Below are 57,207 nucleotides of genomic sequence, written 5' to 3' on the forward strand. Positions count from 1 at the left end.
CCCGAAGACCCAGCCCGCCCCAGAGTGATCACCGCAGTCCCGGACGCACCGCGGGGGTGAACACATGGTGACCGTCCTGAGCATCGGCTTCGGCGTCGTCGTCGTATTACTGATCACCGCCCTGACCGGCTACTTCGTCGCCCAGGAATTCGCGTACATGTCGGTCGACCGCTCGCGGCTCAAAGCCCGGGCCGAGGCGGGAGACGCGGGCGCCGCCCGCGCCCTCGGCGTCACTCGCCGCACCTCGTTCATGCTCTCCGGCGCCCAGCTGGGCATCACCGTCACCGGCCTGCTCGTCGGTTATGTCGCCGAACCCCTGATCGGACGCGGCCTCGGTGAGCTCCTCGGCGGTGTCGGCATCCCCACCGCGGTCGGGATCGGCGTCGGCGCCGTCCTCGCCGTCCTGTTCTCCACCTTCGTCCAGATGCTCTTCGGTGAGCTCTTCCCGAAGAACCTGGCGATCGCCCGGCCCGAACCGGTGGCGCGTTGGCTCGCGCTGTCGACCACGATCTACCTGAAACTCTTCGGCTGGTTGATCTGGCTGTTCGACCAGTCGTCGAACCTGCTGCTGCGCGCGCTGCGGATCGAGCCGGTCCACGACGTCGAACACTCGGCCACCGTGCGGGACCTCGAACACATCGTCGCCGAATCCCGCGACGCCGGTGAGCTGCCGCGGGAACTGTCGACCCTGCTCGACCGGATCCTCGACTTTCCCACCCGCACCGCCGGGCACGCGATGATTCCCCGCGCCCACGTCGATACCGTCCGGGCCCACGATTCCCTGAGCAGTGTTCTCGAGAAGATGGGCGCGGGCCACACCCGCTACCCCGTGGTCGGGAGTTCCTCCGACGATCTGCGCGGCGTCATCCACCTCCACGACCTGCTCGGCGAGCAGGCCGACGGTCCGGCCGCGTCCCGGGCCCGTTCGGCCGTCGTCGTGCCGACGTCGCTGCCGCTGCCCGACGTGCTGGAACAGCTGACGGCCGCCCGGGACGAAATGGCGCTCGTCGTCGACGAGTACGGCGGGTTCGCCGGCGTCATCACGATCGAGGACCTCGCGGAGGAACTCGTCGGTGAGATCGCCGACGAACACGATCCCGACGGCGACGCGTCGGTGACGGGGTCAGAATCCGAAGGCTGGACGATGCCCGGCGATCTGCACATCGACGAGGTGGAGCGCATCCTCGGACACGACCTGCCGCCCGGCGACTTCGAGACGCTCGCGGGTGCCGTCATCGCCGAGTTCGGCGGGCTCCCCGTCGTCGGTGACGCCGTCGCGATCCGATTGAACCCGGATCCGGCCGACCTGATCAACGACGCCGACCCACCCGTTCGCACCCTCGATGCCGAGGTGCGGGCAGTCGACAAGCACGTCCCGTCCTCGCTGTTCGTGAGGCTCCGCATCCTGGAGAGTGACGCGACCGATGAATAATCCGTGGGTCATCGTGCTCGTCACCGTCGGGTTGATCGCGGCCAGCGCGTTCTTCGTGGCGATCGAATTCGCTTTGATCGCTGCCCGCCGCCACCGGCTCGAGGACGCCGCCCCCACCAGCAGGGCTGCCCGCGCGGCTCTGCGCAGCGCATCCGAGCTGTCCGTGCTGCTGGCCGGATCCCAGCTGGGCATCACCGTCTGCACCCTCGCGCTCGGCGCCGTCACGAAGCCGGCCGTGCATCACTGGCTCACCCCGACCTTCGCAGGTTGGGGCGCTCCGCTGTGGCTGGCGGACGTGCTCGGATTCATCCTCGCCCTCATCGTCGTCACGTTCCTGCATCTCGTCGTCGGTGAGATGGCACCCAAGTCGTGGGCGATCGCGCACCCGGAGAAATCGGCGACACTGCTGGCGATCCCGATGCGCGGATTCATGTGGGCCACCCGCCCGCTGCTGCTGGTGCTGAACCGGATGGCGAACCGGTGTCTGCGAAGGTTCGGCGTGGAACCGGTCGACCAGGTGGGTGCCGGCCAGGATCCCGACGCGCTGCGTCACCTCGTCGAGCACTCGGCGACCGTCGGCACGCTCGACGAGCGATACCACGGCCAATTGACCAGCGCCCTGGAACTCCAATCGCTCGCCGTGCGAGACATGGTGCGGCCGAACACCGCCCCGAGCAGTGTCGCCCCGGACGCCACCGCGGCGGCGATCAGGGCGGCCGCGGATCGGAGCGGCCACCTCCGACTGCTCGTACGCGACGAGGACGGGATCAAGGGGGTGGTGCACGCCCGGGACAGCCTGCAGGCCGGCGCCACAGTCACGGCCGCCGACCTCATGCGCCCGGTGCTGGCCCTCGACGCGGACGCTGCCGTGTACGAGGCACTGCGCACCATGCGCGAGACCCGCAGCCACCTTGCGATCGTCACCGACAACGGCGAGCTGACCGGTGTCGTCACCTTGACGGACGTCCTCGGGCGACTGCGCCCGGCGGCCGGGGCTTCCGCCTGACCCGTTTCGCACACCGCGGCCGGGGTGGGCATCGCGGAAGCGGTACCCTCGCGGGGTGAATTCACGGTTGGATGTGGTCGCGCGGGTGCGCGGCTCCGTCGTGGGTTCACTGTCCGGCGCGGTCAGCATCGCCGCGCACGGCATCGCCGGAGGCGGAATGCCCCCGAGCGATGGTTCGGTAGTGCTGCTTCTCGCGGCGTGCGCCGCAGTCGGGGCGTCGGTCGCCGCCGTCCGGGTGCCCCGCCGTGAATGGTTGTTCGTGCTGTCGGTGCTCGCTGCGGGCCAGTTGATCGGCCACACCACACTGGCCTTGGCCGCCGATCATGCCCATGGTCTGGGGCTTTCCACCCCGATGATCGCCGCGCACCTCGCCGCGATCGCAGTGGCCGCGGTGCTGGTCCGGTCGGCCGAACGCGCCTGCCTGCGGGCATTGGCGGCGTTGTCGCGGATCGTTCTCGCAGTCCTGGCCCCGCTGCAGGTCGATACCGGCACCTGGACGGCGACCCCGGTCTACCGCGCGAAGCTGTCGTTGTGGCTGCTGGTCGCCGCGGGCGCCGGCACCCGCGGACCACCCGCTCTCGTCTAGTCGAATCCTTTCTCACCGCCTTCCCGGCACACGCACGACGTGTGGTCGTCGGTCCGGCGTGTCCTCACACGGCACCAGCAGACTCCCACGCGAGTCCCGGTGCCGATTCCTTCCTGAGTCGGCGCATCCCTGACGTGTCACCTCGAGTTGCCCAGCGCACCCTGTTGTGCGCGACCTCGACGGCGCCGGGTGCCCGTCTCACCCGATTCGAAGCGAGATCGTCATGTCCATCCCCGAACTCGAACGCGACACACCGGTCGCGTCCTCCCCGGCGTCGAAGGTCTCCTCGCCGCCGCGCAGTTTCCGGCCACTGATCCTGCGCCTGCACTTCTATGCGGGGATCCTGGTGGCCCCGTTCCTGGTGATCGCCGCGGTCAGCGGTGGCCTCTACGCTCTCGCGCCGTCGGTCGAGCAGCTGGTCTACCGCGACTACCTGCACGTCGACTCGACCGGCCCGGACCTGCCGATGTCCGAACAGGTGCGGGCCGCGCAGCAGGTTCGCCCGGACCTCACCGTCGCCGCCGTGCGCCCGGCGACCGAACCGGGTGACACGACGCAGGTGATGTTCACCGATCCCGGGCTCGGAGAGTCCGAGCGCCGCGCGGTCTTCGTCGATCCCGTCACCGCGGAGTCGGTGGGTGAGCTCGTCGTCTACGGCAGTAGTGGGGCGTTGCCGATGCGGACCTGGATTTCGCAGTTGCACCGGCACCTGCACCTCGGCGAGCCCGGCCGCATCTACAGCGAGCTCGCCGCGTCGTGGCTGTGGGTCATCGCGCTCGGTGGCGTGTACCTGTGGGTGCAGCGCTACCGCACCACCCGCGCCCGCAACGCGGACGCCGCCAGGCTGTGGACGCTCGACCGGTCGAGCCGCGGACGCAACCGCACCCTCAGCTGGCACGGGGTGGTCGGCATCTGGATCGCGGTCGGTCTGGTGTTCCTCTCGGTCACGGGTCTGACGTGGTCGCGGTACGCGGGCGAGAACGTCGGCGAACTCCGTACCGCCCTGAGCTGGACCACTCCCGAGATCGACAAGAAACTGGACTCGGCGCCCGCCGCCGGCGCCGCCGCATCGGGCGGTCACGACGGGCACGGCGCCGGGCACACCCCCGCGTCGGATACGGGAATCCTCGACCGCAACGTGGGCGCACTCGACACCGTCCTCGACGTGGCCCGGCGGGGCGGTGTCACCGGCGCTGTCGAGGCGACCGTTCCCGCCGACGCGGGCACCGCGTTCACCGTCACGCAGACCCGCGGACCGTGGCAGTTCTCGACCGATTCGATCGCGGTCGACGGGGCCACGGGCGCGGTGACGGACGTGTCGCGATTCGGTGACTGGCCGCTCGCCGCGAAGCTGACGTCCTGGGGCATCGCCCTGCACATGGGGTTGCTGTTCGGCCTGCTCAACCAGCTGGTCCTGGCCGCCCTCGCGGTGGCCTTGCTGGCCGTGATCGTCCGCGGCTACCTCCTGTGGTGGCGGCGCCGGCCCACCCGCGGCACCACCCGGGCGGTCGGCAGGCCGCCGCTGCTCGGCGTCAGCCTCCTCGCGTTCCTGCTCGTCGACGTCGCGGTCGGCGCCCTCGCCCGCACCCGGGCAGGGTGATCGACCGGGGCACCCGTGCGGCCGCGGTGGTTACGGCTTGGGAACCGGGTGCCCCTCCGAGGCCTGGACGACGACGATGCCGTTTCCGGTGAGGCACAGCTGATATGCCTCACCGGAACCGCGGCCGATCGCGGCGCCCATCTTCGCGGTCTTGCGGATCGTCGAGTGCAGGCCTGTCGACCACAGCACCGCGCTCTGCATGTCGACGTAGGTGGGGGTGTCCACGTTCAGGACGACGGGAGTGCCGTAGATGGTGACGGCGAGGACACCGCGGCCGGTGAACGTGGTGTTGAACAGTCCGCCGCTGAGCATCGACGCCCCCTCGACGCGGTTGATGTCCCAGTTCAGGGAGCTGTCGAACGCGAGGACGTTGGAACCGCTGACGGTCACCGACTCGTCCTCGAGTTCGAGCAGGAAGATTTCGTCGGCGTCGCGGGCGAGGAACACGTCGCCGCTGCCGGACACCTTCATCAGCGACATGCCCTCGCCGGTGAATGCCTTCTTGAAGAACTTCCCGACACCTCCGCTGCCCTGGTAGGCGAAGTCGACGTCCCCCTGGTAGGCGACCATCGATCCCTGCCGGGCAAAGAAGTGACCGCTGGTTCCGGCCAAGTCCACCTTGAGCATTCGGGGATTCTGTAGCACGAAGGTGCCCGGGTCACCACTGCGTTCCGCGTTTTTCATCAGGTCGCTGCGCATGACGGAATCCTATCCGTCCCGTCAACGAACCCATTCTGGTCCGGGCCCGTTGGCTTCCTCGAAGATCAGCCACGTCTTGGTCGACTGCACCCCCTCGAGGCTCTGCAACCGTTCGAGGACGACATGACGCAGTGCGCTGTTGTCCGGTGCGCGCACCAGGACGAGAACGTCGAAATCGCCGCCCAGCAGCGAGAAGTGCTCGACGAAGGGCAGTGTTCGGAGCTGGGTGGAGATCCCCCGCCACGAATCCTGCCGAATCGAGAGGGCGATGAACGCAGACGAGCCGAGTCCCGCCTTGGAGTGCGAAATCCGGGTGGTGAAGCCTTCGATGATCCCCGCCTCCTGCAACCGCTCGATGCGGACGTAGGCGTGCGCGCGGGAGATGTGCGCCTTCTCCGCCAGCGCCCGCATCGAGATGCGGCTGTCGGCGACGAGTTCCTTGATGATGCGCCGGTCGATGGCGTCGAGGTCGTACGTGTCCGCTGTGCCGCCGGCCATCTGTCCATCCCTGCTGTGGTCGCTCACACTCCGGTGAGACATTCTGCTCCCGATGAGCCGATTCTAGACCGTTTGTCTCTGATTCCGCCTTGTCGTTGTCGATAGGTCGTTCAGTTGCGAGCATTGACGAACACAATGCATCTGGAGGTAGACGTGACGCTCGTAGAGCCGCCCCTGGCGACGCCGTATCGGAAGTTCCTTCCCGCCGAGTGCGCGGTGCAGTATCTGGACGCGGCCGGCGAGCTGACCGAGAGCGAGGCCCGGTATCCGAGACCGAGCGACGACCGTCTGGTCGAGATGTACCGGAACATGGTGCTGGGCAGGCGTTTCGATCAGCAGGCGACGGCGCTGACCAAGCAGGGCCGGCTGGCTGTGTACCCGTCGTCGCGTGGTCAGGAGGCCTGCCAGATCGCGGCGGCGATGAGCTTGCAACCCGGCGACTGGATGTTCCCCACCTACCGCGACTCGGTGGCGCTCGCCGCCCGCGGCATCGATCCGGTCGAGATCCTCAGCATGCTCGCCGGCGACTGGCACTGCGGCTACGACCCCGCCGCCCACCGCAGCGCCCCGCAGTGCACCCCGCTGGCCACCCAGTTGTTGCACGCGACCGGTGTGGCCTACGGCGAACACCGCAAGGGAAACGACACGATCGCCCTGGCGTTCTGCGGTGACGGCGCGACCAGTGAGGGCGACTTCCACGAGGCCCTCAACTTCGCCGCCGTGTTCAAGGCCCCGGTGGTGTTTCTGGTACAGAACAATGGATTCGCGATCAGCGTGCCGCTCGCCCGGCAGAGCGCGGCGCCCACATTGGCGCACAAGGGAGTCGGCTACGGAATCGGCTCCGAGCAGGTGGACGGCAACGACCCGGTCGCCACGCTCGCCGTGATGGACGAGGCCGCGAACTTCGTCCGGGCCGGCAACGGTCCGGTCATCGTCGAAGCTCACACCTACCGGATCGACGCGCACACCAACGCCGACGACGCCACCCGCTACCGCGACTCGTCCGAGGTGGAACAGTGGCTCGGCCGCGACCCGCTGGCCCGGCTGGAGAAGTACCTGCGCGGGAAGGGACTGCTCGACGACGCATCGTCGGAGGCCCTCACCGCGGACGCCGAGGCCGCCGCATCCGCGCTGCGTGCCGGCATGAACGTCGACCGGCCCACCGACCCGATGGACCTGTTCCGGTACGTCTTCGCCGAGCAGACCCCGCAACTTCGAGAGCAGCAAGCGCAGGCGGAAGCCGAACTGGCCGCCGAATCCGAGGAGAACTGACACCATGCCCGTGCTCACCATGGCCCAGGCCCTGAACACCGCACTGCGCGACGCCCTCACCGCCGACGAGAACGTCGTCGTCTTCGGCGAGGACGTCGGCGCCCTCGGCGGCGTCTTCCGCGTCACCGACGGCCTGACCCGCGACTTCGGCGACGACCGGTGCTTCGACACTCCGCTCGCCGAATCCGGCATCATCGGCTTCGCGATCGGCATGGCGATGTCCGGGTTCAAACCGGTCGTCGAAATGCAGTTCGACGCGTTCGCCTACCCGGCGTTCGAGCAGATCGTCTCCCACGTCGCGAAGATCCGGAACCGCACCAAGGGCGCGCTGTCCGTGCCGATCGTCATCCGAATCCCGTTCGCCGGCGGCATCGGCGGGGTCGAGCACCACTGCGATTCCAGCGAGGGCTACTACGCCCACACCCCCGGACTGAAGGTCGTGGCCCCGTCCACCGTCGAGGACGCCTACACCCTGCTGCGCGAGGCGATCGACGACCCCGACCCGGTGATCTTCCTCGAACCGAAACGCCTGTACTTCTCCCGCGCCGACGTCGACCTCGCGGTCGGCGCGCCGATCGGGCAGGCCGCCGTCCGGCGTCCCGGCCGGGACGCGACCATCGTCGCGTACGGACCGTCGGTGACCGTCGCGCTCGAATCCGCCGAGGCAGCCGCAGCGGAGGGTCACGACATCGAGGTGATCGACCTGCGGTCGATCGTGCCGTTCGACGACGAGACCGTCATGGCATCGGTTCGGAAGACCGGTCGCTGCATCATCATTCAGGAGGCGCAGGGATTCGCCGGCGTCGGCGCCGAGATCGCCGCCCGCGTCCAGGAACGCTGCTTCCATCACCTGCACGCGCCGGTGCTGCGGGTTAGCGGATTCGACATCCCCTACCCGGCACCGAAACTCGAACGCCTCCACCTGCCGAGCGTCGACCGCGTCCTCGACAGCGTCGACCGGCTGCAGTGGAACGGCTCCGCCGACACCCGCTGGGCGGTGACCGCATGAGCAACCAGGTCTTCCTACTTCCCGACCTCGGCGAAGGACTCACCGAGGCCGACATCGCCGAATGGAAAGTCCGGGTCGGCGACACCGTCACCGTCGACCAGGTGGTCGTCGAGGTCGAAACCGCGAAAGCCGCGGTCGAGGTGCCGATTCCCTTCGAGGGCACGGTAATCTCCCTGCACGGCGACGAAGGCTCGACGCTGCAGGTGGGCACCCCGCTGATCACCGTCAGTGGAACACCCGCCGCACACGAGCAGCATCGCGAAGAAGAACGAGCCGGCTCGGGCAACGTCCTGATCGGGTATGGCACCAGCGAGGACACGCGCCGGCGACGCCGGCGCGTCGGCGTGACACGCGAGCTCACACGGCCGGAACCGAACCGCGCCGGTGTTGCGCCACGGGTCATCTCGCCGGTCGTTCGCAACCTCGCCCGGAAGAACGGCCTCGACCTGTCGCGGCTGCCCGGGAGCGGTCCCGGCGGTGTGATCAACCGCGCCGACGTCGAGAAGGCACTCGCCGCGCCACCCGAGACGGCCGACGAACAGCGGATTCCGATCAAGGGCCTGCGGAAAGCAGTCGCCGACAAGCTCTCGACGAGCCGCCGTGAAATTCCGGACGCGACAACCTGGGTGGATGTGGACGCCACCGATCTCCTCGCCGCCCGCCGGGCAATCAATGCCGCCCTCGACGCCGACGCCGGCGTGAGCCTGATGGCCCTGCTCGCGCGTCTGGCCCTCGCGGCGCTGACGCAGTACCCGGAACTGAACTCGACCGTCGACACCGAACGCAACGAGATCGTCCGATACGGTCACGTCCACCTCGGCATCGCGGCGCAAACACCGCGAGGCCTGGTCGTCCCCGTGATCGAGAAGGCCGACTCGCTCACCACCGTCGAACTCGCCCGGCAGCTGCGGGACACGACGGAGCTGGCCCGTGAGGGGACGCTCCCGCCTGCGCGGCTGACGGGTGGCACGTTCACCCTCAACAACTACGGCGTCTTCGGTGTGGACGGTTCGACCCCGATCATCAACCATCCCGAGGCCGCGATCCTCGGTGTCGGCCGCATCGTCGACAAACCGTGGGTCGTGTACGGGCAGTTGGCCGTTCGGAAGGTCACGCAGGTGTCGTTGAGCTTCGATCACCGCGTGTGCGACGGCGGTGTCGCGGGCGGGTTCCTCAGATTGTTCGCCGACTACCTCGAGAACCCGATCACCGTGCTGGGGAGGCTCTGATGGCCGACACACACAGTGACGTCCTGATCCTCGGTGGCGGTTCCGGCGGCTACGCCTGCGCCTTCCGGGCCGCGCAGCTCGGCCTGTCGGTCACGCTGATCGAGGCGGACAAGATCGGCGGAACCTGCCTGCACCGGGGCTGTATCCCGACCAAGGCGCTGCTTCATTCCGCCGAGGTCGCCGACACCGCGCGGACCGGTGCCGCGTTCGGCGTGCGAACGACGTTCGACGGCATCGACATCGAGGCGGTGCACCAGTACAAGAACGGCACGATCGACCGGTTGCACAGGGGACTGCAGGGCCTGGTCGCCCAGCACAAGATCAGCGTCGTGAACGGGCACGGAAAGTACGTCGGAGACAGGACAATCGAGGTGGACGGTTCCCGCTACACCGGGACGTCCGTGGTGCTCGCGACCGGCTCCTATGCCCGGGCGGTGCCGTCCATCGAGCTCGGCGAGCGCATCGTCACCAGTGACGACGCATTGAATCTCGGGTTCGTCCCGAAGAGGGCCATCGTTCTCGGCGGTGGCGTGATCGGCGTCGAATTCGCCAGCGTCTGGGCATTGTTCGGCGCGGAGGTGACTGTCGTCGAAGCGCTCCCCCGCCTGGTCGCGGCGGAGGATCCGTGGTGCTCGAAGCAACTCGAACGCGCGTTCCGCAAGCGCGGTATCGCCGCCCTCACGGGCGTGACGGTCGCCGCGGCAAAGGAAACCGCGGACGGCGTTCTCGTGGAACTCGACGGCGGCGAGACCCTCGAGGCGGAGATCCTGCTGGTGGCGGTAGGACGCGGACCGCGCACCGGCGACAGTGGATTCGCGGAACACGGAATCACACTGGACCGCGGGTTCGTCGTCACCGACGAGCGGCTGCGCACCCACGTCGACGGTGTGTACGCCGTCGGCGACATCGTGGCGGGACTTCAACTGGCGCACCGCGGATTCCAACACGGGGTATTCGTGGCGGAGGAGATCGCCGGCCTCGATCCCGTTCCCGTGGCCGAGCATCTCGTTCCGCGGGTGACGTACTCGCACCCCGAGGTCGCGTCCGTCGGCCTCACCGAGGACGCCGCCCGCGAACGGTACGGCGACGTCACGTCCGTCGTATACGACCTCGCGGGCAACGGCAAGAGCCAGATTCTGAAGACGTCGGGTGGGATCAAGGTCGTCCGAGCCGGCGACACCGGACCGGTGGTCGGTGTGCACATGGTCGGCGACCGCGTCGGCGAGCTGATCGGTGAGGCCCAACTGACGGTCGCCTGGGAAGCCCTGCCCACCGACGTCGCGCCGTTCGTCCACGCGCACCCCACCCAGAACGAAGCGCTGGGCGAAGCGATGCTGGCGTTGTCGGGGAAGCCGCTGCACGCGCACGGCTGAACGCATTCGATCCGCGTCGGGGAAGATCGCGCACCGGTCCGCGGTTGATACCGGTTGATCCGTGAGTCTTTCGGCGCAAATCCGGTCCTTCAGGTCCGGGTGAGCCGATCTGGTTTTGTCGGACTGTGTGGCTAGTGTCTGGGTTATGGCGGGGAGGGTGGTGAGGCGGGCGTTCAAGTACCGTTTCTATCCGACTGCGGTGCAGGCGGAACAGCTTGCTCGGACGTTCGGGTGCACCCGGTATGTCTACAACCGGGCGTTGGCGGAGCGGACGCGTGCCTGGTCGCAGGAGCGGCGTCGGGTGACCTATGCGGATACCTCGAAGATGCTCACCGGATGGAAGCGGGATGCCGAGACGGAGTGGTTGTCGGAGCCGTCGAAGGGGCCGTTGCAGGAGGCGCTGCGGCCGTTGCAGGGTGCGTTCGACAGGTTCTGGCGCAAGCAGGCCGGCTACCCGAAGTTCAAGAGGAAGGGCCAGTCGAAGGATTCGGCGACCTACTATTCGAACTGCTTCACCTACCGCGGCCGGCAGATCCGGTTGGCCAAGCAGTCCGAACCCCTGGATATCCGGTGGTCGAGGCCGCTACCGGAGGGGGCCACGCCGTCGCAGGTGACGGTGTCGCGTAATACACGAGGTCAATACCACATCTCGATCCTCGTCGAGGACACGATCACCGAGCCCCCGTCGACCGGTCGGGTGGTCGGGCTCGACGCCGGGATCACCAGCCTCTACACGCTCTCGACGGGGGAGAAGATCACCAACCCGCGACACGAGCGCACGGACCGTGAGCGGCTGGCGAAGGCGCAGCGGGTGCTGGCCAAGAAGCAGAAGGGATCCCGGAACCGGGCCAAGGCCCGACTGAAGGTCGCGAAGATTCATGGTCGGATCGCCGATCGGCGCCGCGACTATTTGCACAAACTCTCCACTCGGCTGGTGCGCGAAAATCAAGTGATCGCCATCGAGGATCTGAGTGTGCGGAACATGGTGAAGAATCGGTCGTTGTCTCGGGCGATCTCGGATGCGGGTTGGTCCGAGTTCCGGTCGATGCTCGAGTACAAGGCCGACTGGTGCGGGCGGCGGGTGGTGGTGATCGACCGGTTCTATCCGTCGTCGAAGACCTGCTCGGTGTGCGGGGCAATCGCCTCGACGATGCCGCTGACCGTGCGGGAGTGGACGTGCCGATGCGGCGCCGTTCACGATCGGGATGTGAACGCGGCAAGGAACATTTTGGCCGTCGGACTGACGGTGGCAGCCTGCGGAGACGGTGTGAGACCGCCCCGCACATAACGTGCGGGGAGGCGACTGTCGGTGAAACAGGAACCTCGAGACGCGAGTCCCGAGGGGATTCTCGGTCGTTCACGGCCGAGAGGAAGTCAACATCGGAAACGACACAGCAGAACGCAATGACTCTTTCAGCGTCCGCGATCACCGAATCCGTTGCCGACCGGCTGGGCCACGAAGCCATCGTGTGGCTGACGACCATCGGTCGCAAGGACACGCCGGTTCCGACCCCGGTGTGGTTCAGCTGGTCGGGCACCGAGTTCCTGATTTTCAGTCGACCGGCTGCCGCCAAGCTGGCGAACATCGGCAGGAATCCGCAGGTCGCGCTGAATTTCAACAGCAGCCCCACGGGTGGTGACGTGTCGGTGTTCACCGGGAAGGCCCACGTCGACGCGGACGGTCCGTCGCCGGAGGAGTGGGAGACCTACGGCGAGAAGTACCGCGAGCACATGGCCGGTCTGGACTACACGCCCGAGAAGTTCCGACAGGACTACTCGACGCTCGTCCGCGTCACCCCGGACCGGTTGCGCGGCTGGTAACCCCGAGTTCTGGGCAGAACGACGGCAACGACGTCCCCGATGCGCCACCATCTGATGCGGAGCAATTCGCTCCCCACCGATACGGAGGAACTCGCATCATGGACTGGACACTCGAAGTGGTCGTGCTGCCCGTCAGCGACATCGATCGTTCCGTCGCGTTCTACCGCGACAAGCTCGGCTTCCATCTCGACCACGACACCGCCAACGAGCACATGCACGTCGTTCAGCTGACCCCCACCGGTTCGGGCTGCTCGATCGTGATCGGCGATCTCCCGTCTCAGTCGGAGATGGCACCGGGATCGATGAGGGGACTGCAGTTGGTGGTCGCGGACGCCGCCGCGGCCCGCCAGGAGTTGCTCGATCGAGGTGTCGAGGTCAGCGAGATCACCGTGTTCGACGAGCGTGACGGGGGAACTTTCTTCGGATTCGCCGATCCCGACGGCAATACGTGGGCGGTCCAGCAGATCAAGGCGCGGGCGGAGAAGCCGCTGATTCCGGTCGAGGCCCGCGGGCGGTTCGGGGAGAACGGTTGAGGGTTCGCACGCTCACGTCAGGGGACAGGCGTTCCGGGTGTCGTCGACGAGTTGTTCGGCCAGGGTGAGGGCGGCGGTCAGTTCGTCGGGCGTCGTTCCGAGCCGGCCGAGGACGGCGTGAGCGCGAGCGGTGAAGTCGGTGGGTGCGTTCGGCAGGGCACCGGCGGCGGCCACAGCCCCCTTCTCGTTGATCACCCAGCGCCGGGCATGCGCGTGGAGGGCGTGCGCGCACAGGCACACCGTGCGAAACAGGCAACCCGCCACATACGTCGCATCGGCACGCGGGATCGCCTTGCGGGCCAGCATGGTGACGAAGTCCGCCTCCCACAGTCGCCGCACCAGGGCTTCACGCAGGGGGTCCGGGTAGTGCTGCATGTCGGCGTGGAGCGCAGCGATGCGTCCGGACGGATCGGCGAGGATCACCGCCGACGCGAGTTCGCCCGCGTAGGCGAAGTCAGCAAACCCGTACGGGTGACCGGTCTGTGCGTGAAACCCGTACACACCCTGCTGGGTGTCCTGCCACACAGCGGTCACCCGGTCGAGGTCGCGGTACAGCCAGTCGACCGCCCGGCCGTCGATCGACAGCCACGCACCACCGTCGACCCACGGTCCCCACTCACCCGTCCGGGTCGCCGATGCCCCGGCACCCGCCCACTCCCGCGCGAGGTCGTTCAGCCCGTCGGTGTCGAGGGCCCCGCGGTAGTAGACGCCCAGGTCGTAGTCGGATTCCGCCGTGTGTGTCCCTCGGGCGCGGCTGCCGCCGAGGGTGACGCCGACGACGCCGTCGACGCGGCACAAGCGTTCGGCAAGGGGTCGCAATGCCAGGTCCTCGAAATCCACACCCCACATCGTCCACCCCCGGCCCGGCACAGCGGATAAATTCGGTTCATGCTCATCTTGGGAACGACCGTGATCGGGGCACGCGACGTTCGGCGTGCAACCAGGTTCTGGACCGAGGCACTCGGATTGACTGCGCTCCCGCCCGTCGGCGACAACGGCTTCACCAACCTGACGCAGCCCGACGGCCGGTCACTGCTGGCGATCCAGCAGAGCGAACACGACGCGGAACCCGAACCGCGACTGCACCTCGACCTGCACGCCCGCGACAGCACGGATCAGGCCGCGGAAATCGAACGGCTCGTCGGTCTCGGCGCGCAGCGGGTGCCGTGGGACCGGTACCCCGAGGAATCGGACTTCGTCGTGCTGGAGGACACCGAGGGCAACCGGTTCTGCGTCATCGACAACTCTCGCGCGCCGGAACAGTGCCGGCTCGAGATGTCCTGAGTCTTGCTCTACGCGGCGCCCGCGTAGTGGGCGGGGCGGGGCAGCATCGGCCGGCAGACGGCGCGGGGGATGCCGCACACTTCGAAGAAGTCGATGACGATGGACCGGACCTGCGCGGAGACGACCGCTGCGGAGAACCCTGCCGAGATCTCCTGCTGCGGCAGTGAGCGCGCGAATCGCTCGAGTTCGTCGCTGATCTGGATTTCGTTGGGCTTCTTCGCGGGAGTCGCGAGAATCATCAGCCGCATCCGGTCGGCGAGGTGCGCCAGCTCGGAGATGGCGTCCGCCAACTGCGGGTCGACTCGTTCGCCGTCGTAGGTGGCGATCAGGGCGCGCCGCACCAGGACCCGGGTGTTGCGTGCGGCGTTGTCGATCGGGTCGGCAATCGATGCCAGCCGGCCGATGCGGCGTCGCCCCCGCCAGTGAATCGGTGAGATCCGGGCCACCTCGGATCCGGAGCGGAGTTCGACGCGCATGCTGTCGATGGTCGACTGCGTCGAACGGGCAAGTGCGAGAGCATCCTCCAGCGCGGAGATGTCGCCGGCGGCGAGTCCCTTCGACGTCTGCCGGAGGGCTGCGGCCACGCTGTCCAGCACAGCGGCGGCGCACCGGCGCGTCCGCCGCACAGGGTCGGTGGGCAACACAGACAGCGCCACCAGGCTGAGCGCACCCCCGATCAGTGCGTCCACGACACGGTCGAACGGGTGCGCGGCGGTCGCGGATGCCATGGCCGCGACCAACGCCGCCGACGAACCTGCCTGCAGGACGATCACCGAACCATCGTCGAGGAGCACCGCAAAAGACATCGCCACAGCCACCACGAGGCAGATCTGCCACGGCCCGTTGCCGATGTACCGCACGACGACGTCCGAGACGATCGTTCCGATGGTGACACCCGCGATCAACTCGCCGGCCCGACGACTGCGGGCACCCCGCGCGACGCTCAGGCACACTACCGCCGCCAAGGGAGCCAGCAGCGGCTGCTCGTGTCCGGCCACCTCGACCGACACCCACCACGCCGCCCCCGCGGTGACCGCCGTCTGCGCGATCGGCACCAGGTACCCCGCGAAGCGAAGCAACGCGGCGTGCACTGACGGCAGAGCGGTGGAGCCGACCCTTCGGAGAAAGGCGAGTATCGAGATGAGCTGGAGCACAGTGGTACAGCTTTCTGGACGGTCACACGTGGGCAGGAGCACATTCTGTAGAGCCTGCCGACACCGACGACCGCCGGTGGACAAGCCTTCGCAAAGCTTGTCCTGGATTTCTTACGCCGGTGTAAAAGTCGCCGCTTTCATAGCGCAGATCACGTTTTCCATCTCGTTTCGGGCGATTCAGGTCACAGCCGACTGCTGAACGTGGCTTGAAATCTTCGTGATTCAAACCACTCACCGCCATCACGAGCGACCGTACGATTTCCCCACATATGTGGGGAATCTGTCTCCGTGAGTGAAGGGGTTGCACGCGTGCCCGAAGTGGAAAGTGACCGAATCCGTGGTGTTGCAGGTCAGCAGCAGCTCCCTCCGGGTGCGCGAGGGTACGACGGATTCGGCGGGTATGTCGGGCGGACGAGTGCGGAGTCGACGCCGTGGTGGGCGCCGGAGACGAAAGCCCCGGCCGGTGCACCGAACATCGTGGTCATCCTCATCGACGACATGGGCTACTCGGACATCGGACCGTTCGGCTCCGAGATCGACACCCCCAACCTGAACCGGCTCGCCGACAGCGGCTACCGGCTGTCGAACTATCACACCACCTCGGTCTGCTCACCCGCTCGCGCGGCGCTGCTCACCGGCCTGAACCCGCACCGCGCCGGCTACGGCAGCGTCGCCAACTTCGATCCCGGCTTCCCCGGACTGCGAATGGAACTTGCCGACGACGCGCTCAGCCTCGCCGAGATTCTGCGCGCGAACGGGTATGCCACGCACGCGGTCGGCAAGTGGCATCTCGCGCGTGACACCAACCTCGCGCCGGGCCGCACCCGCGACTCCTGGCCCCTGCAGCGTGGATTCGACAGCTACTACGGTTCGCTCGAAGGGTTGAATTCGTTCTACTACCCGAACGAGCTGATCTCGGACAACTCCGTGGTCGACGTCGAGGAGTATCCGTCGGACTACTACGTCACCGACGACATCACGGACAAGGCCATTTCGCGCATCAACAGCCTGCGCGCCCACGACGCCGACAAGCCGTTCTTCCTGTACTTCTCGCACATCGCGATGCACGGACCCCACCAGGCCAAGCCCGAAGACCTCGCCAAGTACCGCGGCCGCTACACCGAGGGCTGGGACACAGTGCGACGCAACCGCTTCGACGCACAGCTCGAGGCAGGGTTCTTCCCGCCCGGCACCCAGATGACCGAACGCAACACCGAACCCGGCTACGACGCGCCGCCGTGGGACGAGCTCACCGAAGAGGAGCAGCTGCGGTTCGCCCGGTACCAGGAGGTCTACGCCGCGATGGTCGACAGCATCGACCAGAGCGTGGGCCGGGTACTCGACACCCTCGACGAACTCGGCGAGACCGACAACACCATCATCGTGTTCACGTCCGACAACGGGGGCACCGCCGAGGGTGGCGCAGCGGGAACACGGTCGTACTTCAGTCAATTCGTGCACGGGCCGGTCCCGTCGGACTGGGTGCGCGACGTTCCGCACGACGAGGAACTGATCGGCTCGGAGAAGATCGGCGTCCACTACCCGCGCGGCTGGGGACAGGCGTCGAATACCCCGTTCCGATTCTACAAGGGTCAGACGTTCGCCGGTGGTGTCCGGGTGCCGTTCCTGCTGTCCTGGCCTACCGGTCTCGGGCGCGCCGACGGTGACACCGGATTGCGCAAGCACTACTCGTACGTCACCGACATCACCCCGACCCTCCTGGATCTCGCCGGACTCGAGACTCCGAGCCACCGGAACGGGCTTCCCGCCCAGGAGCGTGACGGTGTCAGCATCGCCGACATCCTGCGGGACGCTGCGCAGCCCACACCCCACACGGAGCAGTACGCCGAGTTCGGCGGTCACCGCGGGTTCTACCGAGACGGTTGGAAACTGCTGTCGCTGCACACGGATCCGACCCGGGTCGACGATCCACAATGGCAACTGTTCGACGTGGAATCCGATCCGGCCGAGACCGCGGACGTCGCGCATCTCTTCCCCGAGAAGGTGCGCGAACTCGCCGAGGCGTGGGATCGGGCGGCGTGGCACAACACCGTGTTCCCGATCCTCAACGACCGCAAGGCCGTGCAGCGGCGACCGGACGAGCGTCGCCTCGCGGAGCCGGTGAAGATCCTCGCAGGCACGCCGACACTGGAACGCTATCGGTCCAGTGTGCTGATTCAGTACCGCGACTTCACCATCGACGTCGCCACTCACCCGATCGCCGCAGGCGACGAAGGAGTCCTCGTCGCCCACGGTGACCCGCACGGCGGATACGTCCTCTACGTCGAGGACGGCCGGATCGTATTCGCGGTCAACAGCTACGGCCGCGTCGCACACACCTCCGCGCCCCTCGGCGCGGAACTGGTGGGCGTGCAGGTGCGGGCGGACGCCACCGAATCCGTCCGGTGGAACTTCACCGTCGCCCTCACCGACTCGGCCGGGGTCACGACCGACGTGGCCACCCTCGACGACCAGTTCCAGCTGGTCGGCATGGCGCCGTGGACCGGGATCTCGGTGGGCGTCGACGCCCGCGGACCCGTCGTGTGGGATCTGCGCGAACGCCGCGGAACGTTCCGATACACCGGCAGACTGCGGTCGGTGACCTACACGCCCGGCCCCGTGCGGGTGCCCGAACCGGTCATCCAGGAGGTCGAGGAGCTGGCCGAGGCCATGGCCGACTGACCGAAGAGGTCGGGCGCGCGAGAACGCGCCCGACCTCCGCTGGTTAGCGGTCAGCTGTCGCCGTCGGAATCCTTCTTGCCGTCGGAATTTCTGCGCCAGTGCGTGAACCGCTCCTTGATGTCCGCCGCGACGTCGCCGACGCCGTTGCCGACGGCGTCCATGGTGGTGCCCAGTCCGCTGCCGATCTCACGGAGCATGCGGATCAGCGGGTCGTTCGAGGTGTCGAAATTCTGTTTGTACGATTTCGCGGCCTTACGGAATTCTTCGGTGATCTTGGCGTCGTCGTCCTCGCCGCGGCGCGGGTACTCCCCGCAGAGGATTGCTGCGTAGGCGCCGCTGTCCACCCACTTCTTCAACTCGGCGGCACGCAGCACCGAGAACGGATGGGTGAGCAATTCGATGTTGAGGAGCTTGAGGACACCGTCGCGCAGGTCGCCGCTGGCGTCGTACTCCGCGGCCTGGGCCAGGAAGGCGTCGGTGTCGATCTCGCTCACCCGAGAGCCGCCTGCCAGTTTCAGCTGCACGCGGAGGGCTGTGTGGACGTCCTGCCCGCACAGCAATCCGGCACGGTCGCCGGACAGTTCCGATTTGCGTTGCCATTCCATGAGCGCGGCGATAATCGCGCGCAGCGCCCACCCGCCGATCGGAATCCAGCCGATGGTCCCGGCCAAGCGCATCAGATGCATGAGGATCGTGCGATACACCGCGTGCCCGGACAGCGCGTGCCCGAGTTCGTGGCCGATGATGAACCGCTGCTCCTCGTAATTCATGACGTCCAGCAGTCCGGTGGTGACCACGATGAACGGACGGTCCATGCCGATGGTGAAAGCGTTCACGACCGGGGTCTGCAGCACGAACAGCTCAGGCGTTTCGTCGGCGCCGAGAATGCGCACGCAGTCGCTGCGGAGGTCGTGGAGATCGCTGAACTGCCGTTCGTCGACGCGCACGGACGTGGCCAGGTACATCAGCCGGTGCTGGCGCTCCTGCAACAGACCCGAGATGGTCCGGAAGACCGTGTCGAACCCCTTCAAGGTGCGCAGGGTGACGAGCGCCGCCCGATCCGCCGGGTGCTCCCACGCACGCGAGCTGATCTCCGGGAACGCCGTGCGAACGCGGTCTGGTGTGGTGGTCAAGCTTTCCCCCTGGGTCGGTGTGCGCGGTGCGGTGCCCTCCCGGTCAGGGTAGCGCCGGAGGCAGCGGCGGCGGTCGTGCTGGGCATTTTGCCAACCGCCGACCACGGCGGCTGCTCCAAACATGCGCAGGATGCTCAAACGTGACGCTCGGTATTGCTCAAAGTGCGTTCCGGTGGTCGACTGTTGTGCGAGATCTGCACACGAGACCTCGAAGATGCGGTGAGGTCGGTTCCCACAGGTCCGCCTGCCCGTCACCGCCGGTCCGCCTCGCTCACGAACTGGGCCGAGGAGGATCGGATTCGGTGCCAGGAACTCACAGGCAAGGACGAAACGATGAACGACGCCCGCACGATCGGCGACCACCCGGCGCAGCTCACCCCGCGCGCGACCACTCCGGAAGCGCTCGTGGAGATCGAGAAGCGCGTGCTCTGGTTGGCGACGTCGATGATTCACCACGCCAACCGGGTTCGCCCGAATCCGACGGGGTTGAAGGTCGGTGGCCATCAGGCGTCGTGTGCGTCGATGGTGTCGATCATGACGTCGTTGTGGTTCGAGCAGCTCCGGCCCGGTGACCGGGTGTCGGTCAAACCCCATGCCTCGCCGGTGCTGCACGGCATCAACTACCTGCTCGGTGAGCTGGACGAGAAGTATCTGACGACGCTGCGGGAATTCGGTGGCCTGCAGTCCTACCCGAGCAGGTCGAAAGATCCTGATCCGGTGGACTACTCGACCGGATCGGTCGGCATCGGTGCGACCGCCCCGATCTGGGGTGCCATCGCCCGCCGCTACGTCGACACCACCATCGGCGGCGCCGGAACGGGCCGCCAGTACTCCCTCGTCGGTGACGCCGAACTGGACGAGGGCGCGGTGTGGGAGGCGATCCTCGACACCTCCGTCGCCGAACTCGGTGAGATCGTGTGGATCGTCGACCTGAACCGGCAGTCCCTGGACCGGGTGGTGCCGAACATCGCCGCGGGCCGGCTCGAGGCCATGTTTGCTGCCGCCGGGTGGCAGGTGATCACCGTGAAGTTCGGGACCCTGCTCGAGTCGCTGTTCACCCGGACCGGCGGGCCGGCACTGCGGACCCGGATCCTGGACATGCCCAACCCCGAATACCAGCGGCTGCTGCGGTGCAGTGCCGAGCAGGTGCGGGTGCGGCTGCCCGGGGACGGCCCCGATGCGGCCGCGATCGCGTCGCTGATCGCCGACCTCGACGACGACACCCTGCTGCGGGCGATCCGCAACCTCGGCGGCCACGACCTCGACGCCCTGCGCGCCGCGTACGCGCAGATCGACGACACCCGCCCCACGGTGATCATCGCCTACACGATCAAGGGCCGCGGCCTGCCGACGCAGGGGCATCCGCAGAACCATTCGTCGCTGCTGACGGTGGAGCAGTACGAACAGCTCGCCGCGGAGCTGGGCATGGACCCCGCGCACCCGTGGGCCCGGTTCGAGCCCGGCAGTGCGGCGGGCCGGGTGTGCGCCGCGACCGCAGACAGATTGAGGCGGGAGAAGGTCGAATTCGGCACACCGCCCGCGGTCCCGGCGGACATCGGCCGCACCCCGTCGGGGACGTCCACCACCCAGGCCGCGCTGGGCCGGGCGTTGCTGGACCTGTCCCGGGAGGCCCCCGACGCTGCGAAACGGGTGGTCACGGTCAGCCCCGACGTGTCCTCGACCACGAACCTTGCCGGGTGGCTGAATAAGGTCGGGGTGTGGTCGCCGCACGAGCGCCGCAACTGGTTCGACGACGACGCCGAGACGATCATGCACTGGCGGGAAAAGCCCACCGGACAGCACATGGAACTGGGCATCGCCGAGACGAATCTGGTCGGGCTGATGGGTGAGCTCGGCGCGACGTGGAGTCGGTGGGGGCAGCCGCTGTTCCCGATCGGGGTGATGTACGACCCGTTCGTCGAACGCGCCCTCGAACCCTGGTCGTACGGCATCTACGCGGGTGGGCAGTCGATCCTGGTCGGCACCCCGTCCGGGGTGACCCTGGCCGCGGAGGGTGGGGCGCATCAGTCGATCAAGACCCCGTCGATCGGCCTCGAACAGCCCGGCTGCGTCAGCTACGAGCCGGCGTTCGCGATCGACGTCGAATGGACCCTCCTCGACAGCATCTCCCGGTTGGGACGGCCGGACGGCACCTCGTCGTACCTGCGGCTCTCGACCCGCCCGGTCGACCAGACCCTCGCCGCCGTCCCCACCGATCCCGCCGCGCGGGAACGTCGCCGCCGTCAGGTAGTCGCCGGCGCCTACACCCTCCGGCACACCGACAATCCGGCGGTCACCCTGGTCGGCATGGGCGCGGTGATCACCGAAACCCTCACCGCCGCCCACCGGTTGGCCGAACAGGGCATTACCGCGGACGTCGTGTGCGTGACCAGTCCCGGGTTGTTGTTCGAGGCGGTCCAGGCGCGCCGCGGACTCGCCGACGGCCCGTCCTGGATCCTCGACCAGGTGTTCCCCGCCGGCCGGGCGGCGCCGATGGTGACCGTCCTCGACGGGCACCCGCACACCCTGGCGTTCCTGACCGGGATCAACCACGTTCCCGGTGCCGCGCTCGGTGTCAGCAAGTTCGGGCAGGTCGGTTCCCTAGACGACGTCTACCGCTACCACGGCATCGACACCGACAGCATCGTCCGCGCCGCACTCGACCTCTCCTGAACCGACCGACGATACCTTTTGGGTATCAAAAGATCCAGAACTAGTGTTGGACTTGAATGGTTGACGCTCCTAGCCTTGGGGACACAGCGCGCACCGACGGTGACGCGATTGCGAACGAGGAGAACGAAACCCATGACCACCGCGTCCCCCCACGAGATCGCCCACAAGCTCGGCTCCGGTCTGTTGTCGTTCCCGGTCACCCACTTCAAGAATGACCACTCGTTCGACGAGGCCGCGTACCGCGAGAACATCGGCTGGCTCGGGCAGTTCGACGCCTCCGGGTTGTTCGCCGCGGGCGGCACGGGCGAATTCTTCTCGCTCACCCCGCCCGAGGTGGAGCAGGTGGTCCGCGCAGCGGTGCAGGAGGCGCCCGACGGTCTTCCGGTGATCGCGCCCGCCGGCTACGGCACCGCCACCGCCGTGCAGATGGCCCGGTCGGCCGAGAGTGTCGGCGCGCACGGCATCCTGCTGCTGCCCCCATACCTCACCGAGGCGAGCCAGGACGGTCTCGTCGCCCACGTCAAAGAGGTTTGTGCCGCAACCACTCTCGGTGTGACGATCTACAGTCGCGCCAACGCCGTCTACACCGAGGCCGCCGTCGCGGAACTCGCGGACAGCTGCCCGAACCTGGTCGGGTTCAAGGACGGGGTCGGCAACATCGAGCAGATGACCCGCATCTACGCGAGTCTCGGCGACCGGCTCACCTACATCGGCGGACTGCCCACCGCCGAGATGTTCGCACTGCCCTATCTCGCACTCGGCGTCACCACGTACTCCTCTGCCATCTACAACTTCGTGCCCAAGTTCGCGCTCGACTTCTACAACGCACTCCGCAGCGGAGACAACGCGTTCGTCATCAACGCGCTCAACGAGTTCGTGATCCCGTACTGCAACCTGCGCAACAAGAAGCAGGGTTACGCGGTCAGCATCATCAAGGCAGGCATGACGGTGATCGACCGACCCGCAGGCCCCGTCCGCGCGCCGTTGACCGACCTCGACGCCGTCGAACTGGCCGAGCTCGCCGACCTGATCAAGAAGGTGAGCTGAGCCGCACCGTCCGCGGATTCATCCTCGGAGAACGCCATGACACTCACCGCAGCACGTGCACAACTCGCCCTCGACCTCGCGCGGCGCCATGCCGCGACACTCGACACGGCCGTCGCCGTCAGCGTCGTCGACGACGCCGGAAATCTGATGTGCTGCTCCCGGACCGACGGAGCCGCCGCGGGATGGTCCCCGCGTGGACACTCCACCCGGCCGACAAGCCCAGTGCGGTCGGCATACTCGCGGTCGCGACCTCCGTCAGTGGTGCCGGGTCACGCATCGTCGAGACCGTCATCGACGAGATCCACCGGTTCGACGAGCGACACCGCCGCAACATTTCGTGACACCGGTCCCGGCTGCGACCGTTGCCCCGCTGGAAAAGTCGTCTGTGACTATCTCGTCGCCCGCAGTGCCACATAGACTTGCCCGGTCGTGGCTTCGCGCAAGGCGTCAACTTCCTCGGACATCGGAACGTCGCGAGATGAAGGATAGGGAATGCGATGATGAATTTTCGACCCGTCACCCAGTGGGACTCGGTGAGCGCCTGGGACGACGACCCGGTGGTCGCGTCGTGGAACGGTCTTCCGGTGTTGGAACAGAACGTCACGGCCGACGTGTGTGTCGTCGGCCTCGGCGGGTCGGGTCTCGCGGCGATCGGCGCCCTGGTCGAACGGGGGCTGCAGGTTGTCGGCGTCGACGCCGGGCGGGTCGCGGCAGGCGCGGCGGGGCGCAACGGCGGCTTCCTCCTGGGCGGCCCGGCGACGTTCCTCCACTCGTCCCTCACGACCTGGGGGACGTCGTCGGTCGATCTCTATCGCGCAACTCTTCTCGAGTTGGACCGGCTTGCCGAGTTGCTGGGTCCGGAGGTCATCGCACGGACGGGTTCCATTCGCCTCGCCGGATTGCCCGGCGAACCTGTCGACGACGCCGAGGCCGCCGACCGTGTGGCGGAACTCGCGGATTGCGCAGCACTGGAAACGGTGCTGCGTGACAACGACATCGCTGTCGAAGAATACGACGGCGAGCTCGGGCGCGGCCTGTTTCTGCCCGACGACGCGGCAATGAACCCCTCCCGTCGAGCTCTGGGGTTGGCGTCACTCCTTCGGGGGCGGGCCGACCTGTACGAGCATTCGGCTGTCACCGCCGTGGAAAGTGGAAGGGTGACAACAGAACTCGGTTCGGTCATTGCGCCTGTCGTCATTGTCGCGGTGGACGGCAAACTCGAACAGGTCCTCCCGGTCTTGCAGGGGCGCGTCCGGACGGCACGCCTGCAAATGCTCGGGACGGCGCCGGGGCTGCCCGAACGCCTGCCGTGTCCTGTGTACGGACGCTGGGGATACGACTACGCGCAGCAAGCGAAGGATGGGCGCCTGTTCGTCGGGGGCGGGCGAGACCGTTTCGTCGACACCGAGTGGACATTCGACACTTCACCCACTCCGGATGTCCAGGGCTACATCGAACGAGTAGCGGAACGTATGGCGGGCAAGCCCGTCGACGTCGTTCGGAGATGGGGTGCGTCCGTGAGTTACACCACCGACGGTCGACCCCTCTGCTCCGAGGTTCTTCCCGGTGTCATCGCCATCGGTGGGTACAACGGGACGGGAAACCTGGTCGGTCCCGTCGCTGCCCGCGCGGCTGTGGCACTGGCACTCGACTCGACGACACCCCCGGTGTACTTCTCCGCCTAGCCGGCGAGGGGGGGAGGGCCGACGGCCCTCCCCCCCTCGATCGCAACCGCGCGAACGCCTGATTCCGGTGCGTCAATCCGCGAATCGGTTGACGTCGAACAGCTCCAAGGGGAATTCGGGGGTCGAGCCACAACTGAGATCGGCGGCGATCTCCCCGATCACCGGTGCAAATTTGAAACCGTGACCAGAGCACGCGGAAACGACTGTCACGTTCCTGTAGGCGGGTGGATTTCCTATGATGAAGTGCCCGTCGGGTGTGTTCGTGTACATACACACCGCGGCCCGAACGGGGCGTGAACTCAATCCCGGCAGGTAATGACGAACGAGGTCCCGCAACGGAGCGGTGTCCTCGTCATGGACCACCCGATCCAGCTCGTCAGGGTCGGTCTCGCGCCCGCCGAGATGGAGCGCGATCTTGACCGTCTTGCCGTCCATGGTGGGGAAGCCGTACCACGTACCCTCCGGGCTGTCCCTCAGGAATATCGGGAACCGGTCCGGCCCGAACTGCGTCGGATCTTCGGCTGGGAACCATGCGAGGATCTTGCGCTCCACAGTCAAGGGGAGCTGGGCTTCTGGGAGAAGGCCGGGAATCCAGGCGCCGGCCGCGACCACGACGCGGTCGGCTCGAATGACTTCTTCGTCGAGCCGCACGAGCACCGTGTCACCGGGACCGTCCTCGATACCCAGGACGCGGCTCTCGGGACGCACGGAGGCACCCAGTTCGCACGCACGGCGCACGGCACCGGTGATTGCCAACTCCGGCCTTATCACGCCGGCGTCCTTCTCCCAGATGGCCGTATCTCCCTCACGCAATCGCTGAGTGGGAAACCGGGCACTGAACTCGGCCGGGTCGAGAATCTCCTGTGTGAGGGCATGCACCTTGGCCGCTTCGAGGGAGCCACCCACAATCACGCCGGTCGACGGGCCGATACTGAGGCCCCCGGTCATCGTCAGGACGGGTTCGCCGGTTTGCTCACCGAGTTCCCGCCAACCTCGGAGTGCGGCTCGGAGCATCGGGACATACGCGGGATCCTCATGATATGCGGTTCTGAAGATGCGCGACTCGCCGTGTCCGGAGCCACGATCGTGCCCGGGAGTGAACTGCTCGAGACCGACGGCAGGAATACCGCGCTCCGACAGTCGCCACATGATTGCGGAGCCCATGGTGCCGGTACCGATCACGGCGACATTGGTTCTCGTCGTGGTCATCGACTGCGCACCAGCGTGTATTCACCAGCGGGGGAATTAGTCATGATCACAGTGGCCTCTCGAATGTGCAGTCGGTCTGCGGAGTCGGACCCAGACATGTTGCCATCCCGCGACTCCACTCCAGTGTCGCCGAACGTCATGTGCTCGAACATCGGAGCCGGAGGCGGAGCGCCCGCAGAGACACCGCGACCCCAGTATTCGTCATGGTGACGGTCGCGGCCCGGCGCGAGGACCAGTCGACCTGTCGGTGAGGCATCGAGACTCTGATTCTGCGACTCTTGCCCGCTGATCGGCGCCACAGGATGATCTAGGGATGGCCGAACAGATCGACGACTACTTCACCTCTGTCGTGTCGGGGCTGACCCCCGGGGAGAGCCGCCCCGGCGTCGGTCCGGAGGATCCGATTCAGCCGCTGTTCCCGTTGTCGGTGCGGGGCGCGCTGAACCTCTTCGACGCCCAGCTCGGCAGCAGGCATCTCGATCTGGCGGCCCGCTGGCTGCGGTCGCGGGGCAAGGGTTTCTACACGATCGGCTCGTCCGGGCACGAGAGCAACGCCGCCGTCGCGGCCGCGCTGCGACCCACCGATCCCGCTCTGCTGCACTACCGTTCCGGTGGTTTCTTCCTGGCGCGGGCGCAGCAGATGGATGGCAGCGATCCGCTGCGCGACGTCCTCCTCGGTCTCGTGGCAGCAACGGAGGAACCGATATCGGGTGGTAGGCACAAGGTGTTCGGCCGCCGCGACCTCAACATCATTCCCCAAACCTCGACCATCGCTTCGCATCTCCCGCGCGCTGTCGGTGTCGCCTTCTCCATCGCCCGCTCGGAGAAGTTGCACGTGCCCTCGCCGTGGTCGGCCGACGCGGTTGCCGTCTGTAGCTTCGGGGACGCGTCCGCGAACCACTCCACCGCCGTCGGTGCCATCAATACCGCAGTGCACGCCGCCTACCAGGGGTTGCCGTTGCCGCTGCTGCTGGTGTGCGAGGACAACGGAATCGGGATCAGCACCAGGACTCCGCAGGGCTGGATCGCCGCGAACTTCGGTGACCGGGCGGGGCTCGAGTACTTCGAGGCGGATGGCTCCGACCTGCCGGCGGCGTACGCGACGGCGAGAGATGCCGCCGACTGGGTCCGCAGGCACCGGAAGCCCGCGTTCCTGCACCTGCGCACCGTCCGGTTGATGGGGCATGCCGGCTCCGATGTCGAGACCGCGTACCGGACATCAGCGGAGATCGCCGCCGACTTCGACCGCGACCCAGTGCTGTGCACGGCGAAACTGCTGGTCGAGCGAGGACACCTGAGCCCCACTGATGCCCTCGACCTCTACGAGCAGAAGCGTGCCGAGGTCCTCGAACTGGCCGAGCAGGTCGGTGAGCTACCTCAACTGGACAGTCCCGCGGCGGTGATGAAACCGCTCACCGACAGTGCCGTCGAGGCGGCCGCGGCCGTGCCGGAGCGCGTCGACTCGGACCGTCGCGCGCAATTCATCGGATCCCCGCTTCCCGAGGATGAAGGTCGGCTCACCACCGGTCTCGCGATCAACCGCGCACTGCTCGACGTGCTGGCCCGCTACCCCGAGGCGCTGGTGTTCGGTGAGGACGTGGCCCGCAAGGGCGGGGTCTACGGGGTGACCCGGGGTTTGATGAAGAGGGCCGGGTCGGCGCGCGTGTTCGACACGCTCCTCGACGAGCAGGCGATCCTGGGACTCGCGCTGGGCGCGGGGGTGTCCGGGTTGTTGCCGATCCCGGAGATCCAGTACCTGGCGTATCTGCACAATGCCGCCGATCAGATCCGCGGGGAGGGTGCGACGTTGCAGTTCTTCTCCGACCGTCAGTACCGCAATCCGATGGTGGTGCGGGTCGCGGGATACGGGTATCAGAAGGGGTTCGGTGGGCATTTCCACAACGACAACGGCGTCGCCGCCCTGCGCGACATCCCCGGCATAGTCGTGGCCTCCCCGGCTCGCCCCGACGACGCCGCGGCCATGATGCACACGTGCGCGGCGGCCGCGCGCACCGCGGGGGCGGTGTGTGTGTATCTGGAACCCATTGCGCTGTATCACACCCGGGATCTGTACGAGGACGGTGACGAGCAGTGGCTGGCCGCGTATCCGGATCCGGTGGAGCGGGCCGAGAACCATGTGCCGATCGGCTCCGCCCGCACGTACGGTGACGGTACCGACCTGACGATCGTCACGTTCGGCAACGGGGTCCGGATGAGTCTGCGGGTCGCGCGCCGGCTCGAGACGGCGCACATCGCTGCGCGTGTGGTGGATATGCGGTGGCTCGCACCGCTACCCGTGCACGACATCCTCCGGGAGGCGAACGCCACCGGACGGGTGCTCGTCGTCGACGAGACCCGCACATCGGGGGGAGTGTCCGAAGGTGTGGTCGCGGCACTGGTCGACGACGGCTTCACCGGGCCGCTCGCACGCGTCACGAGCGACGACAGCTTCATCCCGCTCGGCGACGCCGCCCTCGAGGTCCTGCTCTCGGAGGACACCATCGAGGCCGCGGCGGTCAAACTCGTGAGCCGGTAGCATCCGTATCCCTCGCGCTTCGCTATGACGGCAACGTCAACCGGTATCCCCTCCGCCATTGCCAAGCTGTTGTCCGGTCGGGCATGTTCGAACTGCATCTCTCCATATCGGCGGACAGGAACATTTCATGAGTGGCGATCAGCGACCCCACATCGTGGTGATGGGGGTGACCGGCTGCGGGAAGACGACAGTCGCGCAGCAACTTTCCAAACTGACCGGCCACCGGTTCCTCGACGCCGACGATCTGCATCCACCGTCGAACGTCGAGAAGATGGCCGCCGGTATCCCGCTGACCGACGACGACCGGGCGCCGTGGCTCGCAGTCGTCCGTGACCGACTGCGGGAACTGTCCGATCAGGGACGCCGTGGTGTGGTGGCGTGCTCGGCGCTACGGCGGAGCTACCGGGACATCCTCCGCGACGTCTCCGACCCGGTACTGTTCGTCCACCTCACGGGAGAGCGGGAGGTCATCCACGGCCGGATGCAGGCGCGGAACGGGCACTTCATGCCACCTGCCCTGCTCGATTCCCAGTTCGCGCTCCTCGAGCCGCTCGACGCCGACGAGTTCGGAGTGGTCCTGGACGTCGCTCCGGCGCCGGACGCGATCGCACGGGCCGCCGTCGAATACCTGCACGAAGAACGAAAGGTCGTCACACAGTGAGTTCGCACGGGAGTTTCGATGTCGAGGGCAAGATCGCGCTCGTCACGGGGTCGAGTCGAGGAATCGGCTTCGCACTCGCCAACGGACTCGCCGAGGCCGGTGCGGAGGTCGTGCTCAACGGGCGGGACGCCGACGCCCTCGCACGCAGCCGCGACGAGATCGTCCGCGCCACCGGTGCGACAGTCCACACCTGCGCCTTCGACGTCACCGCTCCCGAGGAGGTCGCCGCCGCCGCGCAGCGGGTCGAGAACGAGATCGGTCCCGTCGAGATCGTCGTGAACAACACCGGCGTCCAGCACCGCAGCCCACTGCTCGAGTTCGGCGACGACGACTTCCGTCGCGTGCTCGACACCAACCTGAGCAGCGCCTTCTTCGTCGGCCGCGAGTTCGCGCGGGCGATGGTCGGGCGCGGGCACGGGAAGATCGTCAACATCTGTTCCGTCCAGAGTGAACTCGGCCGGGCGGGCATCGCCCCGTACGCCGCGAGCAAGGGCGGGCTGAAGATGCTCACACGCGGAATGTGTGCGGACTGGGCACCATTGGGGCTGCAGACCAACGCCATCGCGCCCGGATACTTCGATACCCAGCTCACCGAGGCGCTCGTGAACGATGCCGAGTTCAGTGCATGGCTGACCAAACGCACGCCCGCCGGGCGGTGGGGGCGCACCGAGGAACTCGTGGGCGCACTGCTCTTTCTCTCGTCGCCGGCGTCGGACTTCGTCAACGGCCAGATCCTGTACGTCGACGGCGGCCTGACCGCCGTCGTGTGATCCCCACCCGACCGACTCGAAAGACCATGATGCAGAACACCGCAACGCCCCGAATTCACCTCGGACCGAACCCTGACACCGCCCTGATGCGCGGGATCGAGCGGGGCGGAGGAATACTCGCCCCGCTCGACGACGCCGAAGCCGTGGTGTGGGCGCAGGGCCCCGACACGTTCCCGGCGCAGTTGCCGGATTCGGTGCGCTGGGTGCAACTCCCCTCGGCGGGTGTGGAGCCGTGGATCTCCGCGGGGATCTTCGACACCGAGCGGACGTGGACGTCCGCGGCCGGCGCCTACGCCGGTAACGTCGCGGAACACGGAGTCCTGCTGCTCCTGGCCGGGGTCCGTGCCCTCCCCGAGCAGGTGCGCGCGACCTCCTGGCGCAAGGCCGAATTCGACCCGCAGGTGGGCACGCTGCGCGGGGCGACGGTCGCCATCGTCGGGTGCGGGGGCATCGGTCGCGCGATGATCCCGCTGCTCGACGCGTTCGGGGCGCAGGTGCTCGCCGTGACCCGTTCGGGAACCCCGGTCCCGGGTGCAGTCGAGACGCTGCCGTCCGATCGGACGTCGGAAATCTGGTCCAGAGCCGATCATTTCGTCATCGCCGCACCGGCGACGGCGGCGACCGCGCAGATCGTCGACAAGGACGCGCTCGTGCAGATGAAATCGACGGCGTGGATCGTCAACGTGGCGCGCGGCTCCCTCATCGACACCGCGGGGCTCGTCGACGCACTGCGGGCCGGGTCGATCGGCGGGGCCGCACTCGACGTCACCGACCCCGAACCCCTTCCCGACGGACACCCGCTCTGGACCCTGCCGAACGCCATCATCACCCCGCACGTCGCGAATCCGGCGACGGGGCTGACGCGGCTGCTTGCCGATCACGTCGCGACCAACGTCGAACGCTTCGCTGCCGGAGCGCCTTTGATGGCGCCGATCGACCCGAGCCGAGGTTACTGAATGCCTCGGTCGGCTTCCGAGCTGGTCCGGATGTAGTTGGCGACGACACTGCGTAACACCTCGCGTACCGCCTCGGCAGGTCCCGAGAGCGGCTGATTGGCGGGTGTTCCGAGGGAGACCTGGACTTCGATGGTCGGTTCGATGCGGCGGAGTTCCAGGTTCTCCACATTCATGATGCGGCGTGCCACTGAGAACGGTAATACCGTCGCGCCCAGACCGTTTCGTACCGCCTGCGCCATGAGGGTCACCGATTCCACTTCGCCGACCACCCGCGCGTGCTCGAAGGCGTGTTCGTAGGCCTGCTCCACCACTTTGCGGATGGTGTGCATCGGGCCCGGCAGCAGCAGCGGCAGGTCGACGAGGTCCTTGATGGCCACGGCGGTCCCGGTGTCACCGGGCAGACCGGTGCCGGCCGGGGCGACGACCATCAGCTCCTCGGTGAGAAGGCGCTCGAAGTTGACGCCCTTGATCGGCCCGGCGTCGTAGAGCAGTGCCATGTCCATGCGGCCGGTCATCATGGCCTCGCTCAGCACGCCCCCGAAGTTCTCGTTGATGTGCAGAAGGATGCTGGGGTACCGCGACCGCACCGCCGTGAGCAGCGGTAACGCGATGGAACTCACCGTACTGTAGGGCGCGAGCCCGACGGAGACACCGCCCGCCAGTTCTCGACCGACGACGCTCACCTCGGCTTGCGCGCTCTCCACCTGCCGCAGGATCACCTGTGCGTGCCGGTACAGCGCGCGCCCCGCATCGGTGGGTTCCACGCCCTGCTTGCTGCGGATCAGCAGCTGCTGACCGAAGTGCGTCTCCAGTGCCGTCATCTGCTGGCTCAGTGCCGGCTGGGCGATGTGCAGAATGTCGGCCGCCCGCGTGATGCTTCCGGCGTCGACGATGCGGACGAATGAGAACAAGCGTCGGGTATCCACGAGCGATCTGCCTTTCTGACGATGCGGCGACGCAAGCACGCCGCGGTTTCGACAAGGTTGCCGGGCGGAAACACCGCCGTAGCCAAATGCGAGGCGCTGTTCTTCCCTTTTGCATCGCCGCTGTTCAAACACCATAGACGTTCGTTATCGCCTCACGTAAAACAGGTATTAACCGCCCGAACCGGATCCTGCGTAGCGTCCGTTTACATCGAAAGTTCACAGGAACTGCACCAGCGGTTCCACTGCAGGTCCCCATGGGAGGCACCGTGACTGTCAAGATCGATCTCGTCGCCGACCTCGGCGAGAGCTTCGGCGCATGGACGATGGGCGACGACGACGCTCTGCTCGACGTGCTGACGTCCGCCAACGTCGCGTGCGGATTCCATGCCGGTGACCCCAGGACCATGGACGCGACGGTCCGAGGATGCGTCGCCCGCGGAATCGGCATCGGCGCGCACCCCAGCTTTCCCGACCTGGCAGGCTTCGGCCGGCGCGCGATGGACCTCACCGCAGACGAGGTACGCACGGACGTTCTGTACCAACTCGGCGCGCTGCATGCCTTCGCGACATCACACGGCACGACGCTCTCGCACATCGCACCGCACGGTCGGTTGGGAAACCTCGTCGCGACGCGCGCGGACTACGCACGTGCCGTCGTCGACGCGGTGGAAGCGTTCGACCCGAGGCTGATCGTGCTCGCCCAGGACGGTGAACTCGCCGACCACGCCCGTGAGCGGGGGGTTCGCGTCGCGATCGTCGCCATCGTCGACCGCGCGTACCGCTCGGACGGCACCCTGGTGCCGCGATCCGAACCCGGTTCCGTGATTCACGACCAGGACACTCTGGTGGCGCGCACCGTGCAGATGGTGACGGAGGGTGTCGTCGAGGCCGTCGACGGCACCCGCATCCCGATCGAGGCCGACACGGTGCTGCTGCACGGTGACGGCGCCGACGCCGTACGCAACGCGCGAGCGATCCGGGAGGCGCTCCTGCGTGCGGGCGTTGTCATCGCCCCGGTGACCGAGGTCCTCGCAGGCAAGGAAGAGAAGGAGTCCGCGTCGTGTCCGGCGTGACGTGCATCCGGCCGCACCGGGAGTTCGTCCTCTCGGATTGTGGAGACTCCGCGGTACGTCTGACGTCGCTGTCCGCGGATGCCGAGGAGCGCTGGCATGTGGTCCACACGGTTGCCGCCGCGCTCGACGCACGCGGCGACGAGGTCGCGGTCACCGGCATCATCCCCACGTACGACGCATTGTTGGTCGAATTCGATTGTGGTGCAACCACCCACGACGCCATCCGTGCACACGTCGAACGGCTGATCGAGCTCCCCGCGGATGCCGCGGCGCGCGGCCCGCGGCAGTTCGAGATCCCCGTCGTCTACGGGGGAGAATTCGGCCCCGACCTCGACGAGGTTGCAGCACACCTCGAACTCTCACCCGCCGAGGTGATCCGACTGCACGGCGCAGGCCCACTGACCATGCGCTGCTTCGGTTCCCCGGGCGGCGCCCCGATGCTGGACGGTCCCGCCTTCCCGAGACCCGTCCCACGCCGCACGATTCCGCGGCCGCATGTGCCGGCCGGCGCGGTCGCAGTCGCGGGCAGGCAGGCCGTCGTCTCCGCGCGTCCCGCGCCGGGAGGCTGGCCGGTGATCGGTCGAACACCGCTGACCATCGTCGATCCGGCGACGGACCCCCTGTCCGATTTCCGGCCCGGCGACACGTTCCTCTTCGTTTCGATCACCGCGGCCGAGTGGTCGACGTACGAGGGGGTCCGTCATGGCTGAATCCATCACCGTCACGACACCCGGCCTGACCTCGATCCAGGACCTCGGCCGGCTCCGAGCATCCCGGTTCGGCCAGATGACCGGCGGAGCCTCGGACCAATACAGCGCCGACGTAGCGAACGCACTGGTCGGGAGCCCGCGTACGGCACCCCTGCTCGAGGTGGTCGCCATGGACTTCGGCGCCGTCGCGAGCATCGACCTGCTGGTCGCCGTGACCGGAGCGCCGGCGGAGGTGCAGGTCGGGGGTGTCACCCGCCCACAGTGGGAGCCGTTCGTGTGGACCGCAGGCGAAGAACTCACCGTCCGCGGAATCCGCGACGGTCTCAGGGTCTACCTCGCCGTGCACGGAACGATCGACGCGCCATACCTGCTCGGTAGTTGCGCCCCCGATTCGGTTCTCGGTTTCGGCCGGCAACTGACGGTCGGCGAGTCCGTCGCCATCGACGTCGACGGACCGCCGATCGACCACCCGCACTTCCGGATGCCGCTGTTCCGGCTCGGCGCCCGGCCCGCGGCCTTCACCGGATGCTGGACCATCGACGTGACGGATGGTCCCGACGTCCACGAATTCGGCTCGACCTCCGCCCGATTGTTCGACACTCCCTTCGTCATCGGCGACAACTCGAACCACATCGGTCTCCGCCTCACGCCGACCGATCCGGGCAGCCCCGTTCCCCGGCGGGATCGATCGACGGAGGTGCTCTCCCGCGGCGTGCCGATCGGCGCGGTCGAGGTTCCCGCCGGCGACGAGATCCTCGTTCTGCATCGCGGACGAGGGGTGACCGCCGGATACCCGGTGCTCGCGGTCGTGACCGCCACGGCTCTGTCCCAGCTCGGCCAGGCACGCCCCGGCCAGGAGGTCCGGTTCAGGAAGGTGACCGTCCCCGACGCCGTGGACGCGTACCGGTCACAAAGACGCTCGATCGATCTCCTCCGCTCACGTGTGGCGAACGCGTTCGCCAGTCTTCGGATCCCCCTTCACACAGAAACGACATCCGCCCAGCACAGCTCGGTACCCCAGATGGAGTCAGCATGACCAACGCGATCTCACCCGACACGGCCGGGCACACGTCCGAACACGAGGTGCAACCCCGCCAGCTACGCAAAGTCGTTCTCGCAGGCTGCGTGGGCATCTTCGTCGAGCTCTACGACAACGGCATCTTCGCCTTCATGGCGACCGCCCTGGCCATCGTCTTCTTCGACGTCTCCAAGTCGAGTGACGCGCTGATGCTCGTCTTCGCCGGTTACGCGATCTCGTTCTTCGTGCGACCTCTCGGTGCAGTCGTCTGCGGCATCCTGGGCGACCGGATCGGCAGGCAGAAGATGCTCGTCTTCGTCATCATGCTGATCAGCGTCGCCACCGCGGGAATCGGCATTCTCCCGACCTACGCCGCGATCGGCGTCGCCGCACCCGCGTTGTTGATCCTCCTGCGCATCCTGCAGGGATTCTCCGTGGGCGGTGAGGCGGCGGGCGCCATGACCTTCCTCGCCGAGCACTCGCCGGAGGGCAAGCGCGGACTCATCACCAGCTACGCACAGATCGCGTCCTTCCTGGCCCTGCTCACCGGCACGCTCGTGGCGTTCGCGATGTCACCGTGGCTCAACGAGGCCGCGATCAACGGCGGCGGACCGGCCAGCTGGGCCTGGCGTGTGCCGTTCCTCGTCGCGATCCCGATGGGCATCATCGGCTGGTACATCCGCCGGGCCATCAGCGACACCCCGAACTTCGAGAAGCTCAAGGCCGAAGGCGGACTGTCCCGCAACCCGCTGAAGGAAGCGTTCGCGACCCCCGAGCACCGCAAGGCGATGCTGCTCGCGCTGTTCATCCCGCTGATGAACGGCTCCGGCTACTACGTGCTGTTCTCTTACATGCCGACGTTCCTCAAGGGCGACAACATCGGTTTCTCGACCGGCACCGCCCTGCTCGTGACCGCGGCGAGCCTCGTGGCGATCTGCATCGCCATTCCGTTCATGGGTGCTCTCTCCGACCGCGTCGGTCGCAAGAAGGTCATCGCCGGCGCGGCGATCGCGATGGCCATCGGCGCCATCCCCTGTTACGCCCTGATCGCGACCGGCAACTTCGTGCTCGCCGTGGTCGGCGCATGCATCATGGCGGTGATCTTCGCCGGTCACACCGCCGTCATCCACATCCTCATCGTGGAGCTCTTCCCCACCCGGGTGCGGTACTCGGCATACGGGCTGGGCTACAACATCTCCTCGGCGGTCTTCGGCGGCACGGCGCCCCTGCTCATGACGTGGCTGATCCCCCAGTTCGGAATCTACGTTCCCGCTGTCTATGCCGTCGTCACCGCGGTGGGCACCCTCATCGCCGTCAGCACCATCACCGACCGGGCGCACGTGCCTCTCCGCGACACGCTCTGACGGATCCAGACTCGGCCCGGTGGTCTCCTGACCACTCGAATACCACCGGGCTGTACCAACTTTCACCACCAGCAAGACAAGGGAGCGTTATGCCATTCAACGACTACCGGACGGCACTCGTCACCGGTGCCAACACCGGAATGGGCGCCGCGGTCACCGAGATCCTGACCAAGCGCGGACTGACCGTCTACGGTGTGGCCCGCAACAAGGAACGGCTCGACGAGGTCGCGGACAAGACGGGAATGATCCCGCTCGCCGTCGACATCACGGACATCGACGCACTGAGCGCCGCCGTCGCCGGGCTCGAGATCGACGTGCTGATCAACAACGCGGGAGTGTCGGCCACCGGCAACATCCTGGATGCCTCGGCCGACTCGGTCGACGCCATGGTGGATGTCAATCTCCGCGCGGTGCTGCACCTGTGCCGGCTGCTGATGCCGGGAATGGTCGAGCGGGACCTCGGCCACATCGTCAACATCAGCTCCATCGCCGGCCTGTACAACTTCTACGGCCACACCGCCTACCACGCCACGAAGGCCGCGGTGCACCAGATCTCGCGACAGCTGCGCAACGACACCATCGGCAAGCGCATCCGTGTCACCGAGATCTGCCCGGGCAGAGTCGAAACCGAGATCTTCGGGCGCAACCTCGGCGGGTCGCCGGAGGCGATGAAGGAAGCCTGGGAGACGTACTACGAAGGCTTCGAATCCATCACGACCAAGGACATCGCCGACACGATCGAGTTCGCGATCGACGCCCCGGGCCACGTCAATCTCGGCCTGATCGAAATCATGCCCACATTCCAGGTACCGGGTGGACTCGACTTCGTCCGGCGCAACGATCGAGACCCGCGGTGAACACTGCACAGCGCGAGTCCGGCGCCCCGCTCCCGGCCGAGACCCTCGGGGTGGTGGCGCACGCCGCGGGAGACCTGCGCATCGAATCGGTGCCGCTGCGCCGGCCCGAATCGTCCGAGACGGTCGTCGAGATCGCCTACGGCGGGATATGCGGATCCGACCTGCACTACTGGACGCACGGGGCGGCGGGTGAGTCGATTCTGAAGGCACCCATGCTGCTGGGCCACGAAGTGGTGGGAACGGTGGTGCAGGCCGCGGCGGACGGCAGTGGCCCCGCAGCGGGTGAACGTGTCGCAGTGCATCCCGCCACCCCCGGCGGTCGCGGCGCCAGGTTCCCCGCCGATCGCCCGAACCTCTCGCCGGGATGCACGTACCTCGGCAGTGCAGCGCAATTCCCCCACACCGAAGGGGCATTCGCGAAGCACGCAGTTCTGCCCTCCCGCATGCTGCGGTCGCTGCCAACGGACCTTCCACTGCGCACCGCTGCCGTCGCGGAACCGGCCGCCGTCGCGTGGCATGCCGCGGCCCGCGCCGGCAACGTGTCGGGGAAGAGCGCTCTCGTCGTGGGGTGCGGTCCTATAGGCGCCCTCGTGGTGGCAGTCCTGCGCCGGGCAGGGGCGCGCGAGATCACCGCAGTCGACGTGCACGAGTATCCCCTCACCGTCGCACGGGTGCTCGGCGCCGACCGGACCCTCGACGCCACCGACTCCGAGAGCATCGCGGCCGTCGACGCCGATATCGTCGTCGAGTGCTCCGGTAACCGTTTCGGGCTCGAATCGGCGATTCGGGGTGCGACGCGCGGCGGCCGAGTCGTCATGCTCGGACTGCTCCCCACGGGCCTTCAGCCCGCACCGCTCTCGCTCGTCATCACGCGGGAACTCGAACTCGTCGGATCCTTCCGATTCAACGACGAGATCGATTCGGTACTCGCCGCTCTGGCGGACGGCAGCCTGAACGTCGAACCGGTGATCAGCCACGAGTTCGGCATAGAGGACGGACTCGAGGCGTTCGCCGTCGCGAAGGACGCATCCACGTCCGCGAAGGTGTTGCTGGCGTTCTGATTCCAGCCATGCCGAACGGCTATCACCCGACAAGTAATCGGTCTTGTACAGGCGTGATGTGCCCCGATAGCCTGGGTGTGAATGTACCGCCCGACTTCCCGGCTTCTTTCGTTCCCACGCCCTCTACCAGGAGGAACAATGTCCACCTTCGTCCCTGCAGCACGAGTCGACCAGATGCGTGAGTCGCCGAGTGTGGCAGCTGCGCAACGGGTTCGCGAGCTTCGGGCGTCGGGGCGGGAGATCCTCGACCTGACGGTCGGAGAGCCCGATTTCGACACGCCGGACCACATCAAGGCGGCAGCCGTCGCAGCGATGGAATCCGGTCTCACCAAGTACACCCCCGTCAACGGTATTCCCGCACTGCGGGAAGCGATCTCGAAGCGGATGCTCGACCGGACCGGGGTCGAGTTCGCGGACAACGAGATCACCGTCGGCGGTGGTGCCAAGCAGGTCATCTTCCTGGCGCTGATGGCGACGGTGGAGGAGGGCACCGAGGTGATCGTGCCCGCGCCCTACTGGGTGTCGTACCCCGACATGGTGACCGTCCACGGCGGAACACCCGTCGTCGTCGACTGCCCGGAATCCGACCGGTTCCTGCTCACCGCGGAGAAGCTCGCCGCCGCCATCACTCCCGCGACGACATGGGTGATCCTCAACGCGCCGTCGAATCCGACGGGTGCGGTGTACAGCGAACCCGAACTGGCCGAGGTGGCAGCGGTACTCGACCGGAACCCCCACGTGAACGTCCTCTGCGACGAAATCTACGACGAGATCGTCTTCACCGACTCACCTGTTCCGAACCTGTTGTCGGCCGCGCCGCACCTCCGCGATCGGATCCTGGTGACCAACGGTGTGTCGAAGGCCTACGCGATGACCGGCTGGCGTCTGGGGTACGGCGTCGGGAACAAGGGCCTGATCGCAGCGATCAACAAGCTGCAGTCGCAGAGTTCCTCCTGCCCGTCGTCGATCAGTCAGGCCGCCGCTGCCGAGGCGCTCACCGGCGATCAGAGTTTCGTCACCACGTCCGTCGCGAGCTACCGCGCACGGCGGGATGTCGTCTTCGAATTGTTCTCCCGCATCGAGGGTCTGGAACCCATACTGCCGCAGGGCGCGTTCTACCTGTTCGTCGGATGCTCCGGCCTCGTGGGCAAGCGGACTCCCGACGGCGCACTGCTCGAGAACGACCAGGACGTGGTGCTCTTCCTCCTCGACCACGCGTCGGTGGCCACCATCCAGGGCTCCGCGTACGGCGCCCAGTCGTATTTCCGCGTCTCGTTCGCCACGTCCGAGGACGTTCTGCGGAACGCGGCCGCCGCGGTCGAGAAGGCCGTCGCGTCACTCAGCTGACCCCACCCGCCACTACACGACCAACGGAGACACCATGGTTCACGTCACTACCAAGATCGACCGTGCCGACAAGGCCGCGATCGATCGACTGGGCGCCTACTCGGCCGCCACCATCCACGAAGCCCAGGGCCGCAAGGGCGCACTGGATTCGGGGATCAAGCCCATCGACCGCGACATGTCGTTCTGCGGAACGGCGTTCACGGTCGTCTGCCATCCGCGCGACAACATCATGCTCCAGGTCGCCATCAGCTACGCGCAACCCGGCGACGTGCTCATCGTGTCCTCCGGCGACCAGCCGGCAGGCCAGTTCGGCGACGTGCTGGCCAACGCGTGCGTGGCCCGAGGCATCAGCGCACTGGTCACGGACGGCGGAGTGCGGGACAGCCGGGAGATCCGCGAACTGGGGTTCCCCGTCTTCTCCAAGCACGTGTGCATCGAGGGAACGGTGAAGGAATCCCTCGGTCCCGTCAACCAGCCGTTGGTGTTCGGCGGCCATATCATCTATCCCGGCGACGTGATCAAGGGTGACTGCGACGGAGTGGTGGTGGTCCGCCGCGACGAGGTTCAGTTCGCCATCGACGCCTCCCGTGAGCGCGACGCGGCCGAAGCCGCCTACATCGAGCGGTACAAGAAGGGCGAAACCCCGATCCAGGTCAGCAATCTCGCCCAGGTGCTCGAGGCGAAGGGCCTCACCGTCGACCAGTGAGCCTGCCGCTCCGTGCCGCAGCGGTCCAGCGGAGTTCCATGACGAAGGTGCGGTTATGCCGTGGACACCTGCTCGGAGGATTCTCGGCGGAGGTGCTGGTCTTCCTCTCCGGGCGTGTCCGAGCCTCCGGTCAGTTCGTCGAGGAGGATGTATCCCCCGTAGCCGAGGCCGGCAACGGCGAGGACAGCGGCGTACAGCCGGTCGAGCATCAGTTTCTCCGTATCGTCTGCGGACACCCCCGAGTCGGCCAAGTATGCCCCCGGACGCGCCGGTCCGGGTACTACCCGACCGGACGGTTCGAAGACTCTCCTTGACACCTCACTGGGGCTGGGTCGTACGCAAGACCTGCGACAGCTGGTCGCTGAATATCAGGTTTCCTCGCTTATGAGTGTGAGGGGCATCGCTAAAAGGAGCAATCCGCTCTGCGCCGGCGTGATGCGGATTTCTCCGGCATCCGTGCTGGTCAGCGGGATTATCACGGAGAGGTCTATCCGGTTTGCGCAAAACGGCGGCGGTGGCCGGGCCACCCGTCACGGGATCCCGGCCATCGCCGCCTGCGTCTTCGTCGTTCAGGGTTTGAGCTGGATCTTCACCGCCCCGTCCTGCTTCTTCTGGAAGATCTCGTAGGCGTGGGGTGCCTGTTCGAGGGGGAGTTCGTGAGTGGCGAAGGTGTCGACGCCGAGCGGGTCGTCGTCGCCGAGGAGCGGCATGATGTCGTCGACCCACTTCTTGATGTTGGCCTGGCCCATGCGCACCTGAATCTGCTTGTCGAACAAGGTGAGCATGGGAATCGGGTCGGCCATGCCGCCGTAGACGCCGATGATGGAGAGGGTGCCTCCGCGGCGGACGATGTCGATCGCCGAGTACAGCGCACCGAGACGGTCGACACCGGCCTTCTGCATGAGCGGCGCCGCGACCGCATCGGGCAGGTACCCGACGATCTGCTGGGCGAGTTTGCCGATCGGTGAACCGTGCGCCTCCATGCCGACCGCGTCGATCACCGAGTCGGTGCCGCGACCGTCGGTCGCGTCGCGGATGACGTCGGCGAGATCGCCGCCGTGCTCGTCCAGGTCCAGGGTTTCGATGCCCCGGGCCTTGGCGCGAGCCAGGCGTTCGGGGACGTTGTCGACCGCGATGACCCGGGCGCCCTTGTGGTGGGCGATGCGCGCCGCCATGTCTCCGATCGGTCCGAGGCCGAGCACCGTGACCGACCCGCCCTCGGGGATCGCGGCGTATTCGACCGACTGCCACGCCGTCGGCAGCACATCGGACAGGTAGACGAAACGGGAATCCGGCGGGCCCTCGGGGACTTTGATGTGGGTGAACTGGGCTTGAGGGACACGCAGGTACTCGGCTTGTCCTCCCGGCACCTCGCCGTAGAGCTTGGAGAAGCCGAACAGTGCCGCTCCCATGCCCTGCTCGCGAACCTGCGTCGTTTCACACTGCGTGTACAGCTGCAAGTTGCACATGAAGCAGTCGCCGCACGAGATCTGGAACGGGATCACCACTCGGTCGCCGACCTTCAGGTCGCCCGCCTCCGTCCCGACCTCTTCGACGATCCCCATCGGTTCGTGGCCGAGAATGTCACCTTCTCCCATGAACGGGCCGAGAGTTTCGTACAGGTGCAGATCGGAGCCGCAGATGTTCGTTGTCGTGACCTTGATGATGGCGTCGGTCGGGTGTTCGATCTTCGGGTCGGCGACGGTGTCGACGCTGACCTTTCGTTTGCCTTGCCACGTGACTGCTCGCACTGGGAACCACACCTCTCGTCGGTCGATGTCCGTGTTCGGGTGCCCGACGGGGGATGGAGGTAAACCGTGCGACGGGGGCGTCCCTACTTGACGGCGATGACGTCGACGGGACGAATGTCGGGATCCGTGGCGAGCAGTTCGGGCCCGACCTTGCCGAGTGCCTGGGGGATGGCTCCGGTCAGGTGCGCCTGCCGGCCTTCCTCGTTCTCGAATGTGTCGAAGATGCCGTACGTCGTGTCGCTGACCTTGAACGCGTACCAGGTGACGGTGCCCTGTTCTTCCGCCGCCAGGGCGCGCCCCTGCTCGAGGAACGCGGCCAGTTCTTCGCCCTTGCCCGGCTTGGCCTCGAGCAGTGCCAGTATTCCTCTGTCGATCGTCATGATGTCTCCTGCTCGGTCGATGTACGACTTCGTTCAACTCCGACGCTATGGGCGTCGAGCGGCACGCGGGGCGGCGGAAGCGCCACCTTTGTTACCGTTTCCGTCATGAGTGTCGCGGTGCTCGCCGTGGACGGCATGTTCGATTCGGGTCTGAGCGTCATGCTCGACGTCCTGGCGACGGCCGATGCCCTGCGTGACGACGCGGAGGCGGGCGACCAGGCATTCACCGTCATCCCCGTCGCGGTCGGACCGACGGTCCGCACCGGTCACGGACTCGTGCTGGCCACCACCCCGCTGACGGAGATCACCGTGCCGCCCGATGTCCTCGTCATGCCCGCCGTGGGGGTGAAGACGCCGGATCGGATCGTCGACGTGGTGCGTGGGCATCCCGCCCTCGACTGGGTCGCGGCGGGTCGCGGTTCCGGCGCCGCCCTCGCCGCGGCGTGCAGTGGCACGTTCTTCCTCGCCGAGGCAGGGGTGCTCGACGGATTGACCGCGACGACGAGTTGGTGGCTCGGGCCGGCGTTCCGAGCCCGCTATGCCCGCGTCGACCTCGACGAGCGGCGCACCCTCATCCACGACGACCGGGTGACGACGGCCGGGGCGGCGTTCGCGCACATCGATCTCGCGCTGGCGATCGTCCAGCAGCACAGCCCGGCGCTGGCAGATCTCGTCGCGCGGTACCTTCTGATCGGCGACCGGCCCTCGCAGGCGATCTTCGCGGTGCCGTCCCTGCTCGCCACCGCCGATCCGACGATGACCGCCTTCGAACGGTGGATTCGCGATCACCTCGCGGAACCGTTGCCGATCAACTCGGTCGCGCACGCGATCGGGGTGAGTGAACGAACGCTGCAACGCACCACCGCCTCAGTGCTGGGCATGTCGCCGGTGGAGTTCGTTCAGGAGATCCGACTCGACCAGGCGATATTCCTCCTACGCACGACGCAGCAGAGCGTCGACACGATCGCGTCCGCTGTGGGCTACCAGAACTCGGCCACACTGCGCGCGTTGATTCGCCGTCGGCGTCACACGAGCACAACCGAGATCCGCCGTGGAAACGCGTTATTCGGCCCCGGACACCGGCGGGGCGGACGGGGAGCGCGGACCGGCCGATAGTTCGCACTGGCGCCGGACGGACTCGGGCGGGACGATCGAGGGTGACGAACGGAGAGGAGCATCGTGAACCGAAACCAGCCTTTCGTGTGCGAGATGGCCTTCCACATCGTCCACCTGCACCGAGCGGGGGAGACGGACAAGGCGCTGAACCTGCGAAAGCAGCCGCAGGGCATGACCGTCGACGATGAACAACTTCACCGCGCCGTCGCGCAGATCTACGGTCTGCCCGACCAGTCGAACGAGGCGATGGAGGAATGGGTGCGCTCCCAGTACCTGGCCGACGGTCGCGACAAGGGTTACCTGACCGACGACGACGCGTCGGCGCCTCTGTGGCTTCTCGCCGGCAAGGCGCACACCCACTACGGCGACCTGAAACCGCAGGCGAGCTGAGGGCCCCGCGCGCTGCTATTCGGCACGGGCCGCGACGAGGGCGGCGAGACCGTCGAAGATCCGGGCCAGGCCGAACTCGAGCGCGTCGTCGTGCCCGGAGGTGGATCCGGCCGACGCGAACGCGGCTGTCACCTCGGGGTAGCGGTCGGCGTGGTCGGCGAGGATTTCCGTCATGATCGCGTTCAGGGACTTCTCGGGTGTGTCGGTTTCTGCGCCGGGTGCCGTTGCCTGCTGAACGAGGCTGCGCACGTGTCCGGTGATCAGGACCACCGCGTCCAGCCGTTCCGCGCCGGTGAGTCCCGTGTCGCGCAGCGCTGCGAGGCCGGTTTCGAGCCAGTCCAGTTCGTTCGGGCCCAGCACGCGCGGACCGACGGCGACGTCCACCACCCACGGATGCCGCCGGAGGCCCGCCCACATCCGGAGTGCCCACTCGTGGAGCGCACCGCGCCAGCCGCCGTCGATCCCGGACGGGTCGGGCGCGGGTCCGAGAGCGGCATCGAGCATGAGGGCGGTCAACTCGGCCTTGCCGGGGGTGTAGCGGTAGAGGGACATCTTGGTGAACCCGAGGTCTTCGGCGAGGCGCTGCATCGACAGCGTGGCGAGGCCCTCGGCGTCCGCCATCGAGATCGCGGTGGCGACGATCTGTTCGAGGCTCAGCGCGGGTTTCGGACCCCGCTTCGGTCTCTCCGACGATCCCCACAGCAGCTCGGCGGTACGGGGCTGGGTGACCATCTGCGCTCCTCCGGCCGACTCTTGATCCGGAATAGTGTCTACCATACACTGAATTGTGTCCGTCAGACACAATTAATCCGTTGGAGCCTCCCATGCCGAACAGAACCGTCCTGATCTCTGGTGCGAGCATCGCCGGGCCCGCCCTGGCGTTCTGGCTCAGTCGGTGCGGATACGCCGTCACCGTCGTCGAGCGGGCACCGGACCTCCAGCTCGGCGGCCAGGCCGTCGACTTCAAGGGGGAGGTTCACCGAAAAGTGTTGGAGAGGATGGGAATTCTCGACGACGTGCTCCGCAGTCAGACCGGAAAGACCGACCTCCTGATCGTCGACGAACGCGACAAGCACCTGGCGACCATCCCGGGCGAATTCGTCGGCGGCGACATCGAGATCCTGCGGGGCGACCTCACCGAGATCCTCTACCGGTACACCGCGGATTCGTGCGAGTACCTCTTCGGCGATTCCGTCACCGCACTGGTCGACACGGAGTCAGGTGTCGAGGTCACGTTCGAGAAGTCGGACGCACGCCGGTTCGACCTGGTGTTCGGCGCCGACGGCATCCACTCGGCCGTCCGACGTCACCGGTTCGGGCCGGAGGACGAATTCGTCCGATTCCTCGGGTACTACTACGCCGTCGTCGGGACCACCGGCTCGGCGAGCGACACCTCGCCGGACCGGGAACGCGGGACGGGGCTGATGTACAACGAGCCGGGACGGATGGCCGTCGTCGGCGGACCGAAGGCTCCGGAATTGTTCGTCTTCGCCTCCGGCCGGATCGAGTACGACCGCGGCGACCTCACCCAGCAGAAACGAATGCTGGCCACCGCGTATGCCGATTCGGGGTGGCGCGTGCCCCGGCTGCTCGCGCACCTGGACGACGCGCCCGACTTCTACCTCGACTCGATCGCGAGGGTCGAGACCGATACGTACACCGCCGGCCGGGTGGCCCTGGTCGGCGACGCCGCGTACGGAAACACGCTGGGCGGCTTCGGGACCGGACTCGCCCTCGTCGGTGCCTACGTCCTGGCGGGTGAGCTTGCCGCCGCCGACGGCGACCACCGCGTGGCGTTCGGACGCTACAACGAGCAGATGCACGGGTACGCGAAGATCGCCCGCAAGGGCAGCGCCGGACCGTTTCTCGCGCCGAAGTCGGCTACTCGAATCAGGCTGCGCAACTGGACATTCAAGTCCAAGACCCTGTTCGGCCTGATGATGAAGCTGACCGACTCCTTCGCTACCGACATCGATCTGCAGGACTACCCGGCGCTGCGATCAGCCGGGTGTGCCGGCGATGTTGACCATCCATGAAATGCCGAACTTGTCTGTACAGGCACCGAATTCGTCTCCCCACATCTGCTTCTCCAGGGGCACGGACACGGATCCGCCGTCGGCGAGCTTGGCCCAGTAGCCGCGGAGTTCGTCGCCGTCGTCTCCGCTCAGACTCACCGCGATGTTGGTTCCCGGGTTGTGTTCCATTCCGGGCGGGGTGTCTGCACCCATGATCGTGTAGCCGCTGTCCGACTCGAGCATGGCGTGCATGATCTTGTCGGCGCCCTCGCCCTCCGGCGCACCGTATTCACCGAACGTGTTCAATGCAAGGGTGCCTCCGAAGACGTCCTTGTAGAACTCCATTGCCTGCCGCGCGTTGCCGTCGAAGCTGATGTAGGGGTTGAGCCGAGAGGTCATGGGACATGCTCCTTCTTCGTGCCGGAACCGACAGCAACGACGGTACAACGACTGGCCGACACGTTGTGGGGAACGGACGGCCGAGGCGGATCAGTGCGTCGAGACCGTCGCGAACGCCGCCCACAGCACCGGCGAGTGCTCGATCGTCCGCTCGTCCTGCCAGGCGGCCACCCGGTCGCGTTGCCAGTCGCAGAGCGCGCCGACCGCGTCGGGCAGTTCGTGCGCCGCGTCGATCGAGCAGATTGCGTCCTGCAGAGGACACGAGTGTGATGTGGCGCCGGCGATGCGCTGGAACGCGAGGTCGGTGGGCAGGGCCCAGCGGCTGGCCGTGACGAGTTCGGCCCCGCCGGCGATCATCGCGGAGACCAATCCGAGTGCCTCGCTGAACCGCAGGTCGCCACCGCTCTCGCAGGCGATGAGTGCAACCCTGCTCGGGATCGGCCACAGGTCCGTGCCGCGGATCGGCTCGGCCGTGAGCGTGTGCGTTCCCAGCAGCAGGTCCTTCGCGGACAACGGCCGGTGGGCACGGGTCGGCTCCGCGAACCCGACGGAGTCCGCGGCGCAGGCGAGGTGTAGTTCGGCGTGCTCGCTCTGACCGGATCCGGGTGCCGCCGCGGTGACATGTCCGACGTACACCAGGCGGCCCGCACCGTCACGCAACGCTGCGCCGAGCCACTCCCGGTCCACGTCTTCGCGGCGGAAACACTCCGTCGGTCCGTCGACGGCGGGGAGCAGCCGGCCCTCCCCGGCGTAGGTCGCGACCCGCTGCGACAGCGGACTGTCCGCGGCCATCCGTCCCAGGACCGAGCCGAGCGCCGAATCCGCGCGGAAGCCCGGAACCCTGGGGTCGAGCACCGCGACGACGGGGAGTTGTCGGGTGTGCGTCCAGGCTCGGACCGGTCGGCCGGGCGAGTGGACGATGCTGAGCGGAGCCAGCAGGCTGACGTCTGCGATGTCCACGAGACGCAGCCCGGCGTCGGGTGCGATCAGTTCCCACGGCACCTGCGCGACGCGGGGCGACGGCTGGATCCGGAGGTGGGGGCGCACACCGCGGGTGAACAGCTCGTGCAATTGCTGCGCCAGGCCGAACGGAAGGAATGTGCGTGAAAGGAGCTGAGCCAGATCGTGCTCCGGCTCGTAAGCGGAGAAACCGCCCGCCGTCAGCGCGTGGTGCAGCCCCTGCGGATCCGTGAGGTCGGGCAGGGCCCGGGCCAGTGCGGCGAGGGCTTCGTCCACCTGCACGGCGGGTGCGACGCCGACACCGCCGGGGTGAGAATCGTGGGTCCACCGCCACGACGTGTACAGATCGCCGGCGTCGGCCATCCGGACGATCGCGGTCGGCGGGTGAGACAGGTGAGTCGGCACTGTCACAGCATCCCTTACCACCCGGGCGCTGGTGTGCGTACCGGGCACCCGGGTCGAGCCGAAAGCCGAAAGCCGTGCCTGACATGCAGGCACGGCTCGTCGACCTCGGCCGAGCTATCCGACCGTTGCGGCGGTGGAATCCTCGGCGGGTACGCCCGTTCGGATGAGCCGATCGAACGCGCTCAGCGCTGCCGTTGCTCCGGCACCGGCGGCGATCACGATCTGCTTGTACGGCACGGTCGTGCAGTCGCCGGCAGCGAACACGCCGGGCACCGACGTCTGGCCGCGGTCGTCGATCGCGATCTCGCCGCGGTCGGACAACTCGACCGACCCGGCCAGCCACTCGGTGTTGGGCAGGAGGCCGATCTGGACGAAGACACCCTCGATGTCGAGCGTGTGCGAGGCGTCGGTCGTGCGGTCCTGGTAGGTCAGACCGGTGACCTTGTTACCGTCCCCGAGGACCTCCGTCGTGAGCGTGCTCAGGAGGATGTCGGCGTTGGGGAGGCTGCGCAGTTTGCGCTGCAGCACGTCGTCGGCGCGGAGCACCGAGTCGAACTCGACGAGTGTGACGTGCTCGACGATGCCCGCGAGGTCGATGGCGGCCTCGACGCCGGAGTTACCGCCACCGATCACGGCGACGCGCTTGCCCTTGAACAGCGGTCCGTCGCAGTGCGGGCAGTAGGTCACACCCTTGTTCCGGTACGTGTCCTCGCCGGGCACGTTCATCGAACGCCACCGCGCACCCGTCGACAGGATCACGGTGCGAGCGAGAAGAGAAGCGCCGCTTTCCAGTTCGATCTCGACGAGACCGTTCTCGGTGGCGGCCGGCACGAGCTTCGCGGCACGCTGCGTGTTCATGATGTCGACGCCGTACTGACGGACGTGATTCTCGAGCGCCGACCCGAACTGGGGCCCCTCGGTGTAGGGGACGGAGATGAAGTTCTCGATCGCCATGGTGTCGAGCACCTGACCGCCGAAGCGCTCAGCGGCGATGCCGGTGCGAATTCCCTTGCGCGCGGCGTATACCGCGGCCGCGGCACCGGACGGTCCGCCTCCGACGACGAGCACGTCGAACGGATCCTTCTGCGCGATCGCCGCGGCGGCGCGGTCGGCGGCACCGACGTCGAGCTTGCCGGCGATTTCCTCCAGGCTCATCCGGCCGGAGCCGAAGAGTTCGCCGTTGAGGAAGACCGTCGGGACAGCCATGATCTGGCGGCCGTCGACCTCGTCCTGGAACAGGGCGCCGTCGATCGCGACGTGGCTGATGCGCGGATTGAGCACGCACATCAGATTCAGGGCCTGCACCACGTCGGGGCAGTTCTGGCAGGACAGCGAGAAGTAGGTCTCGAAGTGGAAGTCGCCGTCGAGGTCACGGACCTGCTCGAGCAGTTCGGGAGCCTCCTTCGACGGGTGGCCGCCGACCTGGAGCAAAGCGAGTGCGAGCGAGGTGAACTCGTGACCGAGGGGGATGCCGGCGAAGCGGACCTCGATGTCGGTGCCGCTGCGGCGGACCGCGAACGACGGACGTCTCGTGTCGTCGTCGCGGCGTTCGTAGGTGATCTTTTCCGACATCGCCGCGATCTGGGTGAGCAGTTCGGCGAGTTCGACAGACTTGGGTCCGTCGTCGAGTGAGGACACGAGCTCGATCGGCAGGGTCAGCTTTTCGAGCAGGGACTTCAGTTGGCCGGCAAGCGAGGCTTCGAGCATGAGGATCTACTCCATCGATCGGGAGGACAAGGGATCGGAAACCGGAAATTCTGGTTCAGGTGGTCCGGAAGGTGTTGGTGCGACACCGATTGCCCCCACGGGAGCTGAGCACCGGGAACCGCCCGCACGGGCTCAGGAAACCTGAGCCCGTGCCTGCGGTACGACTGGGCTGCGTCAGATCTTGCCGACGAGATCGAGCGACGGGGCGAGGGTCTCTTCGCCCTCTTCCCACTTGGCCGGGCAGACCTCGCCCGGGTGCGACCGGACGTACTGAGCTGCCTTGACCTTGCGAACCAGCTCGGCGGCATTGCGCCCGATGCCTTCTGCGGTGACCTCGGTGAACTGGATGACACCGTCGGGGTCGACGAGGAAGGTGCCGCGGTCGGCCAATCCTTCGTTCTCGCGGAGGACCTCGAAGTTCTTGCTGATCTCCTGGGTCGGGTCACCGATCATGGCGTACTTGATCTTGCCGATGGTGTCGGACGATCCGTGCCATGCCTTGTGCGTGAAGTGCGTGTCGGTGGACACCGAGAAGACCTCGACGCCGAGGCGCTGCAGTTCCTCGTGGTGGTCGGCGAGGTCGCCGAGTTCCGTCGGGCAGACGAAGGTGAAGTCGGCCGGGTAGAAGTAGAAGACCGCCCACTTGTCCTTGATGTCGTCCGCGGACACGGTGATGAACGCGCCGTCCTTGAAAGCGTTGGCGGCGAAGGGCTTGATCTGCGTGTTGATCAGGGCCATTGAAACCTCTATTCGGTGGATACGGGGAAGCCGACAGCGACGAGGCTATCCAGCAGATTGGAATAGGTCCAATCTATGAGACCTATTCCATAGATTGGGTGGGGCTATCAATGGTCGCCGAATCGGCAGCGTTGCAGGTCAGTGCCGCACTCCACCCGCACCGCCCGAGGTACTCCCCGGACGTGCGGTGTGACGACCGTGACACCCGGGCGAGGTCACCGTGCGGGCACCACCCGGCTGTCCCGGACGTCGCGCCCATAGCGTTCCTCGGCGACCGCGATCGCGGTGCCCAGCACATTCCGTCCATCCGGCGTGACGAGTCGCGGAGGAAGGGGCACCGGCAGACCGGCACCGGCCGCGACCCCGGCCAGTGCGGCGCCGAGCAGAAGCGAACCCTCGGTGCCGGTCGCGCCTGCCGGGGGAAGGTCCGGCAACTGCAGAGGGAGCCGCGCCGGGGTGCGGTGCCCGGCCCGGCCGACGTCCACCGTCGTCCCCGCGCACTGCGCTTCGACGAGTTCGGCCACCAGGTGCGCATCACCAGACGCGTAGGCGAGGCGGAACGCCAATTGCATCGCCGGATCGGCGATCTCGCGGTTCCACTGCTCGCGCTGACGCCCGTTCGGGAGTGTGCACCGCACGGCGTCGATGGCGATCGCCGCGGGCACCGCGAGCGCGGTGGCTCGTGCCCGCACCGCGCTGTCGGGGGTGCCGGACGCCGCGAGCGCGGATTCGAGGAGGGCTGCATGCCAGAAGTCGACCTGCGCGCAGTGCAGCCCGAGCCCCAGCCCGCGGTACGTGTCGAACGCGGCGGCGAGCAGTGTCTCTCCCTCGTCGGGCCGCCCTTCACCGAAGGCGACGGTGGCGAGGCGGGTCTCGACGTCCGCGACGTCGAGTACCGCTCCGGAACTCCGGAAGTAGTCGAGACTGCAGCGATAGAGTGTCGACGCGCGTTCGGTGTCGCCGCGGCCCTCGGCGAGGAAGGCCAGCACCTTCGACCCGATTCCCGCCCGGTGGCTGATCCCGGCGCGTTCGAAATACGTCTGGCTCGACAGCAGCAGCGGTTCGGCGTCGTCGGGCCGCCCCGAGCGGACGTGCATGATGCCCAGGTTCTGCTGTGATTCGGCGACCGCGTTGACGTCGCCCGCCGTCTCGAACGCGTCGAGCGCCTGGCCGGCGAAGTCGTCGGAAAGGTCGAAGCGCCCGGTCTCGAAGTGGATGGCGGCCAGGTTCATGAGGGGGTGGCCCGCCAGCGCGGGGGCAAAACGCAGCGCCGCGTCGAGGGACTCGGTGGCAATGTCGGCCGCGTGCGCCCACTGCTGCCGGTGCATCGCGACCGCGGTCAGTGACAGCAGGCACGCGACCCGCAGGTCGCCCTGATCGTCGGCTGCCGCGAGCAGTCCCCGCGCCTGCTCGAGCGCGTCCTGCGCACCGTCGAGGTCGCCGAGGTGCTGCAAGGCCTGCGACAGGTTGACCAGCGCCGCGGGACGTATCCGGGCCGCGTCGGCCGGCATCACCGCGAGGGCTTCCCGGTAGAGGTCGACTGCCCTCGTGTGATCGCCCAGCTCGTCGGACATGCTGGCCGCGTTGATGATCGCGCTCGTCCGCAGATCGCCGGTGGTCGAGCGGGCGACCCGCTCGAACGTCCGGAGTGCCTCGGCGACCTCTCCACGGGAGTACGCTGCCGCGCCGGCCGCGAGGAGGTCGCGCGCCGCGTCCGGGCCGAGCGTCTGATCTCCCACGTCAGAAGTCCGAATCCGAGGCGGCCGCCGCTATCTCCGCGAGCAGAGGTGAGTCCGGCCCGTCGTCCGGCGCCGTCTCCGCAGCCCGGCGTAGCCGCCGGCGGACCAGGGCCCGAACCCGCTCCCGGACCTCCGAACCTCCACCGTCCGGCCGCCCGTCCACACCGAACCCGGGCAGATACACGTCCACGGACACGCCCGATTCCGAGCCCTGCGGTGCGGCCGACTCGCCGAACCAGGCATCCCCGGACAGTCGCAGCGCGACATCGACAGCGCCCGATGCCGTGCCGACCAGCGCGTGGGGACGCACATGCTCCGGCACAGGTTCGGAGAGGCCCGGTGCCGCAACGACACTCACCCGCACGGTCGTGTTCCCGGCGGCGCGCACCACCACCCACGACACCGCACGCTCGGACGCGTCGACGAGTCCGGGTGGGTACCGGCGCCAGTCGGATCCGGTGGTACCCCGCGCCAGGACGAGCGTGCTCGGCAGCGTCGCCGCGGCGCCGGCCGCGAGGGCGTAGTCCTCTGCCCGGCCAGGACGGTCGGCGAGCGCCGGGCCGGTCGCCGCGACGGAGTCGTCCCCGTCGACGAGCAGATCGCATTCCTCGACGAGCGTGGCGATCTCGCCGTTCAACAGCCCTTCGTCGAGTGGTGGGACGGCGTCGATCGTCGAGGTGGGCCACCACCTCGCCGCCCAGTGCGCGTACGCGAGTCGCCGTGCACCGTCGGCCACCCGAGGGCGCGCCGGGGAAACCGTGACGTCACGTCCGGATCCGGCCGCCACGGCGAGCGCCACCTCCTCGCCGAACACGGCCCACACCCAGTCCTGCGCCGAGGCGACGTCGTCGAGCACCGCGACCGGGACCGTATGGTCCGCGAGCACACTCCATGACAGGTGCCCGCCGACGACTTCCAGCACTGCCACGTCGATGCCTGCGGTGTCGTCGAGGACGCTCGGTGCGTCGTCGGGGGTGATGATCCAGACCCCGTCGGGCGCGCGCTCGATCCGCACGGTGCCGGTAGTCAACTCGCCCTCGATTCGGGAGCATTCGCCGCGTCTGTGAGCGGAATTGCGCTGAGCGCCTGCTTGACCCGCATGCGGTGGTCGAGGATGACCGATCGCGCCACGCCGTCGAGGAGGTCCCAGAGTTCGTCGGGTTCGTGGACGGCGAACTCGCGCACGTCGCGGCCGTGGAGGCGGACCCACAGGCGGCGGAGGTAGGGCCGCCACGGCTCGAGGAGTTCGGCGGCGATGGCCGTCAGTGGATTCGCTGCGGGCAGCGACGCGGCGTCGGCGCTCACCGCGAGGCGGCGTGCCTGCAGGACGTACGCCTCCCGTTGCCAGCGACCGTTGATCACCCGGACGGCGGTGGTGGCCGTGGCCGCGGGAGAAGACGGCGTTCCGATCGGACGGAGACCGGTCGCCAGCGCGGCACCCGTCGTCGCCGCGACCCGCAAGGATTCGTCGAGAAGCGCCCAGGGCGAGCAACTTCGGGCGATCTCGGTGGTGACCAGTTCGTGGATCGGTGGCAGTTCCGTACGGTCGGTCGACGCGCGGAGCACCGTGAAGATGCGTTCATAGACGGATCGGTCGAGCGGGAGCCCGAGCGTCGACGTGGACGCCGACGTCCCCAGCCGCGGCGGCACGGGCACGGGATGCGCTGTCAGGCCGAGGCGGTGGGCCGTGACCTCGATCGTCCAGAGTGCGATGCCGTGGTGGGTTCCCGCATGCCCGGCCACCAGGCTGTCGAGTGCGTGCCGTCCGTCGTCACCGTCCTGCTCGAGGCGCGCGCCGGGACAGGCGTCGAGGACCGCGTCGATCGCGGCGGCGTGGTCGCCGGTGGCCGCGCCCGACAGCGGACGCCGTCCCCACGCGACGTCGATCAGGGCGTTCAGTTCCCGTGCCCGTTCCGGGTCGGTGACGTGGGCCTTCAACGCCTGAGTGGTGCGGCCGGCCGCGACATCGTGCACGTCGCGCAGCGTGTCCTCGGCGACGGATTCGTCCCGGAACGGGTCGGGTGAGCCCGAGCCGGACGCAAGTTCGAAACAGCGTTGGAAGTACAGGTCCTGGGGGTTGCCGTCGGTGATGCGCAGCGCTCGGCGAACCCGCTTGAGCAGCGTGAACCAGGCGGCGGTGGCGCGGAGCACGTCGGCGGAGGCGTGCACCCGGGTGGCGAGCAGCTGCGCCCCGTCGGCCGTGACGATCGGCCCGGCGCACAGCGGGTTCTGCACCGGGCGGATGACGAGCGGATCGAGGATCAGTTTCACGGTGCGGCTCAGTGGTCCGCCGTCCGGCCCACTGAGCGGTTCGACGCCGTCCAGCTCGCGCCACAGCTCGTCGAGGACCATCGCGCGCGGTCGCCGAGCAGCCGTTGAGCTCCTCGATCCAGTCCGCATTCGAGCAGGTTACCGCAGGGATGCCCCGTCGACCCGTCGACAAATCTGGGATCGGTAGGGCGCGAGACGTTCCTACCTTTCTCACATCGGCTCCAGTCCGCGAGCCGAAGGAATCGACGACGGGCGCCGAGCGCCCCTCACGAAACGTGAAGGACGGATCATGAACAAGATCGTTCGGACTCAGAAGCGCGTCTACACCGCCGGCATCGTGGCGGCGGCCGCTGTCGCCCTGCTCGTCTCGGGCTGCAGCGACACCAGCGACAGCGACTCCGGCGGTGGAAGCTCCGAACAGTCCCCGGCCGCCGCGTCCGAGGCAGGTGCGTCCTCGGCCGCGGTCGACGGCAAGGCACTGGAAGCCGACTTCGACGCCACCTGCGCCAAGCAGGGCGACACCCTCGCGTTGGCGCTGGCGGACACCGCCAACGCGACGTACGGCGACCTGGCGGTCTCCGCGACCGTCACCGGCACCGACACCGTGCAGGCCGTCGGGATCGCGGGCAGCAAGGGCGGGTCGAACGGCCTCCCGTACGCCCTCGGCTTCGGCCAGGGAATGCCCGGTGGCTCCGCCACGGTCGTGAAGGACGGCGACACCTACACGATCACCGGCGAAGGCGTCGGGGCGCCCGACATGAGCAACCCGACCGCGCCGAGTTCGTCGAAGTTCGACATCACGTTCGCATGCTCGACCGTCGTGGGCGGCTGAGCCGGCTCACCCGGGACGCGCGCGGGAGTCGAGTTCGCGCGCGTCCCACCCGTTCTTCCACCCAGTTCAGGCACGGAGAGGACTCATCGTGAAGAAGATCGTGCGTACCGCCGCCCTGGTGTTTCTCGTCGGGTCGGTCGGCTACTACCTGTGGTACGGCCTCGGCGATCGGGGGCGGACGAACTACGGAATCGACGCGCTGTCGTGGGTCGGCCCGCAGATGATCTGGCCGATCGTCGCGGTCAGCGTGGTCGTGGTCTGTTTCGCCGTCACCGGCGACAGTGTGCTGGCAGTGTTCACGGGGCGGAACAGTGCCGCGTTCCGGCACGGCGCGGTCGGGATCGGGACGGTGCGGTCGGTGCGCCAGACCGGCATGACGCTCAACGATCAACCGGAAGTGCGGATCGACCTCGGCGTCGAGGGCGCCGACGGCAGGATCTTCGAATCGCACGCCAGGATGATCGTGCCGCTGACCGAGTTGGCGCTTCTCCGTCCAGGGGTCGTCCTGCCCGTCCGCTATCTTCCGGACCGCACCGACAAGGTCGAGATCGATCGCTCGGGCGATATGTCGACGGCCCAGGATGCGTTGAACCGATCCATGATTCGTGAGGGGATCACCACCCCGGGCAAGCTCGACATCGCGGCCCGCGGCATCCCCGCGCCGGCGGTGGTGCAGTCGCTCAGCGTGCCCGGCGAGATCCGCAACGGGAATTCGAAGGTCGAACTCGGGCTGGCGGTCACCCGGCCCGACGGCACGACGTTCACCACCCGTGTCGAGAAGTTCCTGCCGCCGCGCAGCGTCGGGCACGTCCAGGTCGGCCGGGTGGTGACGGTCCACTATCTGCCGGCGCACGAGCAGGAGGTCGTCATCGCCCTTCCTGCGAATGTGTGACGACGGCGATCAGTCCCGGGGCGGAAGTCCCAGTGACCGGACGAGGAGCAGGAGTTGTTCGCGCAGCGGCCCCACGTCGCCGACGGCGGCGGTGAGGGCCGCATCCTCCTTCTCCAGGGTGAGCAGGCGGCGGTAGATCGCGCGGCCCGGCTCGGTGATCGCGACCCGCTTGCGCCGCTCGTCGAGTGGATCGGTTTCCCGGGTGACGTACCCGGCGCGTTCGAGGCGGTCGATGGTGCGGCTGATGGTCTGGTCCGTCACCCGCGAGACCTTCGCGATGTCCCGCTGCGAGGCAGGCCGGTCGGCGATCGTGTGCAGGCAGATGAGGCCGGCGTGGGTCATGTTCTGTGACCGGAGAATGTCCTCCCACGAGTGCTCGACCAGCCGCGCAGCCGTGGACAACAGCCGTCCGGTAGGCCACTCGTCCATGCTGTCGCTCGTCATTTCTTCGCCTCCATTTGCAATTTGCTCAGCAGGCTGAACAAAATAGGAACATCGCAATCCGGACATCCGGACGTCGAACCGTCCAGCATTGGAGAGCACGTGACCACAACTGCCCGCCCGCGCCCGGTTCGTCGCCTGCGGTGGATTCTGCCAGCCCTGCTGGTGATCGTCTGGCTGGCCGTCGGCGGTTTCGGTGGTCCGTTCGCCGGCAAACTCTCCTCGGTCCAGCAGAACGACAGCACGTCGTTCCTGCCCGCGTCGGCCGAGGCCACGGAGGTCTCGGCGCTGCAGAAGGGTTTCACCGACACGCAGTTCGTGCCGGCGATCGTCGTCGCCGAACGGACGTCGGGGATCACCGCGGCCGACACCGAGTTCCTCGCCGGCACCGCGAACTCCTTCGCCGGTTCGGAGGGATTCGGTGACGAGGTGTCACCGCCGATCCCGTCCGCCGACGGCCGGGCACTGCAGCTGTTCGTGCCCGTCGACAGCGCCGGCGAGGTCGGCGACAGTGTCACGGAACTCCGGGACGCGCTCGATGCCGCACCGGACGGTCTCACCGTCCTCGTCACCGGGCCCGCCGGTCAGGTAGCGGATCTGTCCTCGGCGTTCGCGGGAATCGACGGACTGCTGCTCCTGGTGGCGGGTGTCGTCGTGATCCTCATCCTCATCGTCGTCTACCGCAGTCCGATCCTTCCGTTCGCGGTGATCACCTCCGCCGTCTTCGCGCTGGGACTGTCGAGTCTCCTCGTGTACCTGCTCGCCGACGCCGGTGTGATCGCGCTGAACGGCCAGAGTCAGGGAATCCTGTTCATCCTGGTCTTCGGTGCCGCGACCGACTACGCCCTGCTGCTCGTGTCCCGCTACCGCGAGGAACTGCGGATCGAGCAGGACAAGTACCGCGCCATGCGGACCGCGTGGCGGGCGACGCTGGAACCCGTCGCCGCCTCCGCGGGCACCGTCATCGCCGGCGTGCTCTGCCTGCTGCTGTCCGATCTCAACTCCAACCGCGGACTCGGGCCCGTGGCGGCCATCGGCATCGCGGCGTCGTTCGTCGCGTCCATGACATACCTCCCCGCGGTGCTCGTACTCCTCGGCCGGACGGCGTACTGGCCGAGCCGGCCCGCGTTCGACGCACGGCACGCAGAGAAGGACGAAGCCGCAGACCACAAGTTCTGGGCCGCGCTCGCGGCACGGATCGGTGCGCACCCACGCCGGTTCTGGGTGGCGTCGAGCCTGGTGCTGGTGCTCTTCGCGCTCC

General features: G+C 67.6%; 54 protein-coding genes and 1 pseudogene (1 of these 55 only partly in view). 36 read left to right on the forward strand and 19 right to left on the reverse strand.

What is annotated here, in order from left to right; genetic code table 11:
* Positions 1–64 precede the first annotated feature (64 nt).
* From G9373_RS25830 to G9373_RS25845, 4 genes are all read left to right on the forward strand, one after another.
* The gene (locus G9373_RS25830) at positions 65–1,432 is read left to right on the forward strand and encodes a hemolysin family protein (protein WP_005570483.1); all 1,368 of its coding nucleotides are present in this window, start codon (positions 65–67) and stop codon (positions 1,430–1,432) included.
* Complete coding sequence (locus tag G9373_RS25835; protein WP_005570481.1) at positions 1,425–2,438, forward strand: hemolysin family protein; 1,014 nt, start codon at positions 1,425–1,427, stop codon at positions 2,436–2,438. Before G9373_RS25830 ends, G9373_RS25835 begins: the two co-directional genes overlap by 8 nt.
* A gap of 55 nt (positions 2,439–2,493) precedes the next feature.
* A complete protein-coding gene (locus G9373_RS25840) occupies positions 2,494–3,024 on the forward strand; it encodes a hypothetical protein (RefSeq protein WP_172651946.1) in 531 nt (176 codons plus the stop codon).
* A gap of 223 nt (positions 3,025–3,247) precedes the next feature.
* Positions 3,248–4,624, forward strand: coding sequence for a PepSY domain-containing protein (locus G9373_RS25845; protein WP_167117355.1), 1,377 nt, complete (start codon positions 3,248–3,250; stop codon positions 4,622–4,624).
* A gap of 30 nt (positions 4,625–4,654) precedes the next feature.
* On the opposite strand, the gene G9373_RS25850 is transcribed toward G9373_RS25845, so the two are convergent.
* Both G9373_RS25850 and G9373_RS25855 read right to left on the reverse strand, forming a co-directional pair.
* Positions 4,655–5,323: an AIM24 family protein gene (locus G9373_RS25850; RefSeq protein WP_005254630.1), complete on the reverse strand. Its 669-nt coding sequence runs from the start codon at positions 5,321–5,323 to the stop codon at positions 4,655–4,657.
* 21 nt (positions 5,324–5,344) lie between these two features.
* Positions 5,345–5,821, reverse strand: a complete 477-nt coding sequence (locus tag G9373_RS25855) for an Lrp/AsnC family transcriptional regulator (protein WP_005570476.1) — start codon at positions 5,819–5,821, stop codon at positions 5,345–5,347.
* A gap of 135 nt (positions 5,822–5,956) precedes the next feature.
* Here G9373_RS25855 and pdhA point away from each other — a divergent pair, with 135 nt between their 5' ends.
* The 7 genes from pdhA (at position 5,957) to G9373_RS25890 (ending at position 13,058) form a co-directional block, all read left to right on the forward strand.
* A complete protein-coding gene (pdhA, locus tag G9373_RS25860; RefSeq protein ID WP_005254625.1) occupies positions 5,957–7,093 on the forward strand; it encodes a pyruvate dehydrogenase (acetyl-transferring) E1 component subunit alpha in 1,137 nt (378 codons plus the stop codon).
* A 4-nt stretch (positions 7,094–7,097) separates the two neighbouring features.
* A complete protein-coding gene (locus tag G9373_RS25865) occupies positions 7,098–8,102 on the forward strand; it encodes an alpha-ketoacid dehydrogenase subunit beta (protein WP_005254623.1) in 1,005 nt (334 codons plus the stop codon).
* A complete protein-coding gene (locus G9373_RS25870; protein ID WP_037203356.1) occupies positions 8,099–9,331 on the forward strand; it encodes a dihydrolipoamide acetyltransferase family protein in 1,233 nt (410 codons plus the stop codon). The genes G9373_RS25865 and G9373_RS25870 overlap by 4 nt, the downstream gene beginning before the upstream one ends.
* Positions 9,331–10,704, forward strand: a complete 1,374-nt coding sequence (gene lpdA / locus G9373_RS25875; RefSeq protein WP_167117358.1) for a dihydrolipoyl dehydrogenase — start codon at positions 9,331–9,333, stop codon at positions 10,702–10,704. Before G9373_RS25870 ends, lpdA begins: the two co-directional genes overlap by 1 nt.
* 145 nt (positions 10,705–10,849) lie before the next feature.
* Positions 10,850–11,992, forward strand: coding sequence for an RNA-guided endonuclease TnpB family protein (locus G9373_RS25880; protein WP_167117361.1), 1,143 nt, complete (start codon positions 10,850–10,852; stop codon positions 11,990–11,992).
* Positions 11,993–12,108: 116 nt separating this feature from the next.
* The gene (locus G9373_RS25885) at positions 12,109–12,525 is read left to right on the forward strand and encodes a TIGR03667 family PPOX class F420-dependent oxidoreductase (RefSeq protein ID WP_167117364.1); all 417 of its coding nucleotides are present in this window, start codon (positions 12,109–12,111) and stop codon (positions 12,523–12,525) included.
* Positions 12,526–12,623: 98 nt separating this feature from the next.
* Positions 12,624–13,058 (forward strand): VOC family protein, encoded by a 435-nt coding sequence (locus G9373_RS25890; protein ID WP_005561701.1) that lies wholly within the window; start codon positions 12,624–12,626, stop codon positions 13,056–13,058.
* A 12-nt stretch (positions 13,059–13,070) separates the two neighbouring features.
* Here the strand turns inward: G9373_RS25890 and G9373_RS25895 are convergent, their stop codons facing one another.
* Positions 13,071–13,907, reverse strand: coding sequence for a nucleotidyltransferase domain-containing protein (locus G9373_RS25895; protein ID WP_167117367.1), 837 nt, complete (start codon positions 13,905–13,907; stop codon positions 13,071–13,073).
* A gap of 39 nt (positions 13,908–13,946) precedes the next feature.
* Here G9373_RS25895 and G9373_RS25900 point away from each other — a divergent pair, with 39 nt between their 5' ends.
* The gene (locus tag G9373_RS25900; RefSeq protein ID WP_167117370.1) at positions 13,947–14,342 is read left to right on the forward strand and encodes a VOC family protein; all 396 of its coding nucleotides are present in this window, start codon (positions 13,947–13,949) and stop codon (positions 14,340–14,342) included.
* Between the two features lie 8 nt (positions 14,343–14,350).
* On the opposite strand, the gene G9373_RS25905 is transcribed toward G9373_RS25900, so the two are convergent.
* A complete protein-coding gene (locus G9373_RS25905) occupies positions 14,351–15,496 on the reverse strand; it encodes an FUSC family protein (RefSeq protein ID WP_167117373.1) in 1,146 nt (381 codons plus the stop codon).
* Between the two features lie 309 nt (positions 15,497–15,805).
* Between G9373_RS25905 and G9373_RS25910 the strand changes: the two genes are divergently transcribed.
* The gene (locus G9373_RS25910) at positions 15,806–18,178 is read left to right on the forward strand and encodes an arylsulfatase (protein ID WP_167117411.1); all 2,373 of its coding nucleotides are present in this window, start codon (positions 15,806–15,808) and stop codon (positions 18,176–18,178) included.
* Positions 18,179–18,228: 50 nt separating this feature from the next.
* On the opposite strand, the gene G9373_RS25915 is transcribed toward G9373_RS25910, so the two are convergent.
* A complete protein-coding gene (locus G9373_RS25915) occupies positions 18,229–19,311 on the reverse strand; it encodes a M48 family metallopeptidase (protein WP_167117414.1) in 1,083 nt (360 codons plus the stop codon).
* Positions 19,312–19,644: 333 nt separating this feature from the next.
* Here G9373_RS25915 and G9373_RS25920 point away from each other — a divergent pair, with 333 nt between their 5' ends.
* The 5 genes and pseudogenes from G9373_RS25920 (at position 19,645) to G9373_RS25935 (ending at position 24,716) form a co-directional block, all read left to right on the forward strand.
* The gene (locus G9373_RS25920; protein WP_206032631.1) at positions 19,645–21,984 is read left to right on the forward strand and encodes a pyruvate dehydrogenase; all 2,340 of its coding nucleotides are present in this window, start codon (positions 19,645–19,647) and stop codon (positions 21,982–21,984) included.
* A gap of 132 nt (positions 21,985–22,116) precedes the next feature.
* On the forward strand, positions 22,117–23,031 hold the full coding sequence (kdgD, locus tag G9373_RS25925; RefSeq protein ID WP_167117421.1) for a 5-dehydro-4-deoxyglucarate dehydratase: 915 nt from the start codon (positions 22,117–22,119) through the stop codon (positions 23,029–23,031).
* 36 nt (positions 23,032–23,067) lie between these two features.
* Positions 23,068–23,151: pseudogene (locus tag G9373_RS46675) on the forward strand (hypothetical protein); the annotation flags it as partial.
* 62 nt (positions 23,152–23,213) lie between these two features.
* Positions 23,214–23,372, forward strand: a complete 159-nt coding sequence (locus G9373_RS46680) for a hypothetical protein (protein WP_240960730.1) — start codon at positions 23,214–23,216, stop codon at positions 23,370–23,372.
* A 156-nt stretch (positions 23,373–23,528) separates the two neighbouring features.
* Positions 23,529–24,716: an FAD-dependent oxidoreductase gene (locus tag G9373_RS25935; RefSeq protein WP_167117424.1), complete on the forward strand. Its 1,188-nt coding sequence runs from the start codon at positions 23,529–23,531 to the stop codon at positions 24,714–24,716.
* 72 nt (positions 24,717–24,788) lie between these two features.
* On the opposite strand, the gene solA is transcribed toward G9373_RS25935, so the two are convergent.
* A complete protein-coding gene (gene solA, locus G9373_RS25940; protein ID WP_167117428.1) occupies positions 24,789–25,925 on the reverse strand; it encodes an N-methyl-L-tryptophan oxidase in 1,137 nt (378 codons plus the stop codon).
* 313 nt (positions 25,926–26,238) lie between these two features.
* Between solA and G9373_RS25945 the strand changes: the two genes are divergently transcribed.
* From G9373_RS25945 to G9373_RS25960, 4 genes are all read left to right on the forward strand, one after another.
* Positions 26,239–28,461, forward strand: coding sequence for a thiamine pyrophosphate-dependent enzyme (locus tag G9373_RS25945; RefSeq protein WP_167117430.1), 2,223 nt, complete (start codon positions 26,239–26,241; stop codon positions 28,459–28,461).
* 127 nt (positions 28,462–28,588) lie between these two features.
* Positions 28,589–29,122, forward strand: coding sequence for a gluconokinase (locus G9373_RS25950; RefSeq protein WP_167117432.1), 534 nt, complete (start codon positions 28,589–28,591; stop codon positions 29,120–29,122).
* Positions 29,119–29,892, forward strand: a complete 774-nt coding sequence (locus G9373_RS25955) for an SDR family oxidoreductase (RefSeq protein WP_005567638.1) — start codon at positions 29,119–29,121, stop codon at positions 29,890–29,892. The genes G9373_RS25950 and G9373_RS25955 overlap by 4 nt, the downstream gene beginning before the upstream one ends.
* 26 nt (positions 29,893–29,918) lie before the next feature.
* Positions 29,919–30,848, forward strand: coding sequence for a D-isomer specific 2-hydroxyacid dehydrogenase family protein (locus G9373_RS25960; protein WP_167117435.1), 930 nt, complete (start codon positions 29,919–29,921; stop codon positions 30,846–30,848).
* Here the strand turns inward: G9373_RS25960 and nac are convergent.
* Positions 30,842–31,774, reverse strand: coding sequence for a nitrogen assimilation transcriptional regulator NAC (gene nac / locus G9373_RS25965; protein WP_169693252.1), 933 nt, complete (start codon positions 31,772–31,774; stop codon positions 30,842–30,844). The two genes, G9373_RS25960 and nac, sit on opposite strands and share 7 nt — an antisense overlap.
* Positions 31,775–32,028: 254 nt before the next feature.
* Between nac and G9373_RS25970 the strand changes: the two genes are divergently transcribed.
* The 8 genes from G9373_RS25970 to G9373_RS26005 all read left to right on the forward strand — a co-directional run bounded on the left by G9373_RS25970 (position 32,029) and on the right by G9373_RS26005 (position 39,910).
* Positions 32,029–32,847 carry a 5-oxoprolinase subunit PxpA gene (locus G9373_RS25970; protein ID WP_005567635.1) on the forward strand — a complete coding sequence of 273 codons (819 nt, stop codon included), beginning with the start codon at positions 32,029–32,031 and terminating at the stop codon, positions 32,845–32,847.
* Positions 32,835–33,557, forward strand: a complete 723-nt coding sequence (locus tag G9373_RS25975) for a carboxyltransferase domain-containing protein (RefSeq protein ID WP_120660194.1) — start codon at positions 32,835–32,837, stop codon at positions 33,555–33,557. The genes G9373_RS25970 and G9373_RS25975 overlap by 13 nt, the downstream gene beginning before the upstream one ends.
* Positions 33,550–34,593 carry a biotin-dependent carboxyltransferase family protein gene (locus tag G9373_RS25980; RefSeq protein WP_167117438.1) on the forward strand — a complete coding sequence of 348 codons (1,044 nt, stop codon included), beginning with the start codon at positions 33,550–33,552 and terminating at the stop codon, positions 34,591–34,593. The genes G9373_RS25975 and G9373_RS25980 overlap by 8 nt, the downstream gene beginning before the upstream one ends.
* Positions 34,590–35,939: an MFS transporter gene (locus tag G9373_RS25985; protein WP_005250039.1), complete on the forward strand. Its 1,350-nt coding sequence runs from the start codon at positions 34,590–34,592 to the stop codon at positions 35,937–35,939. The genes G9373_RS25980 and G9373_RS25985 overlap by 4 nt, the downstream gene beginning before the upstream one ends.
* Positions 35,940–36,028: 89 nt before the next feature.
* Complete coding sequence (locus G9373_RS25990; protein WP_120660196.1) at positions 36,029–36,796, forward strand: SDR family oxidoreductase; 768 nt, start codon at positions 36,029–36,031, stop codon at positions 36,794–36,796.
* Positions 36,793–37,857, forward strand: a complete 1,065-nt coding sequence (locus tag G9373_RS25995) for a zinc-binding dehydrogenase (protein WP_167117441.1) — start codon at positions 36,793–36,795, stop codon at positions 37,855–37,857. The genes G9373_RS25990 and G9373_RS25995 overlap by 4 nt, the downstream gene beginning before the upstream one ends.
* A gap of 138 nt (positions 37,858–37,995) precedes the next feature.
* Positions 37,996–39,204 carry an aspartate transaminase gene (locus tag G9373_RS26000; RefSeq protein ID WP_167117444.1) on the forward strand — a complete coding sequence of 403 codons (1,209 nt, stop codon included), beginning with the start codon at positions 37,996–37,998 and terminating at the stop codon, positions 39,202–39,204.
* Between the two features lie 34 nt (positions 39,205–39,238).
* A complete protein-coding gene (locus tag G9373_RS26005) occupies positions 39,239–39,910 on the forward strand; it encodes a 4-carboxy-4-hydroxy-2-oxoadipate aldolase/oxaloacetate decarboxylase (protein ID WP_133985612.1) in 672 nt (223 codons plus the stop codon).
* Positions 39,911–39,963: 53 nt separating this feature from the next.
* On the opposite strand, the gene G9373_RS26010 is transcribed toward G9373_RS26005, so the two are convergent.
* From G9373_RS26010 to G9373_RS26020, 3 genes are all read right to left on the reverse strand, one after another.
* Positions 39,964–40,119, reverse strand: coding sequence for a hypothetical protein (locus G9373_RS26010; RefSeq protein WP_005254573.1), 156 nt, complete (start codon positions 40,117–40,119; stop codon positions 39,964–39,966).
* A 360-nt stretch (positions 40,120–40,479) separates the two neighbouring features.
* Positions 40,480–41,661, reverse strand: a complete 1,182-nt coding sequence (locus G9373_RS26015) for a zinc-dependent alcohol dehydrogenase (RefSeq protein ID WP_007299004.1) — start codon at positions 41,659–41,661, stop codon at positions 40,480–40,482.
* An 83-nt stretch (positions 41,662–41,744) separates the two neighbouring features.
* Positions 41,745–42,041 carry a hypothetical protein gene (locus G9373_RS26020; RefSeq protein ID WP_005261488.1) on the reverse strand — a complete coding sequence of 99 codons (297 nt, stop codon included), beginning with the start codon at positions 42,039–42,041 and terminating at the stop codon, positions 41,745–41,747.
* Positions 42,042–42,146: 105 nt separating this feature from the next.
* Here G9373_RS26020 and G9373_RS26025 point away from each other — a divergent pair, with 105 nt between their 5' ends.
* Complete coding sequence (locus tag G9373_RS26025) at positions 42,147–43,157, forward strand: helix-turn-helix domain-containing protein (protein ID WP_005567616.1); 1,011 nt, start codon at positions 42,147–42,149, stop codon at positions 43,155–43,157.
* 63 nt (positions 43,158–43,220) lie between these two features.
* Positions 43,221–43,547 carry a hypothetical protein gene (locus tag G9373_RS26030; protein WP_005261491.1) on the forward strand — a complete coding sequence of 109 codons (327 nt, stop codon included), beginning with the start codon at positions 43,221–43,223 and terminating at the stop codon, positions 43,545–43,547.
* Between the two features lie 15 nt (positions 43,548–43,562).
* On the opposite strand, the gene G9373_RS26035 is transcribed toward G9373_RS26030, so the two are convergent.
* Entirely contained in the window at positions 43,563–44,279 is a 717-nt protein-coding gene (locus tag G9373_RS26035) for a TetR/AcrR family transcriptional regulator C-terminal domain-containing protein (RefSeq protein ID WP_005261493.1), read from the reverse strand.
* Between the two features lie 92 nt (positions 44,280–44,371).
* Between G9373_RS26035 and G9373_RS26040 the strand changes: the two genes are divergently transcribed.
* The gene (locus G9373_RS26040) at positions 44,372–45,583 is read left to right on the forward strand and encodes an FAD-dependent monooxygenase (RefSeq protein ID WP_054248227.1); all 1,212 of its coding nucleotides are present in this window, start codon (positions 44,372–44,374) and stop codon (positions 45,581–45,583) included.
* On the opposite strand, the gene G9373_RS26045 is transcribed toward G9373_RS26040, so the two are convergent.
* From G9373_RS26045 to G9373_RS26075, 7 genes are all read right to left on the reverse strand, one after another.
* Complete coding sequence (locus G9373_RS26045) at positions 45,548–45,961, reverse strand: VOC family protein (protein WP_005261503.1); 414 nt, start codon at positions 45,959–45,961, stop codon at positions 45,548–45,550. The two genes, G9373_RS26040 and G9373_RS26045, sit on opposite strands and share 36 nt — an antisense overlap.
* Before the next feature lie 90 nt (positions 45,962–46,051).
* Complete coding sequence (locus G9373_RS26050; RefSeq protein WP_005261512.1) at positions 46,052–47,326, reverse strand: CHAT domain-containing protein; 1,275 nt, start codon at positions 47,324–47,326, stop codon at positions 46,052–46,054.
* A 114-nt stretch (positions 47,327–47,440) separates the two neighbouring features.
* Positions 47,441–49,033, reverse strand: a complete 1,593-nt coding sequence (gene ahpF / locus G9373_RS26055) for an alkyl hydroperoxide reductase subunit F (protein ID WP_005261514.1) — start codon at positions 49,031–49,033, stop codon at positions 47,441–47,443.
* 174 nt (positions 49,034–49,207) lie between these two features.
* Positions 49,208–49,771, reverse strand: a complete 564-nt coding sequence (gene ahpC, locus G9373_RS26060) for an alkyl hydroperoxide reductase subunit C (RefSeq protein WP_005250059.1) — start codon at positions 49,769–49,771, stop codon at positions 49,208–49,210.
* Positions 49,772–49,986: 215 nt separating this feature from the next.
* Positions 49,987–51,510: a tetratricopeptide repeat protein gene (locus G9373_RS26065; protein ID WP_005261515.1), complete on the reverse strand. Its 1,524-nt coding sequence runs from the start codon at positions 51,508–51,510 to the stop codon at positions 49,987–49,989.
* 1 nt (position 51,511) lies between these two features.
* A complete protein-coding gene (locus G9373_RS26070) occupies positions 51,512–52,540 on the reverse strand; it encodes a hypothetical protein (RefSeq protein WP_037205723.1) in 1,029 nt (342 codons plus the stop codon).
* A complete protein-coding gene (locus tag G9373_RS26075; RefSeq protein ID WP_005261517.1) occupies positions 52,537–53,862 on the reverse strand; it encodes a hypothetical protein in 1,326 nt (441 codons plus the stop codon). Before G9373_RS26075 ends, G9373_RS26070 begins: the two co-directional genes overlap by 4 nt.
* A gap of 208 nt (positions 53,863–54,070) precedes the next feature.
* On the opposite strand from G9373_RS26075, the gene G9373_RS26080 reads away from it, so the two are divergent.
* Both G9373_RS26080 and G9373_RS26085 read left to right on the forward strand, forming a co-directional pair.
* Positions 54,071–54,613, forward strand: a complete 543-nt coding sequence (locus G9373_RS26080; RefSeq protein WP_005261518.1) for a lipoprotein LpqH — start codon at positions 54,071–54,073, stop codon at positions 54,611–54,613.
* A gap of 88 nt (positions 54,614–54,701) precedes the next feature.
* Entirely contained in the window at positions 54,702–55,505 is an 804-nt protein-coding gene (locus G9373_RS26085; RefSeq protein WP_120660203.1) for a hypothetical protein, read from the forward strand.
* A gap of 9 nt (positions 55,506–55,514) precedes the next feature.
* On the opposite strand, the gene G9373_RS26090 is transcribed toward G9373_RS26085, so the two are convergent.
* A complete protein-coding gene (locus G9373_RS26090) occupies positions 55,515–55,949 on the reverse strand; it encodes a MarR family transcriptional regulator (RefSeq protein WP_054248779.1) in 435 nt (144 codons plus the stop codon).
* 99 nt (positions 55,950–56,048) lie between these two features.
* Between G9373_RS26090 and G9373_RS26095 the strand changes: the two genes are divergently transcribed.
* A protein-coding gene (locus tag G9373_RS26095; RefSeq protein WP_167117447.1) for an MMPL family transporter crosses the window boundary here: on the forward strand, positions 56,049–57,207 show its 5' portion. Its footprint extends 983 nt past the window's final position; only the first 1,159 of its 2,142 coding nucleotides appear in the window; its start codon is at positions 56,049–56,051; the stop codon falls past the right edge of the window.

This window comes from Rhodococcus sp. A14 (assembly GCF_011603105.1).
GTDB lineage: Bacteria > Actinomycetota > Actinomycetes > Mycobacteriales > Mycobacteriaceae > Rhodococcus_F > Rhodococcus_F opacus.

Excerpts from the sequence above, each read along its gene's own strand:
- G9373_RS25830 (WP_005570483.1), top strand. The coding sequence starts at position 65 with ATGGTGACCGTCCTGAGCATCGGCTTCGGCGTCGTCGTCGTATTACTG.
- G9373_RS25835 (WP_005570481.1), top strand. The coding sequence starts at position 1,425 with ATGAATAATCCGTGGGTCATCGTGCTCGTCACCGTCGGGTTGATCGCG.
- G9373_RS25845 (WP_167117355.1), top strand. The coding sequence starts at position 3,248 with ATGTCCATCCCCGAACTCGAACGCGACACACCGGTCGCGTCCTCCCCG.
- G9373_RS25850 (WP_005254630.1), bottom strand. The coding sequence starts at position 5,323 with ATGCGCAGCGACCTGATGAAAAACGCGGAACGCAGTGGTGACCCGGGC.
- G9373_RS25855 (WP_005570476.1), bottom strand. The coding sequence starts at position 5,821 with ATGGCCGGCGGCACAGCGGACACGTACGACCTCGACGCCATCGACCGG.
- pdhA (WP_005254625.1), top strand. The coding sequence starts at position 5,957 with ATGCATCTGGAGGTAGACGTGACGCTCGTAGAGCCGCCCCTGGCGACG.
- G9373_RS25865 (WP_005254623.1), top strand. The coding sequence starts at position 7,098 with ATGCCCGTGCTCACCATGGCCCAGGCCCTGAACACCGCACTGCGCGAC.
- G9373_RS25870 (WP_037203356.1), top strand. The coding sequence starts at position 8,099 with ATGAGCAACCAGGTCTTCCTACTTCCCGACCTCGGCGAAGGACTCACC.
- lpdA (WP_167117358.1), top strand. The coding sequence starts at position 9,331 with ATGGCCGACACACACAGTGACGTCCTGATCCTCGGTGGCGGTTCCGGC.
- G9373_RS25880 (WP_167117361.1), top strand. The coding sequence starts at position 10,850 with ATGGCGGGGAGGGTGGTGAGGCGGGCGTTCAAGTACCGTTTCTATCCG.
- G9373_RS25885 (WP_167117364.1), top strand. The coding sequence starts at position 12,109 with ATGACTCTTTCAGCGTCCGCGATCACCGAATCCGTTGCCGACCGGCTG.
- G9373_RS25890 (WP_005561701.1), top strand. The coding sequence starts at position 12,624 with ATGGACTGGACACTCGAAGTGGTCGTGCTGCCCGTCAGCGACATCGAT.
- G9373_RS25895 (WP_167117367.1), bottom strand. The coding sequence starts at position 13,907 with ATGTGGGGTGTGGATTTCGAGGACCTGGCATTGCGACCCCTTGCCGAA.
- G9373_RS25900 (WP_167117370.1), top strand. The coding sequence starts at position 13,947 with ATGCTCATCTTGGGAACGACCGTGATCGGGGCACGCGACGTTCGGCGT.
- G9373_RS25920 (WP_206032631.1), top strand. The coding sequence starts at position 19,645 with ATGAACGACGCCCGCACGATCGGCGACCACCCGGCGCAGCTCACCCCG.
- kdgD (WP_167117421.1), top strand. The coding sequence starts at position 22,117 with ATGACCACCGCGTCCCCCCACGAGATCGCCCACAAGCTCGGCTCCGGT.
- G9373_RS46680 (WP_240960730.1), top strand. The coding sequence starts at position 23,214 with ATGGTCCCCGCGTGGACACTCCACCCGGCCGACAAGCCCAGTGCGGTC.
- G9373_RS25935 (WP_167117424.1), top strand. The coding sequence starts at position 23,529 with ATGATGAATTTTCGACCCGTCACCCAGTGGGACTCGGTGAGCGCCTGG.
- solA (WP_167117428.1), bottom strand. The coding sequence starts at position 25,925 with ATGACCACGACGAGAACCAATGTCGCCGTGATCGGTACCGGCACCATG.
- G9373_RS25945 (WP_167117430.1), top strand. The coding sequence starts at position 26,239 with ATGGCCGAACAGATCGACGACTACTTCACCTCTGTCGTGTCGGGGCTG.
- G9373_RS25950 (WP_167117432.1), top strand. The coding sequence starts at position 28,589 with ATGAGTGGCGATCAGCGACCCCACATCGTGGTGATGGGGGTGACCGGC.
- G9373_RS25960 (WP_167117435.1), top strand. The coding sequence starts at position 29,919 with ATGATGCAGAACACCGCAACGCCCCGAATTCACCTCGGACCGAACCCT.
- G9373_RS25970 (WP_005567635.1), top strand. The coding sequence starts at position 32,029 with ATGGGAGGCACCGTGACTGTCAAGATCGATCTCGTCGCCGACCTCGGC.
- G9373_RS25980 (WP_167117438.1), top strand. The coding sequence starts at position 33,550 with ATGGCTGAATCCATCACCGTCACGACACCCGGCCTGACCTCGATCCAG.
- G9373_RS25985 (WP_005250039.1), top strand. The coding sequence starts at position 34,590 with ATGACCAACGCGATCTCACCCGACACGGCCGGGCACACGTCCGAACAC.
- G9373_RS25990 (WP_120660196.1), top strand. The coding sequence starts at position 36,029 with ATGCCATTCAACGACTACCGGACGGCACTCGTCACCGGTGCCAACACC.
- G9373_RS26000 (WP_167117444.1), top strand. The coding sequence starts at position 37,996 with ATGTCCACCTTCGTCCCTGCAGCACGAGTCGACCAGATGCGTGAGTCG.
- G9373_RS26005 (WP_133985612.1), top strand. The coding sequence starts at position 39,239 with ATGGTTCACGTCACTACCAAGATCGACCGTGCCGACAAGGCCGCGATC.
- G9373_RS26010 (WP_005254573.1), bottom strand. The coding sequence starts at position 40,119 with ATGCTCGACCGGCTGTACGCCGCTGTCCTCGCCGTTGCCGGCCTCGGC.
- G9373_RS26020 (WP_005261488.1), bottom strand. The coding sequence starts at position 42,041 with ATGACGATCGACAGAGGAATACTGGCACTGCTCGAGGCCAAGCCGGGC.
- G9373_RS26025 (WP_005567616.1), top strand. The coding sequence starts at position 42,147 with ATGAGTGTCGCGGTGCTCGCCGTGGACGGCATGTTCGATTCGGGTCTG.
- G9373_RS26035 (WP_005261493.1), bottom strand. The coding sequence starts at position 44,279 with ATGGTCACCCAGCCCCGTACCGCCGAGCTGCTGTGGGGATCGTCGGAG.
- G9373_RS26040 (WP_054248227.1), top strand. The coding sequence starts at position 44,372 with ATGCCGAACAGAACCGTCCTGATCTCTGGTGCGAGCATCGCCGGGCCC.
- G9373_RS26045 (WP_005261503.1), bottom strand. The coding sequence starts at position 45,961 with ATGACCTCTCGGCTCAACCCCTACATCAGCTTCGACGGCAACGCGCGG.
- ahpF (WP_005261514.1), bottom strand. The coding sequence starts at position 49,033 with ATGCTCGAAGCCTCGCTTGCCGGCCAACTGAAGTCCCTGCTCGAAAAG.
- ahpC (WP_005250059.1), bottom strand. The coding sequence starts at position 49,771 with ATGGCCCTGATCAACACGCAGATCAAGCCCTTCGCCGCCAACGCTTTC.
- G9373_RS26075 (WP_005261517.1), bottom strand. The coding sequence starts at position 53,862 with ATGGTCCTCGACGAGCTGTGGCGCGAGCTGGACGGCGTCGAACCGCTC.
- G9373_RS26080 (WP_005261518.1), top strand. The coding sequence starts at position 54,071 with ATGAACAAGATCGTTCGGACTCAGAAGCGCGTCTACACCGCCGGCATC.
- G9373_RS26090 (WP_054248779.1), bottom strand. The coding sequence starts at position 55,949 with ATGACGAGCGACAGCATGGACGAGTGGCCTACCGGACGGCTGTTGTCC.